The organism is Haladaptatus rarus (assembly GCF_054177585.1).
Genome location: NZ_JBPEHG010000007.1, coordinates 56782 through 112277, shown reverse-complemented (window position 1 = coordinate 112277; position 55496 = coordinate 56782). Strand labels below are relative to the sequence as shown.

Genomic DNA, 55496 nt, shown 5'->3' with positions numbered 1-55496 from the left:
TTCAAATCCCGGCCTAGGCTTTTCAATTCTCAGTTCGAGAGCGATTTCACCACCACGGTCCGCATATGATACAGTCAGATTCGTAATCGAGAGAAGATATTCACCGATCGTATCAGATGTGGTTCATATACGCCGAAGAAGAGCTGTCGGGGTAGTCGTCCGACAGTGCTCGATGGGCGACAGACCTTCGATTTACGGGCGAGATACCCTGGAACGTCGTCCGGTTCTCACCCGCTGTCCTCGTTCCGTTCATCAGCATACTCGCACTTCCAGCTTCGGTGAGTTCGAATCGGCGCAATCGACTCCTCATCGCGCGCTTCGCCGTGATTCAGTTCGTGATCGCATCGTTCAGCTATGGTTCTGGTAGATTCGGTCTGCTGTTTACCATCCTGATGTACGGCAGTCGGCTAGCAATGTGTTTGATAGGGCGATTCCCATTTACCTCGGGACGAAGTGAGTTCGTGTCGCTAGTAGAATAACAAGAATTCGACAACCCTCACTAACGCTTTTGTCCCACCTGCTCCATTAGACGACCATGCGATTTGTTATCGTTGGTTCTGGTCGGGTCGGACTGCGAACCGCACGTGTGCTCGGCGAGGAAGGTCACGAGGTGATACTCGTCGAAGATGACGCAGAGAAGGCCAAGCGAGCGCGCAAAGAGGGGTTCGAGGTCATCGAAGGGGATGGCTCGGACGAGGACGTGTTGACCGATGCGGGCCTCGACACGGCGGACGCCGTCGGCGGACTGACCGGCGACCTGAACGTCAACTTCGCGGCCTGCATGGTCGGCAAACACCACGGCTGCCGAACCATCATGCGTATCGACGAAGACTACCGAGAAGACATCTACCACAAGTTCGCCGACGACGTCGACGAGGTCATCTACCCCGAGCGTCTCGGTGCAGCGGGCGCGAAGACCGCGCTCCTCGGCGGTGATTTCGACGTCATCGCGGACTTAACCGAGCAGTTACAGTTGACGACGATGCGGATCGGAGACGAATCGCCGGTGGTCGGCATGCACGTCACGTCGGTCGAGCTTCCGACCGACGCGCGGATCTACGCGCACGGGCGCACGCGGGAGCGAATGACGATACCGCTTCCTGGGACGGAGATCGAAGCGGGTGACCGCGTCGCACTCATCGCCACACAGGATGCACTCCCGGCGGTGCGCGAACGACTTCAGGGGTCAGCGTAGGAACGACCTTAGGAATCGGCGTAGGAAAGCCCCTGGGTTCGGCGGTGAAAAGTAAAAACGATTGGGCAGTGCGGGGTTCTAAGGTCGTCCGGGACGAGAACTTTCGTGGGGAGATTGGTGACACTGTGACGGGAAGCCAACCCGTCGCCAGAGCCCCCGGCACCGCCGGACACCCACCGCGAGACTGCGACACGCTTCGCGCCCGAGCCGTCGGGCGCATCTCTACGAAAGACCGGACCCCCCTTTGTTATGTTCTGTTTGCCGGAGTGTCAGGTGTCGTTTAGACGTGTCAGGGTTCGGTTTAATCGTGACAGGCATTGCCTGTGAGAACGAACCTGCGGCGACTTCGACGACAGCGTGAAAACGAATCCAGGGGAGCCGCATCTGTTAGAGATGGCTGAGCTTAGTCCCATTCACCGGGAAGATACGGGGACACGATCACTGTGATTCGATGAAGACGCCCAGAGCAGATGCACGAAGACGGCTGCTGTGGCTTCTAACGTTAGCGTTTCGTCACACCTATCGTCAGCAGCGAACTCGACGCTTCCGACGATCGCCTCGATCTATCCGAGTTATGCGTGACGAGACCCTAGCAATAGTGATCACGACGATTCAGCTCACCGTGTATCGTTCTCGGAATGGAGGTGCGGGAGAGCGGGGAGGGGAGGATGTGGGTGGTGTGCCGGGCGCGCGGAGTGGGAGGATGGGAGAGAGGTGTTGTGCGCGCCCATCCCCGTCTGGGTACGGTGATGACTTAAAACCGCGTCAGACGACCGTGTGACCACCACCGGATTCATGCGGTCGGAACGAGAGGAGGCACACATGCACGGAACCGGCGTGCCACTGGTGACACCGTTCGACGACGATGGCGACCTCGAAGAACCCGACCTCCGCGAACTCGTCCACTGGGTCGAATCGCGTGGCGTGGATTTCATCGTCCCCTGCGGATCGAACAGCGAAGCGGAACTGATGAGCGTCGAAGAGCGTGCTCGCGTGGTCGAGGTCGTCGCGGAAGCGGCTGACGGCCCCGTCCTCGCCGGAACTGGCCATCCCGGTCTCCGCGAGACCCGCCGTCAGACCGACCTCGCGGCGGAGGCGGGAGCCGACGCCGCGCTCGTCGTGACGCCCTTCTACTTCAAACACGGCGAGGAGGCGATGGCCGACTACTACCGCACGCTCGCAGACGAGAGTCCGATTCCGATCTACCTCTACAGCGTCCCGGCCTACACCGACGTCGCACTGTCGCCCGAACTCGTCGGCGAGCTAGCCGACCACGAGAACATCGCCGGGATGAAAGACTCCAGCGGCGACCTGACGCGCTTCCAGCGAGAGCGTGCCCACACCGAAGACGCGGCGTTCGACCTCCTCGTCGGGAGCGGGAGCATCTACGCCCCCGCGCTCGATGCCGGTGCTGACGGTGGTATCCTCGGTCTAGCGAACGTTGCGCCGGAACGCGCCAGCGAGATATACCGTCTCCATCGCGGCGGGCAGGACGAACAGGCCCGCCAGTTGAACGCCCACCTCGTCGAGTTGAACCGCGCCGTCACGACGCGGTACGGTGTGCCTGCCGCGAAAGCAGCGATGCACGAACGCGGCGCACCGGCGGGACAGCCTCGCAGACCACACCAACCAGCCAGCGACGAGATCCGTGCAGAGGTGGCCGAGTTGGTGCGTGCCGCAGAACACTGAGCCGAGGATAACCGATGATAGTACAAGACGGGACCAACCGGGGATAGAACGGTACGCTAAAGGATGACATAGAGAAAGACACTTCGACCGTGCGGTTCCAATTGAGGGCCGTGAGCACCGAGACGACCCACCGAACGACGCTCGCATTCGGCAGAGGGCCGTCAGTGCTGGCCGTCGTCACGGTGCAACTGGTGGCGTTCGCACTTGCATTCGCCGCCGGACGACCGAGCGCATACGCAATCTTCGCCGTCGTGAGTGCCGCGATTCTCGCGTTTTCAGCAGACCGTGGCACGTTCGGCGTCCTCGCCGCGACACTCGGGACTGTCTTGCTCGTGGCGCTGGCGCTCCCGCTGCTGATGCTCGTCGCGCGTCAGAACCCGACAGCGCTCGCGTCGGCAGCGACAGACCCGGCAGTACAGCAGGCGCTCTTCCTCTCGGTGTACGCACCACTGCTCGCAGCAGGGGCGTCGGTCGCGCTGGGCGTTCCACTCGCCGTCCTGCTCGCTCGTGGGTTCCCCGGACAGGCACTCGTCGAGAGCCTCGTCGACCTCCCACTGGTCGTTCCGCACAGCGTGGCCGGACTCGCGGTGTTGTTCGCGTTCGGGAAGGGAGGGGCGTTCGATTGGCTTCATTTCTCGATTCCTGAGTCCATATTGCTGTTCGGACTGCGTCTCGATATTCCACTTCTCGGTGGACTCACCTACTCCTTCGACGTGCTACAGACGATGACGGGCATGGTGCTGGCGATGACGTTCGTCAGTGCTCCGTTCGCGGTCAACGCGGCCCGTGAAGGCTTCGAAGGTGTCGATTCACGCGTCGAACGGGCCGCCCGCACGCTCGGTGCCGACGAGTGGGAGACGTTCCAGCGCGTGACCGCGCCGCTGGCCGCTCGGGGCGTGCTGACCGGTGGAGTGTTGGCGTGGGCGCGGGCCGTCTCGGAGTTCGGCGCAGTCGCCATCGTCGCCTACAGCGTGTCGGTGTTCTACCCGCCAGCGATGGAGCAGATCTCCGGCGTGCAACACGCACCGGTGTTCATCTACAACGAATTCCTCTCGTCGGGACTGGAAGCGAGCGGGGCGGTGGCGACGCTTCTGCTCGCGCTCTGTATCGGCATCTTCCTGTTCGTCCGGTCGCTGGCCTACGACCGAGGTGGCTGGTCGTGAGCCTCTCGCTCGACGTGACGGCGGCGTTTTCGGCGGAGGGATCGGAGTTCACCGTCGAAGCCGACCTCGAAGTCAGGTCGGGCGAAACGCTCGTCGTCCTCGGCCCGAGCGGAAGCGGGAAATCGCTCCTGTTGGAAGCAGTCGCGGGGTTTCACGACCACGATGGAACCGTCTCGCTGGACGGCCGAGATGTGACCGACTGCCCGCCGGAGGAGCGCGGTCTGGGATTCGTCTTTCAGGAATACGCCCTCTTTCCCCATCTGACCGTCCGCGAGAACGTCGCGTTCGGTGACCGCTACCACCGCGAGACACGCGACCCCGACGAACTGCTCGCCGTGCTTGGCGTGTCCGACCTTGCAGGCCGCTACCCGAAGACGCTCTCCGGGGGCGAGAAACAGCGCGTCGCGTTGGCGCGGGCATTGCTCGTCCGCCCAGACGCTTTCCTGCTGGACGAACCGCTCTCGGCGCTGGACGTGCCGACTCGCCAGTCCCTCCGAGAAGACCTCGCCGAACTGCTCGCCGACGAGACGGCGGTGTACGTCACCCACAGCAGGACGACGGCGCGCGCCCTCGCGGACAAGATCGCCGTGATGCGTGACGGGAGGGTGGAACAGGTCGGCACGCCCGAGGCGGTGTTCGAGCGTCCGGCATCGCCGTTCGTCGCGCGCTTCACCGGAAGCAACTGTCTAGCGCGCCCCGAGGGAATCATCGCGATACGACCGGGCCACGTCGAACTCGGTTCGGAGCGGGCAGACCATCACGCGGAGGTCGCTCGCGTTCTGCCGGAGGACGACCGCTATCGTGTCGTCCTGTCGGTTGCGGGAGAGCGATGTGACGTCTACGCGACCGATCCACCCGCCGAGGGAGAGACTGTTTCTGTCGGATTTCCATTCGGTCGAACCCATACCATCGACTCTCACGATGGATAATACAGGTAAACTTACTTGGGGTTCGGTACGAATTGACCCAGTGATGAACTATACTGCAAACGACATATCATTGTGGGAAGACGATGGCACTGCATAGCCTGTTCGGAAAACTCGTCGTCGCGGCGTTATCGCTTCTCGTCGTAACCGCTGGCGGTCTCGGCGTGGCGCTCACGTCGGGACTCGTGACGGTGAGCCAACCGACAGTCGAGAACGTTCAGACAGACTGGGGAACCGTGAACGCCGACGAGACGGAGATACAGACGGAGATCGCCCTGAACAATCCGAACTCCGTCGGCGTCCCCGGCGTGATGGACGTGCAGTACGAGGTCGGAATGAACGACGTGACGGTCGCCGAGGGAACGAGTCGGAACGTCGGTCTGCCGACCGGGAAGTCGACGATAGCCATCGCGACGCGGATGGACAACCGGAAGATTCCCGCGTGGTGGGCGAGTCACATCAACAACGGCGAGCAGACGACCGTCAGCATCACGCCGACGGTAAGCGTCCCGCTGTTCTCGAAAGAAATGCCCGCCCAGAAGCGCAGCTTCTCCACCGATATCCTCTCTGCGTTCGAAAACAGCGAGACGCAGACGATGACCGCCGGAAACCAGACGATCCTCCGGGTCACGAAGACCGAAGCGTCGTGGGGGACGGCGACGAAAGAGAAAACGCCACTGAACGTCGCCGCGACGGTCGAGAATCCGACCACCGGCGAGATCGTTTTCTCGCAACTCGGCTACACCGTCACGATGAACGACGTGACCGTCGCCGAAGGAACGACCGACGGCGAGGTACACGTGAAACCGGGCGAGACGACGTCGTTCGGTATCGACTCGACGTTCAACAATGGCAAGCTTCCGGCGTGGTGGGTGAGCCACGTGAAGAACGGTGAGAAGACGACGATGGACGTGGAGTTCTACGCCCGCATGCAGACCGACGGGAAGACCGAGAGGGTCGCACTCCCGTTCATGAGTAAACGCGTCGTCTTCACCACCGACGTGCTCGGTGGTGGTGCGACCAACACCGAGACGGTGCCGAGAAACGCTGAAACCGAGTTCGAACCGCCGAAACTCCAGTCGATTCAGAGTGAGTGGATCGTCCCCGAGACGGGCAACACCGGGGTTCGAACGACCGCCGTCTTGACGAATCCGAACGAACCAGGGTCGGTGTTCGCCGACCACCTCTCGGTCGACGCGAGCTACCGGGTGCTGATGAACGACATCCAACTGGTCGAGGGCGAGACGAGCCAGAAGGTCGGCCCAGGGCGCACCGAACTCGAACTCTCGGGTGAGATCACCGACCGCGAGATACAGCGGTGGTGGGTCAGCCACGTCAACAACGATGAAGAGACGGCGCGTGTCGTCCAGCGTGACGTGACGGTCGATCTGGCTTCGCACGCCTCCCCGTCGGTGGTGAAGCGGAGCGCGGAACGGTGACGACGGACATGCTCGGCCCGGTCGATCCGAACGCGACGATGGAGTTTTCCGTCGCTGGCCAGCAGGTCGGAAGCGTCTCGAACACGCGGGCCGAGTGGGGAGAGGCGACGATGGTCGAGACGCCCATCGAGTCGTCTGCGACGGTGCGAAACGACCGTGGTGATTCGATCCGCATCACCGAGATCGGTTATCGCGTGACGATGAACGATATCGTCCTCTCGGACGAGTCGAAGGCGAAATCCATCGAAGTCGCCCCCCACAGTGAGAGAACGATTCGGGATACCGTCCCACTCGACAACTTGAAACTCGGCGCGTGGTGGAAGACCCACCTTCGCCGTGGTGAGGAGAGCACCCTGGCGGTCTCCTACTACGTCGTGGTCGAGTATCGCGGCTACACCGAACGAATCGAACTCGGCGCGCTGAACTACGAGAAGACGGTGACGACGGACGTGCTCGGCAACGAGACGGCGTAACCGGTTCCCGATTTTTCGAAGGAAGTGGTATGGAAGCTGAAATCAAAACCCATATTCGTTGGAATATCGAGATATAAGTCCGATGACGACTAGCGAGTCAAACCCCGAGCGAGATGTCGACCTCGACCTCGGATTCACTGTCGGCCTCGACATGGTGTTCGACGAGGCCATCGAATGGGCAGAGAACGAAGGGTTCGAGTTCGTCGAGCTACTGCTCGATGGCCCGTACGCCCGCGAACGCATCGCCGATAGATGTGAGTCGATGCGGACGACACTCGCTTCCGCCGGAGTAGCCATCGTCGTCCATCTCCCGTTCACCGTCGATCCAGGGTCGCCGTTTACGCCCGTTCGCGAGGGTGCCGTGGCAGAGCTCACCGCCGGTATGGATCTCGCGGCCGACATCGGAGCGGAAAAAGTCGTGTTTCATCCCTCTTCGGACGCTTGGGATCTCGGCTGGACGGACGAAGAGTGCCGTGACTTCGTCCACAGCGGACTGGACGACTTGATTCCCGCGGCCTACGAACGTGGGTTGGAACCGTGCGTCGAGAACGTCGTCTCCAGCTATTACGACGCGACGACCGTTCCGGAACTGCTGGAGCGGTACCCCGACGTATCGATGACGTTCGACACCAGTCACGCACTACTCGTCGGAATGGAGGCGACCGAGATGGCCGGTTTCTGTCGTGAATATGCCGACCGAATCGGGCACCTCCATCTGGTCGACACGCGCAACGATAGTGACGAACATCTGCCGGTCGGGATGGGTCGCATCGACTTCGACACGGTATTCACGGGTCTAGCGGATGCCGACTGGTCAGGGACAGCAACCCTCGAAATCGGAACCGAAGACTACGACACTATCGCTCTCGGGAAACGCCACGTCGAGGAACTGGTTGGTGCCAACTGAACTGCTCGAAGAATCCGCTGCCAGAGCTACAGCGATAAAAATTCACAGCGAAATACTCGTGGGAATCCGATTCAGTCGCGGCGGGCGAGCAGTGCGACGCCCGCGAGGGCGGCGACTGCTACACCGATGCCAAAGCCGGGTTGCCCGCCGGTCTTGCTATCGGAATCCGAACTCTGCTGTTCGACGCCGAGATACGTCGAGACGTTCGCCGTGTCCATCGAGGGGAACTCCCGATCCCACTCGCCGGGGAGGTAGATCGTCGTCTCCGAGTCGGCGACGGCCAGTGCGCGCACGTCTTCTTCCTTGGCGTCCTCAGTGAGGACGCCAACACTGACCAGTCCTTCGACGCGGACGTAGGTCGTCGTCTCGCCATCGTTCGTCCGTCCGGCGACGCTGGCGACGTTCATCCCGCCGTAGGAGTCACCGAGGGCGGTGCTGAGCGCGGAGAAGTTGTCGAACTTCGCACCGCCTTCGACGGTGACCGTCCCCTCGTCCATGTTCATATCCATGCGGGCGGTCCGGAACTCGCTCCGCTCGAAGGCACGGAGAACCTTCAGCGCCTCGGCGTCCGTCTTGGGGTCGAGCGACGAAACCATCGCATCGGTCATCTGTGAGAGCATCGCCTTCTGTTTCAACTCGACGGAGGCCTCCGCAGTCACGTCCCCGCCATCCGATTTCGCGTGGAACTCGAACGAAGAACTGCCCAGTTCGACCCCGCGCTGTTCCATCTCGCTGGCGTAGGCGTCCCAGTTCGTGGTTCGGTAGTGGATCTCGGCGGTCACGGCTGTCGTCTCGGACGAGGGCTGAGTCATCTCGCCCGATCATTCGACCGTCTGTTGCATGTTCGCGGCCTGCTGTGCTTCGAAGGCGGTCTTCATCTGTTCGACACTCTGCTGGTCGACACTGACCTCACCGTTCATGCTCTGGGCGACGGTGACCGCGGCGAACGCCGCCTCGTCGTAGTTGTCGATCCGGGCGTCCCAACTGACCCGCATCTCGTTCGACTGCTGGGTCATCTCGAAGGTCACGTGGTCGATCTTCAACGCCCTCACGTCCTCGGTGAGGGTGTCGATCTCCTCGTCGGAGAGCGAGACGTCCTGCGAACTACTGATACTGGTCGCGAGCGCTTGCGCGACAGCGGTTTCGAGACCCGAGTACTCGACCGTGTACTCGATGTCGAGGGTCGGTTTGCCGTCTTTCTCCTGGTAGTCGTACTGATCGATGGTAACAGTCGCAGAGCCGCCGTACTGCTTGGCGATGCCTGCGTACTGTGTTTTCAGGTGCGACTTGGCCGCCTCGCGCGTGTTCCAGTAGTCGGTCATGTAGTACGAGACGGCACCACTCCGCGACCCCTTCAGGAGGTAGCCGTTCTTCGTCTCGCGGAGGTCGTAGCGAAGTTCGCTCTCGGTGCCCATCGCCGCTGCCGTCGTGACGGCGCCCTCTCCCTTCGTGCTGAAGGAATCGGCGGTTATCGTCATCTGGCCGCTGGTGCTCGCGGACTCGAACGCCGAGGTACCTGCCGACTGGCTGTCGAACGCCGCGTCTACCGTCATGTCTGCTTTCGCATTCTTCGCGTTCTGTTCGCCGGTAACGTCGAGCGAGAGTCGCTGTAGCGAGTCAGGACTCTCCGCGGTGGCCGACCCGTTTCCGGTGAACCCGTCGGGTTTCATCACGAGCGACGCCGCTGCGGTCGCGTTCGATTCGGTGTCGTCCGTGACGAGCATGTGGACGAGACCGGTGGTGACGTTCGCACCGTAGGTGGCGGTCGTACTCTCGGTCCCACTGTTGTTGTACGCGAGTACCGCGTCGCCGTTCTCCATCACGTAGATGGCATCGGCGGGTTCGATATCGTCCGAAACGGAGGACTGGCTGGCTGCATGCGGCGCAGTCGCGGGCACCGTTGCCGCGACAGGTGCGATGAGCAACACCAGCACCTGCACGACTGCGAGGAGGGTCTGTATCTTTCTGTCCATAGATATATACTGATAGTTATATATAAAAAGAATTTTGTTACTACGGGTGAATGCTATTCGGTACCGTATTTCTTCGTGTCTCTCTCCGGATATTAGAGGAGCAAGAGTCCTTTTCTTCCTCCGGCACGCAGACCAGCGTATGACGTGGCGCGAACTGTTCGACCGTGTGGAGGAGTTCGACACCGACATCGAAACCATCCGCGAGACGCTGGCGGGGCGACGCCATGACTGAGCCGAATCCGGCCCGTATCGTCGTAGACGCGGACGTACTGGTGGCAGATCTGCTGGTCGGTGGTGACGCCCGAAGAGCGATGGACGTCGTCCGCGAACACTCGTGGGTGGAACTCGTCGCCAGCGACGAACTGCTCTCCGACGCCGAGTCGGTCGTCCGTGAGTTGGCAGACGACGAACTGGCCCGCGACTGGCGCGAGCGGATCGACGAGCTTCGGGTTCGGGTCGAGCAGTCGCCCGGCGACCACCCCGCCCTCGCCAGTGCGAACGCCGGAAACGCGGCGCACATCCTCTCGTACGACGACGGTCTTCGAAGCGCGAAGACCGGGGCGTCACTCCAGAAACGGATCTCCGTGAGCGTCAAACGCCCGGATGGGTTCGTCGGACTGTTCGACGCCGAAAGTCTGTACGAGGCGGTCGTCGGTGGGGAGTATCCAGGGCCGGATAACGACCCGAGGGCTTGAGTCACCGCCCCGAACCACCGAGCCACTACCCACTCGAATCGAGAAACAGTAGCCCCGTTATCGCTCCGCCAACCAATCCGCGAACTTCGCCAGCGCCCGCCCGCGGTGGGAGATAGCGTTCTTCTCCTCGGTGCTCATCTCGGCCAGCGTCTTCCCTTCGTGTTCGAAGATGGGATCGTAGCCGAAGCCGCCCTCGCCGCGCGGGGCGACGAGCGTTCCGGGCACTGCGCCGGTGAACGTCTCGCTCCGCTCGCCGTCGTAGTAGGCGACGACGCAGCGGAAGTGTGCGCGGCGATTCTCTTCTTGCTCAGCGACCTGCCAGACGCGCTCGACGCCCAGGGTGTCCTCGACGTAGGCGGAGTAGGGACCAGGGAAGCCGCCCACCGCGTCGATGAACAGGCCCGCATCGTCGACGATGACGGGGTCTTCGCCGCCCGTCTCCTCGAACGCCTCGCGCGCGCCGTGGAGCGCGATCTCGGCGAGGTCGTCGCCCTGGACTTCGGTGTAGTCGTACTCGATCTGCCGAACCTCGTCGTCCAGATACTCGCGCGCCTCACGGACTTTGCCCTCGTTACCGGTAACGAAGCGAATCATGTACGAGACAGTGCGGCGCGGGGAAAAAGAGGCGTCGAATCAGTCGTCGTCGACGATGACTTCCACGGGTTCGTCTTCCAGTTCCTCCACGTCGGGGCCTTTGCTCTCCTGCCAGTACAGGATGCCCGCGACGGCGAGGATGACCCACGATCGCCAGTTGGCGAGGTTGATCGTGTAGCCGATGCCGAACGGTTTCTCGACCAACATCCCCTCGCCGGGCTTCCAGTACGCTGACAGCATCCGCCCGACGCTGGGTCGTTCGAAGTTGTACGGGACGCCGAAGAGGGTTCCAGTCGTCTCTTTGTCGGACATATGATATAGTTGGTTCGCGCTCGTTATAGCATTTGGGGCGTGGGGATGGGACAACGTGTCACGGTATCGTACGGCGTCTTGTCGGTGGAGTGGTGTCGTGACGGTGGCGAAGTAGTGGCGCTACGATGTACTGGAATGTACTATTTTGTACTGGCGGGCGCGATTCGGTTTGGTTGGCAGGGTCACAAGAAGACAGACGTTGGTGGAGTAGTGTCGTTGCTCAAGCAGCAGCTAGCGTCACTCCATTAGCAACTAGATCGAATCGCCAGCGGCGTGGCCATCTGTCGATGGGAGAAGTCACGCCAGTTCCACTGCCACCACGCGAATCTAGACGCTACTGATATCGTCCACGACCTTCGATCTCGCGCAACTGCTCCAACACGCGCTCGTCACCCGACTCCGAGTACGCCGACTCGAACGTCTGGCGAAGTTCGTCGGCCTCGTCCGAGGTTCCGGCGAGGCTCTGGGAGAAGACGTGTAAGTCCATCGCGTAGTCCTCCACGTCGTCGGAGTAGTAGCCCAGTCCGAAGTCGATGAAGAACGTTCGCTCGGGCGAGCAGCGAGCGTTCCGGGTCGTCGGGTCGCCGTGGACGATTCCCGCCTGGTGCATAGTCCCGAGGTGCCGCCCCACGTCTTGCACGCGAGGTGCGGTCAGTTCTTCCCGGAGGTCGGCCTCGCCAACGTACTCGAACTCGATGACACCCGCTTCGGCGTCGATGTCGTACACGACCGGGGTCGGGACGCCGACGCGACGCGCGTCGCTGGTCAAGCGCGCTTCGAGGGTCGTCCGCTCTTTGCGCAAGCGATCGTCGAGTTCGGGGTAGCGATAGGATTTGGGAACCCGGCGCTTGGTCACGCGCTCCGAACCGATGGTGACGGTGGCCTCCGCACCGCGGATCTCGCGCTCGCCGACGTTCCGGAACACCTCCTCGCGGTCGTCGCGCCAGTTCACCTCGACCTGATCGGGGCGGAAGTTCGGGTTCACCGACGACTCTTCGACGGAAATCGCATCGCCCGATTCGAGCATCGTCGCGCCGAGTACGGCGATCATCCCGGCGTTGTCGCGCAGGAATCGCGGTTCCGGCGCGAAGAAGTCCGCACCGCGCTGGTCGCACATCTCCGCCAGCATCTCGCGGAGGCGGGCGTTCTGACCCACGCCGCCACCGAGGACGAGTTCGTCCCGCCCCGTGAGCGAGAGGGCGCGTTCCGCGACCTCGGTGAGCATGGCGAAGATGTTCTCCTGCAGCGAGAAGCATACGTCCTCGATGGCCTCACCATCGTCGTATGCCTGCTTCGCCGCGCTCATGAGCCCCGAGAAGGAGAAATCCATCCCCTTCACGACGTAGGGAAGTTCGACGTACTCGCCGTCTTTCGCGGCCTCCTCGACCTTCGGGCCGCCCGGATGCGACCAGCCGACGTGGCGGGTGAACTTGTCGATGGCGTTGCCGACGCCCGTGTCCATCGTCTCGCCGAGGACGCGATACCGACCGTTTCGGTAGCCTAACACGTGGGCGTTCGCGCCGCTGGCGTTCAGACAGACGGGGGAGTCGAAGCCAGACTGCTGGCGACCGATCTCCAGATGGGCGACCATGTGGTTCACGCCGACCAGCGGCACGTCGAGCGTCTGCGCCAGCGCGCGCGCGGCGGTGCCGACGATCCGGAGACACGGGCCGAGTCCCGGCCCCCGCGAGAACGCGACCGCATCGACGGGCGACGCCCGTTTGCTCGATGAGTTTCGCTCATCGGCGTCGATGTCGCCATCCGCCGCAGCTAGCGCGGTCTCGATGACCTGCGGAATCGCACCGCTCATGTGCTCTGCTGCCTCGCGCGGGTGGATGCCGCCGCTCTCCGGTTGGTAGGCGTCGGTTTCGATAAAAACGGATTCTGTGTTCGTATCGTAGACGGCCGCGCTGGCCGCCCACGCAGTACCCTCGACGCCGAGGATTCGCATTACTTCCACTCGGTGTAACTACACTTGCCGCAGTGGAGACGGTCGCCGTGGTCTGCGAGGAACGAGTCGCCACAGCGCGGACACTGCTCGCGGTCGGTCGTGCCGTCGTCGTTGTAGAGTTCGTGGCGCGCCATCATTCAGCCTCCTCGGCCTCGGCGTCCGTGTCGCCCTCCGAATCGGCGGTGATCTTGTTGCGTTCGAGCATGTAGTCTTGCTCTACGTCGCGGGCGTGTTCGGGGCTGTCGTAGACCTTCGCGTAGCCGACGGTCTTTCGCATCCCGAATTTCGTGCTCATCTCGTGGACGACGACTTCGTCCGCGTTCTTGTCGAGTTTCGCCGCGAGGCTGTCGCGCACAGAGAGGCGCGAGGGCGTTGCCTCGTCGTGAACGATCTGGAACCGCACTTCAGTCCTGTGGAGCATCGGATTCTGCTCCTGTGAGAGGATTTCGACTTCCATGTGTAACACTCAGTTATACTCCTTTTCTCCCCGTAGCGTGTAAAAGGATTTCGAAGTGGGCGATTCCGCGGGTGAGCGGTGCCTACAGTGGAAGCCACGGTGAACGTAAGTCACGGTCGGGGATGTGCCATCGCTCTTGCCCCCCGTCACCGACCTGATACTCGACGATTCCGTCGAATACCGTCGAAACGTCGGCGACCAGTTCGTGGTCGTATTCGCGCGGTAGGACGAAGTGTCCCATCCCGTTCGCCCCGCGAACCTGTCCGGTGACGTTATCGAGAAACTGTTCGACGGCTGTCTGTTCGTAGCGCGTGAACAACGTTTCGAGCGAATCGAGTCCGAGGCGGAGTTCACCCGAGCGCAGTCCGCCGTCGGTCTGGAACGAGGTTATCGTCTCCGAGATGGCTCCCGCGAGTTCTGGAACGCTCTCGTCCACGTGAACCGACGAGACGGGTGAATCTGACGACACCTCCGTCGCGTGCGTGATGACGGTCGTCGTCTTGGGCGCCCCACTCGTCGACAGTCGCTCGCCGATCGCCGTCCGATTCGTTCCGGAGAGGACGGCGACCCGATACCGGCGCTCCTCCGGGTCACCGAAGAACTTCCGGCAGGCGGTAGACAATACCGAGTCCGGGACGGAGCCGACGAGAAGGAGATTACAACCGCGCCGCTTCAACTGCTGAAGTTCCCGCGTGAACTCGTAGGCCACTTCGTCGACCGCCTGGCCTGTTGGCATTATCGCAGAATGGTGGGGGTAGAGTGATAAATTTTTTCACGGGTTGGGCTATATATTCGCAGAACGATCAACTATCGAGAATAACCGTTCGGTGTCCCCGTCCATCTTCGCCAGCAGGGCGGCGACCGATTCCTGTCTCTCGTCGGTCACCGTGACAAGAACCATCCCTTCGTCGGGTTGCCCATAGACGATGCTCGCGCCCTCCGGTGCGGCCAACACTGCCGGAAGTGCTGCCAGATCTTCTTCCCCATCGACGAGGAGGACGGTCGCTTCGTCCGCTCGAATCGACTCCGTGAGTGCGGTGAGGAGGTCTTCTGTGAGAGTCGCCGCCGGGTTCGTCACCGAAACGTGTCGAGCGTCGTCACTGACCGCGTCACGGATCTCGGGCGGCACCGTATCGCGCTTCGTGAGGCCATCGACGAGCGCCACGTCCGGCGTGACGCCTGCCGATTCGAGATGAAATGTGACGACGTCACCGACCGCGATGAGTGGCTCACCTGCTGATTCGAGAAGTCTCTCGGTGTCGGTGAAGATCGGCCCGAGCGGCTCTTTCAGTTCACTTCGAAGTGCCCGTGGAAGCGAGACGACGACATCCGAGGAACTGGGTTCCTCGCTCATCGCCTTATCGAACCTTCAGTGCGTAGCTGCCCGCTTCCGTGACTTCCATCTCACGTCCGATCTCGCTCTCTTCGGGATGGGCGATGACGACGTACCCGCTCCAGTCCTCGGTGAGGCTGGTCGAGTTACACACCGGACAGATCTCCTCGTCCGCTTCGAGGACGGCGTGGCAGTCACGGCAGGCGAGTCGATTACTGGCCATCGTTACTCACTCTCGGTGGTCGCCTGACGTTTTTCGCGCTCTTCTTTCAGCCAGCCGTGTTTGCCCAGACCGACCTGCTTCGCCGTGAGGCCGATCTTGCTCTCGCGTGGGTTGCGTTCGTCGATACTCTTCGTGACGATGCGTGCGCGAACCGAATCACCGACTCCGAGCGTGCTGTTCGATTCGCGGGAGGCGAGCTGCTGGCCCTCCTCGTCGAACGCGAGGTATTCGTCCGAGATCTGGGAGACGTGGAGGAGACCGTCGACCGGGCCGATCCCGACGAACGCCCCGAAGTTGACGACTTCCACGACTTCGCCGTCCACGACTTCCTGCATCTGGGGATCGAACGTGACGGCGTCGAACTCCGCTTCGTAGTAGACACCGGGACGATTCGGAAGCACCGCGCCCTCACCGATGTCGTGAACTTCGGTGACGCTGACGACGCTTCCCACGTCCTCGTCCATCCGCCCTTCCAGTTTGTCCTGTAGTAGCCGCTGCACCAGTTCCGGCGTTACGTCTGCGAGGAACTGGGGTGGCACCTCGACCGTATCTTTCAGTCTGACCCGTTTGTACATGCTATGGTTGAGTGATTGTGAGTTTGTTCTGGCCCCTTATATGGATTACCGGAACGCCAGCGTCGAGCAGGCGGTTCCGAAGGGGCGCGTCGTTCGTGACGACGAAGTCGAACCCGTCTCCGAGTTCGACCAGTGCGTCGTCTGCATACGATTCTTCGTGATCGATGGTTCGACATCGAGTCGCCAAATCCTGTCCCACGCTCGCCGCGGTGGCTTCTTCACCGCCGCCCTGTGACAGTCCGCCGAGTTCGTCGACGACGGCGCGGGGGACGACGCACTCGTACTGACCGAGGAGGCGGTCGAGTTCGTCGAACAGCCTGACGCCGCTTTCGACGGGCATCATGAGCGCGCTGGTGTCCATGGCGACCGTCGATACCATCAGTCCGTGAGCGTCCCGATCCCGATGAGTCGCCAGCGTGCGCCGATACGGCGGTTGATGGCGATCTTCGCACCCTCTGGTGCACAGACGGGACGTTTGAGCGCGACTTCGCACTCGTCGTCACGTGCGCTGGTGACCGAACCGACGGTCGTCGCGGTTCCGACGGTCAGCATGAGCGGTTCGCCCGTGCTGATCTCGTCGACGTTCTCGTCGTCCAGCCCGACGAGACGGTCGAGCAGGTCGATCTTCATCGTGAACTTCCGCCACGTCGGCGGGAGCGTTCCCGGGGTTCCCGCGACCTGTCCGGCGAGCGCGTCACCTTTGGTGTAGCTCGGGTCGAGACCCGTGCCGACACCGAGGAGACCGCCCGGCGTCACCTCGTCAACCATCTCGCCGCCCGCCTGAAGCGAGCGAACGTCGGTTTCGATGGATTCCCACTGGGTCTGCCCGCCTTCTTCGACTTCGCGTCCGGGACGGAGTTCGATCTCGTCACCTTCGGTGAGTTTGCCCTGCACGAGACTGCCGCCGAGGACGCCGCCGGTGAGGTTGTCCCACGTCGTGCCGGGGCGATTGATGTCGAAGCTGCGTGCGACGTACATCTGTGGTTCGTCGTCCGGGTCGCGTTCCGGCGTCGGAATCTCTTCCTCGATGGCCTGGATCAGCAGGTCGACGTTGACCTCCTGCTGGGCGCTGATGGGGACGACCGGTGCGTCTTCGGCAACCGTTCCCTCCACGAACTCCTGTATCTGTTCGTAGTTTCGTTGGGCGCGGTCGCGGTCGACCAGGTCGATCTTGTTCTGTGCGATGACGATGTTCTCGATACCGATGATGTCGAGCGCCATCAGGTGCTCTTCCGTCTGGGCCTGCGGAACGTTCTCCGTGGCCGAGACGACGAGTACGGCACCGTCCATCAGGGCAGCACCCGAGAGCATCGTCGCCATCAGCGTCTCGTGGCCTGGGGCGTCCACGAACGAGACGGTGCGGATGGGTTCGCTATCTGTACCGTCGGGACATGTCTCATCGACCGTGTAACACTCCGGAGCGTCCACGTCTGGACACTGCCGGAATGTCGCGTCAGCGTAGCCGAGTCGAATGGAGATACCCCGCTTCATCTCCTCGGAGTGCTGGTCGGTCCACTCGCCGGAAAGCGCCTGCACGAGGGTTGTCTTCCCGTGGTCGACGTGGCCGACGAGTCCGATGTTCACCTCCGGTTGGTTGTGTGTTCCTGTCAACGTTGACCTCCTGAGAGCAATTTGAAGTAGATTCGGCCCGAACGACTGATAAACCTACTGTTCTCATACGAGGGGACGTTCGTGACAGTTCCGCTACTTAAATGTAATCAACGTAACGTTTTATTCGCTTGCCACCGTTCACGCGCATATGAGCAGTGATACAAGTGGAGATGGCCCGCTTCAGGAGTGCGAGGACTGCCTCGCTCCGGCGGAAGCGTTCTCGGTCATCGCCAACGAGACGCGACTCGAGATCCTCGAAGCGCTCTGGCAATCGTCGGAACGCCCCGTCAGTTTCTCGGAACTACGCAAGGAGGTGGGCATGCGCGACAGCGCCCAGTTCAACTACCACCTCCAGCAACTGACCGACCACTTCGTCGTCCAGACCGACGAGGGCTACGACTTCAGACAGGCCGGAAAGAAGGTCGTCAGCGCGATTCTGGCCGGATCGTTCAACGAGCACCCACACGTCGACCCCATCGACTTGGACGAGACGTGCGCCAACTGCGATGCGAGCCTACAAGCGTCCTACGAGGACGAGACGCTGGCAGTGGAGTGTCCCGACTGCGGGAAGTCCCACGGACGATACCCCTTCCCGCCGGGAGGATTGAACGACCGCACGGAAGCCGAGATAATGGACGCCTTCAACCAGCGAGTGCGCCACCTCCACTGTCTCGCTGCGGATGGCGTATGCCACGAATGTAACGGGAAGATGACGACGGCCATCGTCCGCGATACCGAGAATCGGCTGGGACTGGACGTGCGGGTCGATCATCACTGCGAGCAGTGTCACCACCAGTTGTACTCGGCGGTCGGTCTCACCCTGTTGGATCAGTCGGAGGTCGTCACGTTCCACAGCGACCACGGCATCGACCTCTGTACGAAGCCATATTGGGCGCTCTCGTGGTGCGTGAGCGACGAGTACACGACGGTTCTCTCCGACGACCCGTGGCGCGTCAGGATCACGATTCCGCTCGACGACGAGAAACTCTGTGTCACCCTCGACGACGACCTGAACGTCCTCGATATCGAACGAACTCGAACGACAGCGACGGACGCGAAAAGCGCAGTGTGACAACGGAACTACAATATCGGATTTCAGTAGGGCGTTCTACATAAATGTAGTTCAGCTAACAGTTTTGTCGGTCGGCGTCCATCGTCTAAACGAGGAGAACGACCATGAACTACGAACACGAACTCGGACTCTCGACCGCGATTCCCACCCATCTCACCGTGCTCGGCGCACTGCGATTCTTGGTGACCGTCGTGCTCGGTGTGAGTGGTGTCGTCGCGGCGGGAATCGCGTACAGTTACGGTATAGAGTTGGTCGGGACGAGCGTTCCCATCCTCCTCGCTGGATGGGTGATGAGCATCGGAGTCGCGCTGGCGCTCCCGTTCCTCGTCGTGCGACTGATGAGCGCGCTTCTCGCCGCGTTCCGACTGTAAGGAACCTTTCTACCCCTTCTTTCTCGACCGGACTTTCGAATCCGACGCAAACGACTATCGAACTCGGTGTGTTACCGTCTCTGGGGGGAAGACGATGTGCCATCCACGGGATAGTCACTACCGAACCGAGACGAAAGAACCGACCATCGAAGGAGAGCGCGAGTCGAAAAACGAGCGCGAGGGACTCGTGGCACGGACGAAAGCACGTCTTGCGTCGTTGTTCGAGACGCCAGATACACACCCGCCCGAGCCGACGACGACCGTGAGTGACGCGAACGAACGGCGAGTGGACGCCGAGACGAGCGAAACGGACGAGACCGAAGAAGAACCGATTCCCGCGGACGACTGATGTGGGACGTCTCCCGCAGCTTACCGACGAAGAACGTTTCCGCAGACGACCGACGCGGGACTTTTGTTTTCAGCGAACCAACGTCGTATCGTGCGAGAGTTCCCGTTCGAGTTGACGCTGTGTGCCCACCTCGAAGCGACGACCGACCAGCTCGTCGCCCGGCAGATCGGCGGCGGCGTCCACGCCCCCGCGAACCGCATCATCGACGTGCTCTGTGTCGAACCCGGCCCGGCGTTCGACGCTCGAACGAGACTGACGAGCGAGCAGATTCCCGACGCCGCCATCGAGAGCGAGGTGGGTGTCGGTCGGGCACGCTACTGGCGGAACGCTTTCGACACGTCGCCCGAGTACGCCCGGCAAGTCGTCGATCGGGCGGTCGATATCGGCTTCTTCGAGCGCGAGCGCAGGGGCGGACGAGCGTACGTGCGACAGGTCGCGCGCTATCCGGACTGGTTCGGGCGACTCGTCGGCATCGAGAACAAACCCGACCTCGATGCGCCGGGTGACCTCCAGACGCAACTCCGCAAGGACGTGAGCCTCGGTCTCGTGGACGAGGTCGTGCTGGCGACCGAAAGTTACGTCACGCGCGCGCACCTGAACCGCATCCCCGAGGAGGTCGGCGTCTGGCGGTTCGAAGGAGAAGAGATCGAGGTCGTTCGTGAACCGACGCCCCTCGAAAGCGACGAACCGGGAACCGAACTCGTCGATGAACACGCCGGACGGACCGACGTTCGGACCGTGACCGCGGCGGACAAAGCCCGACGACGCCGACGGATGGCCGAACGCGCCTACGGCAAAGGGTGGCGAAACTATTCGTTTCCGGCGTGTACCGAGATCGAATCACAGGCGGGCGGATTGCCCTACTGCCACTGGAAGGGTCGAGTCGTGAACCCCGCACACTGCGGGGTGGACTGCCGGGGACACGACCCTACCGAACCGCTCGAAGTCGACCTCGACGCGGAGCGCGATTCGCGGACGCCGTGGGTGGCAGACCCGACGGGACGAAAACGACGACAGGCCGGTCTCGATGCGTTTCGGACGGAGCAGTGATTCGGACGCCGTGACACCGAGCGTACTGGCCGTGAGTTCTCGACGGTCGCTATCGAATCCCCGACCTCGACTGGAACCCGGCGAGTCGACCGCCCTCCCGTGGCCCGAACGTCTATTGACACCGCTACTGACAGGGTAAATACCTGGGAAAAAGTATGCAACTGCCGAAATTGCTCGTTCGGGGCTGTTCGTCACGGGGACGACCATCGCCGATGCAGATCGTTCGGTTGGTCGGACGGGGACTGGTCGGCGGAGTCGTCTCGACGCTCGTGATGACCGCCTTCCGGATTCCGATAGCACGGTCGTTGCCACCGACCGCAGAGTTTTGGGCACAGTACGTCGGAGACGGGGAGGCGAGCGACTATCCGTTACCGGGCCTCGTCCTCCACTTGCTGTACGGAACGATTGGTGGCTGTCTCTTCACGGTTCTGTACGAACGACGATCGAACGAAACCGAAGTCGCGGACGAGAAATGGGGGACGTTCCTGGGTGTCGTGTACGGTCTCGCACTCTCCGTGTTCGGCATTCGCGTCGTTCTAAATCACGTTCTTCGAATGGAACTACGACCCGACGAACGGTTCGTCTTCCACCTGAGCCATCTCGTTTACGGACTCACTCTCGGTTCGTGGGTCGGGTCGAGAGCGAAGTAGATGCAACGCCAGCGCGTCGTATACTGCAGTCGAAACGACAGCGTGACACGGTCGATGCGGGGTACGCCGTCGTATTCACCCGATTCTCACGTTATGGTGGGGACGACGTGAGGCGAAAAGATGTGTAAACATACAAGACGCAGGGAACGAATACGCAACGATATGCAAACGCCCTCTCGACGGCAACTCCTCACCGTCGGCGCGATACTCCTGTTTTGTCTCCCACTACTGGCGTCACCACTGACCGCGCAATCGGGTGGGCAAGAAAGCGACCCATCGAACCCCTGTGTCGGAACCATCCAGCATCCGGCGAACGGAACCACGGTCATCGCGGTACAGGGCTACTCGTGGCTGGAAGACGGTGGCAAGGAACCCGCGAAACTCGTCGCAGTCGGGCCGACGGGCGAGGTGAAGTGGGTACACCACACCGTGAAACACGGCATGGTCTGGGGGTACGACGTCGACCCACTCCCCAATGGTAATCTCTTCGTCACCGGAACGGCGCGAGGGAAGACCGTCGTCTACGAGTTCAACCCCCGAACGCAGGAACACGTCTGGAACGAGTCGCTTCCCATCCACGACACCCACGACGTCGACCTCATCAACAACGGGACGCAGTTGCTCGTCGCCAACATGCGCGCCTACAACGAAGACAAAGAGCGCAACGACGACAGCATCTTCGTCTACGACCTGAAGAAAGACGAGGTCGTCTGGCGCTGGTACTTCCGCAACCACTACCCCAAGAGCACCGCCAAGAACTACTCGAAAGACTGGACGCACGTCAACGACGTGGACAAGATCGGCGACGGAATGTACCTCGCCTCGCCACGCAACTTCGACCAGGCCATCGTCGTCAATCGCTCTTCGAACGAGATCGAGATGAAACTCGGAGCGGACAACGACTACAATATCCTCGACAAACAGCACAACCCCGACTATCTGGAGAGCAAGGACGGAAACCCGACCTTCCTCGTCGCCGACTCGGAGAACCAGCGAATCGTGGAGTACGAGAAGCAGGGCGACGACTGGAAACGGACGTGGGAACTCGGCAAGAAAGGTGACCTCAGGTGGCCCCGCGACGCCGACCGCCTGTCGAACGGCAACACCCTCATCGGCGACTCGAAGAACCAGCGCGTCATCGAAGTGACGCCGACCGGTGAGGTCGTCTGGGAGTTCTACGCGCCGTGGCTGGTGTACGACGTGGCACGTCTCCCCGACGAGCGCGCAGCAGGCCCGACCATGGCCGACCAGAACGCCACGGGTAGCTACGGGCTGAAAGGAGACGCGGCGAAGTACGACGCGAAGACGATGAAGCAGTGTCACAGCTACCTCCAGTCCATCGACGGCTGGGCCGAGGGCCAGCAACCCGAGACGACGACCGCGACGAACGGGTCGGGCGTGAACGACGACGACGACCGAAACGACGGTGACCTCGGCGGGACGACGAAGACGACCGACGAAACCAAAGTACCGCTTCCCGGCTTCGACTTCGTGGTCGGTGCCGTCGGCGTGCTAATCGCAGTCGCGCTGTTCGTTCGGCGGCGACGGTAACGTCGGAAAAACCAGCCTTTCGAACCGGTCGCTGCTACAGTCGGTATCGCTCGCCATCGACCGCAAGCGGCTCTTCGAACGCCTCGTCTGCGGGATAGAAATGCGAGACGTGGACGAGTCGCGTCTCTTCTGCATCGAGTTCGTCTGCCAGCGAGAGCGCGCCCTCGCGGGTCATGTGCTTGTGTCCGAAGGTGCCCGGCACACCCTCCTCGGTGGGATGTCGCCCGCCTGACGGATGGTATTCACAGAGCGAGGCCGGAACGATGGCATCCGCCAGAAAGAGATCGGCATCCGCGAGCGCGTCGCGCGACGCCTCGGGAATCGCATAGCTCGTGTCTCCGGAGAGCGCGAGTTTCGCGCCGTTTCCTTCCACGACCACGCCGTAACAGAGCAGGGGTGGGTGGTCGACCGGGACGAAGGTCACGTCGAACCCGCAGGCCGAAAACGATGCGAGTGGGTCGTGGTCGTGAACCGTGATTCGGTCGAGATAGTCGAACTTCGACCGAACCGTCTCCGCGACGCTCTCGCCCGTCTCAGGGTCGCGTTCGTTCGCCGCGTGAACGGGGAGGGCGTCGAACAGTCGGTAGGCGTTCCCGAGGCCGTCGATGTGGTCGAAGTGAACGTGCGTGATGAGCAGTTCGTCCGGCAGCGGGGCGTCGTGAGTGAGAAACTGCTGGCGGAAGTCGGGACTGGCGTCGATCAGCAGACACTCGTCCGTCTCCTCGTTTCGGACGTGAACGGAAAAGCGCGACCGCTCGATATCGCGTTCGCGTGCTTCACGGCAGGTATCGCAATCACATCCGGGCGTCGGCGTCCCCGTGGTGTCGCCGGTGCCGAGGAGGGTGATCTCCATCGCTCAGTGGTCGTGCGAGTGACCACTTATATCTCCGCCCGCGACGAGCGCGTCGTGGTCGCCGTCGATCATATCGAGGTCTTTGAGGTTGTCACGTTCCTCGAAGTCCTGGATGGCGTGGAGGAGGTCGTCCTGCATGAGTTCGGTTCGGTTCTCGGTCAGCGCCTCCAACACCGCCTCCCGGAGAACGAGTCGCAGGTCGCTGCCGGTGAGTCCCTGCGTCTTCGACGCCAGTTCGTCGGGGTCGAAGTCCCGGATCTCCATTCGGCGCGTGATGACCCGGAGGATGTCCGACCGCATCTGCTCGTCCGGTTTCGGGAAGTTCAGGATCTCGTCGAAGCGCCGCCACGCCGCCGCGTCGAGCTGGTCAGGGTGGTTCGTCGCGCCGATGAGGAGCACGTCGTCCTGGATGAGCGAGATGTTGTCGATGGATTTCAGGAGGGTGTTGACGGCACGTTTGATGGCGGCGTGCTCGTCGCTCCGGCGCGTCTTGGCGACGAAGTCGAACTCGTCCATGAAGAGGATACAGGGCGAGAGTCGCTTCGCCACCTCGAACACCTTCTCGACGTTCTTCGCCGTCTCGCCGAGATACTGGCTGGTTATCATCGACAGTTTGACCTCGACGAACGGGAGATCCAGGTCGTAGCCCAGTGCGCGCGCGGTCGAGGTCTTTCCGGTCCCGGGCGGGCCGACGAAGAGTAGTTTCCCGATCTCGCGCAGCCCGATATCCGCGAGATACTCGCGGTGCTCGATGGCTTTCACGATCTTGTGGATCTCGGCCTCCTGGTCTTCGGTGAGAACGAGGTCGTCCAATGTCAACTCGACCTCTTCCGGTGCGTGGATGTCCACGAGGTCGAGCATACTCTCGCCGTCCTCGTCCTCGTCTTCTTCGTCGAAGTGCTCTTCGAGCAGGCTGTCGATCCACGCCCGGTCGGACTGCACTGGGCGGTTCGCTTCGCGCACCGCCTCGTAGTCCACGTCGACGCCGTCACGGTCTTCCAGAGCGTACGCGAGCGTCGGGTTCTCGGCGATTCGTTCCTCGTCACGCTCCGCGAACCACTCCTCTGCCATGTCCCGTTGGGTCAACTCGATACTCCCCGAGAAGGTGTCCCGGTCGGTGAACATCAAGTCTGAGATCGCTTCCCATGGCTGGTCGAGCCCGGTCGCCTCGCGGGCGGTCTCGACCGACGTTCGGAGCGGTCGCTCGATCGTTCCCTCGTGCCAGAAGACCTGCCGGATCTTCGGCGGCAGGTCGTTTTCGTCTAGATCTTGGTTCTCGCTGTAGATCTCCGCAGTGAGCAAGAACTCGATTACGTCCAGCGCCCCGCTGTTCATTCTTCCGTGACTTGACGCGGGAGAATCTTAAGCCCGTCGAACGACGTGTCGCGTTTCGATACGACGTTCGAGAGGAGATCACGCCGTCGAGTTCGTCAGTCGGCCTTTCTCGACGTAGATGGACATCCCGCTGACGGTACAACCGCTGTCGAAGCCGTACCGATGGAACTCGAAGCGCTGGTAGTCGTCCATATACTGGTCGATATCCTGGGCAGTGCCGTCCTCGCTGGAACAGGTTTCGGCATCGTTCAATGCGATGACGATGGGTGGCTTCTGGCCTTCGAGTGCATCCGCGTCGGTCGTGCTGGTGACGTTCGCGTCGGCGGCTTCGAAGTACCACGCCAGAGGCAGGCGAGCGAACCACCCCTTCCCGGCGGGTGGTACCTCGTGGGCCGACTCGTCCGGTGAGTACAGTTCCTCGCCGTAGAAGAGCACGTCTGCCTTCTCCGGGTCGTTCGACCGGGCGATTCGCTGGAGGTCGTTGATGAGGGGCTTCATCTCGCTGGACGACTGGGCGTACTGGACGAGTTGGTTGTCCGGGCCCTGGGGGTTCTGGTAGGTCGTGTCGTAGGCCGAGACCCCGACCTGTGCCGCGACGAGGACGAGCAAGATGGCAGCGGCGGCGGCACTCACGTCGTCCCGACGCTCGTAGCCCTCCCAGCCCCATCGGAAGATCAGTGCCAGCCCGACTGCCGCCGGGAACGCCAGCGGGACGATGGCGTGCACCGTCGCCCAGCCCGCTTTGATGTCCATCACGAGTGGGTAGCCGAGCACGCTGGCGATCCCCCAGTAGAAGCCGAAGGCGACCACGTCGTTCGGTCGGTCGCCGGAGTAGCGGTCGACGACGAATCCGACCACGGCGAGGAGACAGAGCGCCAGTGCGCCGATTTCGAGCGTGCGAAGGAAGTCGGTGAAGAACGGGAGGTAGGGGTGTTCCGTGTGGCCCGTCCAGCCCAAAAACTCGTTCCACGTGCCGATGGTCGCGGCCCCGAGCACCTCCGGAATCATCGACGGGTTCGAGAAGGCCTTCCAGAGGCCTGGGCCGGGGCGGCTCTGCGACCGCGGCGCGTAGAAGAAGACGATGATGGCGAGAAACTCTACCACCGCGAGGACGGCGACGCCGACTCCTGTGAAGATGGAGGTGACGGCAGTGCGGTCACCGTCGATCAAGCGACGTGTTCCTCGGCGTAGCCAGGGTGGGAGGGCTGCCGCGATTCCCTCGTTGCCGACACGCCCGAGGAAAAGCCGGTGGTCGTACAGCAGTATCGCCGCCCCGGCCCAACAGGCGAGATAGAGCAGGGCGTTCTCCTTCATCGTGAACCCGAGCGCGAACGAGGCAACTCCGGCGAAGAGGTATCGCGATCTTCTGGTGTCGATGAAGCGGACGAAGAAGCCGAGGGCGAACACCATCGCTGCGGCCAGTGGCATGTCGTTGCGCATGAACCGCGAGTAGTAAAGCAAGACGGGGTTCGCGGCGAAGAGTACGGCGAGCGCCACGGTCTCGGACGGGCGGAGTCGCTCGCGGAAGAGGAGTGCACCGAGCGGGAGGAGACCGCCGAGAAGGGCGACGATCAGTCGCATCGTGAAGTCGCTCTCGCCGAAGATGGAGAACACCATCGAGTTCACGTGGACGAGAAACGGCCCGTGAACGATGCGTCGATACTCCCAGATCCCCGTCTTCGCGTAGCGGGCGATCCAGTAGGCGACGCGGGCTTCGTCCTGATGAGCGATGCGCCCACCGAGATTCACGAGCCGGAAGACGAGCGCGACCAGGGTGATGAAGACGATGATCGGCACTGGATTCGCGAACCGCGCCAGTAGACTGGACTCTTCACTCGACGCGAGAGGGAGGGAGCGGGCACGTTTTTGGGCGGTGTCGGTGTCTGAGCCTTGCATCGTCGACGGTTACAGACCATATGGAATGGGTTCGGACAAATAGTTTCTGAAGGCCAAACGCGTGTCGATAAACTTTCAAACTGTTTCTCATTTACAGCGAGTTCTACTGCCACTTAAGGGCGTCCGGCAAGAACGGTGATGCATGGGTAGCGACACCACACCAGTCATCGCAAAGGCAGTTCGGACGCCCCAAGGAAAGCAGGACGGCGTGTACGCAGACGTTCGAAGTGAGGATCTCTCGGTTCCGCTCGTCGACACCATCCTCTCGGAGACGGGACTGACGAGCGACCACGTCGACGACCTCATGTGGGGCGTCGCACAGCAGCGGAGCGAACAGGACAACAATGTCGCGCGGGTCATCACGCTCCTCTCCGACCTCGGCGAGACGGTGCCTGCCACGAGCATCAATCGTTGGTGTGCCTCCTCGATGCAGGCGCTCATCAGCGCAAGTGACGCGGTTCGGGCGGGCCAGCGGCAGGCCATCATCGCGGGCGGCGTCGAGAACATGTCCCGCGTCCCGATGTCCGGTGGGTACGAGGGGCGAAACATCCACCCGAAGATGGCAGAGCTGTACAACCTCCCTGAACTCCAGATGGGGATGACCGCCGAGAAGGTCGCAGAAGAGTACGACATCTCCCGCGAAGACCAGGACGAGTACTCGCTTCGGAGCCACCAGCGCGCCGCCGACGCGACCGATTCGGGGCGCTTCGACGACGAACTCGTCCCCATCGAGACCGAAGACGGTCTCGTCGAGGAAGATGAGGGCATCCGCCGCGACACCAGCATGGAAGCCCTGCAGGGCCTCCCGACCGTGTTCAAGGCAGACGGGACGGTCACGCCCGGCAACTCCTCGCAGATCTCGGACGGTGCGGCAGCCACCCTCGTCTGCAGTGAAGCGTTCGCCGAAGACCACGGACTCGACGTGTTGGCCTACGTCGGCGACAACAACGTCGCGGGCGTCGATCCGACCGTGATGGGCATCGGCCCAGTGCCAGCGACGCAGAATCTGCTGGAGCGAACCGGCGAGGACATCGACGAGTTCGACCTCGTGGAGTTGAACGAAGCGTTCGCCAGCCAGACGCTCTACTCCCAGCGACAGATCGGCGTCCCTGACGAGAAGTTCAACGTCAACGGCGGCGCGATCGCTGTCGGCCACCCACTCGGGGCCTCGGGCGCGCGCCTCCCCGTGACGCTCGTTCACGAGATGCAAAAGCGCGATGCGAAGAAAGGACTCGCCACGCTCTGTGTCGGCTTCGGCCAAGGTGCGGCGATGACGTTCGAACGGCGGTAAGCAGTCACCGCGAGTGAGGAGTGGAACGACGAACGAGCTGACCGACGAACCCCCGAAGTGGGGTGAGGAGGTTTTTGGTCGTGCTCACAGTTCCTTTTTCATCTCAACGACGGTTCCCTCGACGCCAGTGGCGTCACGGCTAGAGAATTCGTGAGTGTGCTCTCGCACTCGCTCGTACCCGTGCGATTCGTAGAACGCCACCGCATTGAGCGACACCGAAAGTCCGAGAGTTCGAACGCCCCGCTCTCGTGCCCGGTGCTCCAGTTCCGTGTAGAGTTTCGACCCGACTCCGTTCCGGGCTACCGCTGGATGGACGTAGACCGCTGTCACCTCGGCGTCGACTGTCGTCTCGTATCCCTCGGGTGACTCGTACCGGAGGGAACCGAATCCGACCACCTCTCCGTCGTCTTCAGCGACGACGAAGTCGAGGGTCTCAGAATCGATCGCCGCCGAATAGTCCGCAGATTCACAGCCCTGTGCCCACGCATCGACCTGTTCCTGTGTATATCCTTCTACCCCGAGTTCGGCGATGGACGCGACGTGAACGCGATACACGGCCTCGCTGTCCGACGGCACCGCTTCTCGGATATTCATGCTACCACAGTCGGCTCATCTCCTAATAGAGTATCTGGTCTGACAGATGGGATGTCCGATTCACACCTGCCGAGCATCCGTTCCAAGCAGCATACGACCAGAAGGTAGCGTTTCGACAGTACCGTCGTGCGAAGATAGCGTATCGACAGCGTCGTCGTGGTCAGTCGTCCGCACTCGCAGTGCCCGAACTATCGGGAACCGTTCCGTCGTCGTTCCAGCCGCGTTCCTCGTAGTATTCCGACAGTGCGATCTCGAACTCCGGCAGGTCGTAGGGGAGGGTGTCGTCCTCGCGGTCGAAGCCGCGCTGGTTGTTGAAGTGGCGTTCGAGTTCAACCACGGTAGCACCCATCTCCAGCAGTTCGTCGTACTCCTCGTCGAGGAGAGCTTCGAGTCGCTCTTCGGTCATGAAGTCGCGCGAGAACTTGCAGACGACGCCGCTGTCGAGCACCGCGTTGTGGTTCTCCTTCTCGACGATGAGTGGGGGTTTGCCGTCCAACCCCTCGGGGTCGACCGCCTCGTCCTTGCCGACGAGGGGGTACTCCTTCGAGTAGAACTCGGCGTACATGTGGTCTGCGCCGCGATTCGAGACGGCGAACGCGAGACCCTGTCCGTTCAGTGTACGACCGTCGTGGGCCGCGAATTCGAGGCCCTTGACCGTCCAGTCTTCGACGCCGAGTTCGTCGGCGGCGCGGTGGACGCCCTCCGCAAGCAGGTCGCCCTCGTCCTCGCGGTAGGCGATCTTCTCGACCAGTTCGTGGATGAGATCACTGTTCCCGAACTCGTCGTTCGCGGCGAGGTAGGCCGAGATTACGTCACCACAGGAGATGGTGTCCATCCCGAACTCGTCACAGAGGTCGTTGGACTTCATCACCGAGACGACGTCGTCCACGCCCGCGTTGCTCCCGAACGACATCACCGTCTCGTACTCGGGGCCTTCCGTCTCCAGACCGGTTTCTTCGTCCTTGGTCGGGAGTTTGCAGGCGAACGCACACTGCGAGCAGGTTCCCTTCTGATATTTCTTCTCGGCGACCGCTTCGCCACCGATGTCACTCGCGCCGTCGAACTCCAGTTCCGAGAAGTAGTGGGTCGGGAGTGCGCCGACGTGGTTCGCGTACTCGGTCACGCTGGTCGTTCCGGCCTTCTTCATCGGGTGGTCGTTCGCGGTGGCAGCTTCCCGATGTACGTCCATCTGGATCGGGTCGATGTCGATGTCCGGCGCGCTGTCGCCGTCGAAGCTGATACATTTCACGTTCTTCGACCCCATCACTGCCCCGAGACCCCCACGACCGAACGCGCGGTGTTCGGTCGTCATGATGGATGCGAATCGGACGTGGTTCTCGCCTGCCGGGCCGATGACGACGAGTTGGTCGTCGCCGAGTCCGTGCTCGTCCTCCATGTACTCGTCCACTTCGCTCACGGTCGCCTCGGCGAGATGCGACACCTCCTCGAACTCGACGCCCTCGTCCGTGACGTGGATGGCGAGCAGTTCGTCGCTCTGGCCCGCGAGTTCCACCGCACTGTAGCCTGCCGCGCCGAAATTACGAGAGAGGAAGCCACCAGCGTTCGAGGAGAGGAGTCCACCCGTCAGTGGTGAGACGCCGGTACAGTTCATCCGTCCCGTGAAACTCATGTTCGACACCTGGAGCGGACCGGTGGTGAAATAGAGGCTGTTCTCCGGGCCGAGCGGGTCGGCGTCGAACGGAATCCGGTCGTGAGCGACCTTCGTTGCCACGCCGCGCCCCCCGATGAACGACGATAACACGTCGTCTATGTCCTCAGTCTGCGTTTCCTGGTTCCCCACGTCGATGCGTAAGAGCGAGCCCTCGGTGTGCAGCATACGGATGACTTAGGAACTGAACGCAATAAAAATACAGTTTGTGGCTCTGTCAGGACACCCATACTGAACGACTTGTTTCCAACAGAGGAAGTCGTAAACGGACGAACATCTTTTTGCTTTTCGTCTCCGAATATAGTGGGTGTAGCGTCGAAGAACGTCGAATAACAGAGAACTGACGACAATGAGCATGGACATCTCGGCTGGGTCACAGGCACTTTCACGCGATGTGGCGTTCGAAATCCTGACGAACGCGCGCCGTCGCTATGCCCTCACCTACCTTCGGTCGCAAGCGGACGCGGTCTCGATCGGTGAACTCGCCGAGGCAGTCGCTGCGTGGGAACACGACACGACCACCGATCTCGTCTCCTCGAAAGAACGGAAATCCGTCTACACCTCACTGTATCAGACACATCTGCCGAAGATGGCGGACGCCGGTGTCGTCGAGTACGACAGACAGAGAGGTATCGTCGAACTGGCAGATACGGCAGACGAACTGGACGACTATCTCGCGCCGACGAAAGAGACCTTGAACTGGAGTGGCTACTATCTCGCGCTCGCGCTCATCAGTGGAATCGCCATCGTCAGCCACCTGATCGGGATGTATCCCTTCACCGAGATTCCTGTGCTCGCGTACGTCGGCCTACTTCTCACGTCGTTTATGATACTCTCGGCGGCTAACATGCGGGTCGCACACAGAAACCGGGAACGGGGCGCTTAAACCGGGTGACAGAGATCGATAGCGTCCCTCACCGCTTCTTTGCGTCCGAGGAAGGTGACGTGGTCACCCTTCTGGAGCGTGAACCCTTCGCTTGGAACTTGCGTATTGCCATCTCGACCGACGAGCGCGATGAGGACGCCGTTCGGTAGTTCGCTGTCCAGTTCGGCTATCGTTCGTCCGACGAGGTCGGGCGCGGTCACCTCGATCTCCTGAACGTCACCGCTCCGACCGAGTTCGGTCATCCAGTTCGAGAGCGCCGGACGTTCGATGACGTTGTCGATGGCCCACGCGGTGGCCAGCGACGAGGAGATGGTGCGAACGCCGAGGTCTTCGAAGGCGTCCACGTTGTCCGGGTTGTTCGCTCGGGCGATGATGGTATTCACGTCGAACTTCGAGTCGGCGAGCTGGGCGACGAGCAGGTTCACGTCGTCGTCGCCTGTCGCGGCCACGACGATCTTCGCATTGCCGGCACCCGCCGATCGGAGCACGTCCGTATCGGTGCCATCACCTCGATGAACGGTGAATCCGCCATCGCGGGCGGTCTCGACCATCGTTTCGTCCTGCTCGATGAGCACGACGTTCTCTCCACGGTCTTCGAGGCGTTCGGCGAGCGCACGGCCCACTTTTCCGCCTCCGATCACGAGTACACGCATTGGTATCACATTCAGATATTCGGCGATGTGTCTGGCGAAGCCACCTTCGAGTACGACGGTGACGACGATGACGAGGAAGACGGTTCCGATGAGTGTCGTTGCCGCCTCTCCTGCGTTCGGGATGTTGCTTGTCTGCAGTCGGAAGGCGAACAGGGTCGCCACGGATGCCGGGATGATGCCACGCGGTGCGACGAAGCTCATGAACAGCTTCTCGCCGCGTGTGAACCGAGCGCCCGCTGTCGAAACGAACACGTCCAGCGGTCGGATGAGGAACATCACGGCGAGGACGACGACGACACCGCCGACCCCGAGCGAAAGCAAGTCGTCCGGCCGCAACAGTGCCGCAAGTGTGATGAACACGAACGAGAGGACGACGAGCGTGATGTCACCTTTGAACTCCTCTATCTTCTCCTCGTAGGGCAGGTCTGCATTGCCGAGCAGGATACCCGCCGTCGCAACCGCGGCGATTCCAGCCTCCGTTTCGAAGAAATCTGCGGCAGCGTAGGCGACGAGTGCGCCCGCCAACACGAGCAACCGCGAGTTCTGGGGTGCGTTCCCTCGGGAGAGGTCGACGTGTCGAAGCACGTACCAGACGACGACGGCGACGACCAGACCGACGACGATGCCGGTTCCGAGTTTACCGACGAACTCGCTCATGAAGTGTCCGATTGCGAATGACTCCTCGCTCGTGAGGACGACCACTTCGAACATCACGATGGCGAGGATGGCCGCCGTCACGTCGTTGACGATACCTTCCGTTTCGAGGGCTGCTCCGACGCGGTCACGTACTGGCACGACCTGCAAGATCGGCGTGATGACGGTCGGGCCGGTGGCGACGAGGAGTGCTCCGATGAGAAAGGAGAGATCCCACGCCGCGCCGAGCGCGAAGTGGACGACGATGGCAGTACCGAGGAGTGCGATCACCGCGCCGACCGTCACGATGCGAATCTGGGTCGATGGAGCCTCCCGGAGTTTGTTCAGTTTGAGGTGGAATGCCCCTTCGAAAACGATGATGGCAACGCTCAGGCCGACGATGGCAGAGAGGGCGCTGCCGAACGACGACGGGTCGAGCAGGCCGATGCCGACGGGACCGACGACGATACCGGCAGCGAGGAGAAACAGCACGCTCGGCACGCGGAAGCGGTCTGCCAACATTTGCGATACGACGCCGAGACCGATGATGGCGACGACGAGCGGAATCAATCCGGCTCCCGACCCGGCGCTCATGGGCGATCCTCCATGGTTCGAAAAGAGAAACCCGACGGTATAAAAGCGACCGTTCTTACTCCGCGTAGATCGCTTCGATGTCGTCTGCGAACTGGTCGAGGATGTTGCGACGCTTCTTCTTCATCGTCGGCGTGAGCAGGTCGTTGCCCTCCGTGAACTCTATCGGAACGAGTCTGAACTGCTTTATCTGCTCGTAGGACTCGAATCGCTGGTTCACTCGCTCTACTTCGTCTTCGACCCACCCGTACACCGCGTCGTTTCGGCACACCTTCTGTGGGTCGTCGGGGAGCGAGACACCTTCGCGCTCGGCACGGTTCCGCACTTCGTCGAGATTCGGGACGATGAGCGCGCTGACGAACTTCTTGCCGTCACCCATCACCATGCACTGTTCGACGATCTCGCTGGCGGCGAACGCATCCTCGATGGGGCCGGGAGCGACGTTCTTCCCAGTCGAGAGCACGAGCAGTTCCTTCGCTCGTTCGCGGAACGCGATGTAGCCGTCCGGACGGATCTCCACGATGTCACCGGTTCGGAACCATCCATCCTCCGTGAACGATTGTTCTGTCTCCTCCGGCTGGTTCCAGTACCCGTCGGTGACGTTCGGGCCTTTCACGAGCAGTTCGCCGACCTCACCCTCGACGTCGGCGAACTCGTCGCCAACGAGGGTCGTATCGACTTTCACCTCCTCGTCGACGACCGGCGGGCCGATGGTGCCGATCTTCGGCTCTTCAGGTGGGTTGACGGCGACGACGGGGGCAGTCTCGGTCAGTCCGTACCCTTCGAGGATAGGCAGTCCCATCCCGTGGTAGAGCGCACAGAGGTCGGCAGAGAGGCTGCCGCCGCCGCTGATGAGGAACTCGATGTTCCCACCGAGACCGTCTTTCACCTTGTCGAAGACGAGTTTGTCGGCGAGCACCTTCTTCGCTCGGAGGCCGATACCCGGTGAGTCGGTCTCGTGGTACTCCACGCCCACGCCGGTCGCCCACTCAAAGATGCGACGTTTCGTGTCGCTCTCCTCGGCTTGCGAGCGGATGGCGTCGTAGATTCGTTCGTACACGCGCGGGACGCTGGTTCCGGTGGTCGGGCGAACCAGTTGGAAGTCGTCGCGGAGGGTATCGGGACTCTCGGCGTAGGCGACCGTGGCCCCGGCAGCGAACATCAAGAAGTGGCCCGCCATCCGTTCGAAGACGTGCGCGAGGGGGAGAAACGAGACGGTGCTGGCGTTCTGGTCGATGGCTGGCACCTCTTTGTCGGGGCGAGGGCCGAACCGCTTGTAACACTGGTTGACGTTCGAACGGAAGTTCCAGTGGGAAAGTCTGACCCCTTTCGGTCGCCCCGTCGTCCCGCTCGTGTAGATGAGCGTCGCGAGGTCGTCGGGGTCGCGGGCATCGAGCCACGACTCGTACTCGTCGGGGTGGAACAGTTCCGCACCCCGGTCGTGAACCGCCGCGAGCGTATAGATGTCGTCGCGGTCGTAGTCGCGTGTGAGGCTGTCCATCACGACGATGAACTCCAGATCGAGCGCGTCTTCCACCTCCAGGACGCGCTCCAGGAGGTTTTCGTTCTCGACGACGACCGCGGTCGCCTCCGGGTCGCCGAGGAGGTACTCGACCTGTCGGACGGACGAACTCCGGTAGACGGTCGTCACGACTGCGCCTGCGGCGAGCAGCGCGAAATCGGTCTGTGCCCACTCCATTCGCGTATCGGCGAAGATACCGACTCGGTCGTCGGCTTCGATGCCGAGGTTACGGAACCCGGCCGCGAGGTTGCGGACGATGTCGCGCATCTCCGCGTACGAGAGCGATCGAAATTCGTCGGTCGGGGCTGCCGGGAGGACAGATTCGGTGAGCGACCGGTCGTACACCCCGCCTTTGTACTGCTGGGCGGGACGGTTCGCGTGTCTCTCGGCACTTTCCTCGAACATCCGGGATAGCGTCGTCCGCCCGACGACCGGGTCGGTGAACTCCTGCTCGGCGTCACGCCACGTCATGTCACACCCTTCAAACCCAAGCTTCATTAAGGTAGTGTAAAACGGAAGAATAGTTTATCCCTGTTTTTACGGATTCGAACGAGTCACTCGTCGCTACGGTCATCCAGATAATGGAGAACGCCCCGAGTGTTCATCTCGGCTTCGGCGCGGGCCTTTCTCTCGCCCCACACCTCGTCCATCTCCTGTTCGGCGACGAAATGCTGGACGACGGCGTCGGCGTCGTCCTCGGCAGCACGCTGGGCTTCGATCGCCGCGACCCACTGCGAGAGAACTTCGCCGTACTCGTCCATCGCTGCTTCAGAGTACGGACGCGGGCCAAAGTGGGTGTACAGGAGCGTCGTCGGGGAAATCTCGCGGATGGTCTCGATATCGTCGAGACACGCATCCAGGTCGAAGTTCGACGGCGGCGACGTCACGTGGACCTCTTCGATGCTCGGCACCCAGATACCTGCCACGTCCGCCGTGAACACCGCGTCGTTCTGGCGGTCGTAGAAGATCATCTGATGGGGGGCGTGCCCCGGCGCGTGGATGACTTCCAGTTCGTGACTTCCGCAGTCGATAACGTCGCCGTCGGTTAGTTCCACCACGCGGTCTTCGGGAACGGGTTTCGGTTCGACGTAGAACTCCCATTGGTCGCCGACGGCCTGTTTCGTCCCGGCCACGAGCCGTCCGGGGTCGATGAGGTGGCGCGCCCCGATTTCGGGGACGTACACGTCGGCGTTCGGGCACGCTTCTGCGAGGAAACCCGCCCCGCCAGCGTGGTCGAGGTGGACGTGCGTCGGCGCGATGACCGCCACGTCCTCGCGTGTGATGTCGAGTTCGTCGAGCGCATCCAGGATGTACTCGTAGTTGGTGCCGATGCCCGTCTCCACGATCGCTGGGCGGTCGGTGTCGAGGATGTAGACTGCACCGTACTCCTCGGTGTCGTACATCCCGGTGTCGAGGCAGTACAGATCCGAGCAGTCGCCCGTCGTGACTTCCCGCAGGTCGCCGATTGTCATACGGTACGTCGTACCGCCGGAAGGAAAAACGATTCGCGTCTCGCTTCGATGAGTGCGTTCGAAGGTATCGTTCTACCGAGAATGGTATCGAGGTGAGCTACTCTCCCGAGTTGCGGTCGATGAATGGACGATGACTACCGAGTTGCGAGCGAATCGGTGAGCAAGATACCGCCACCACACCTCGGCCTCCCCAGCCTCCTCGCTTCGGTCGTTCCACTCACTCCGGTCGTCCCTCGCGCGGGCACGGCGCTTGCGCCGCGCCTTCGCGCGCCACCGCGAGCGGACCGACCAGTCGCCGAGCGAACACACCAATCGAGCATCAGAAACGTGCCAGCCCGTCCTTGGTTCCCCTGGCGGACCGGAAGGGCGAGCGCGCTGGCCGAACCCGGACGAAGCTCTGGTGAACTGATGTGAACGAGAGGCAGCGAGAGCGAAGCTCTCGCCAGCTAAGCACCACAGGGAGTGAGCGACGAAGGAGCGAACGACCGAGGAGCGCAGCGAGTCCCGGGAGTCCAGCGTGTGAGGGCTTTCTGGGCCACGGTTTCAGCGGTTGTAGTCCACCTGATAGCCTTCACGAGGGTCGCTATCTCATCACGATTCCCAAGAGCAACGACCTCCCGAAGCCGAAGAGAGCGATACGGTTTTTTGCAGGCAGACTGAAAAGCGTCGTAGGAATGCTCGACAGGAAGTATATCAGAGAACATCCGGACGAAGTCCGGGCGGCCCTCGAAAACCGAGGTGCCGACGACGTAGACGTGGACGAATTCCTCGACCTCGACGAGGAGTGGCGCGAACTGAAAGCGCACGGCGACGACCTGCGCCACGAACGAAACGAGGTCAGCCGGAGCATCGGCGACCTGAAACAGGAGGGCAAACACGAGGAGGCCGAGGAAGCCATCGAACGCTCGGGCGAACTCAAAGCGGAGTTGGAGGAGGTCGAAGCCCGCGCCAGCGAACTGGAAGATGAACTCGAATCGCGCTCGCTGGAGATCCCGAACGTGCCACACGACAGCGTCCCGGTCGGCCAGGACGAGGAAGACAACGTGGAAGTTCGAAGGGAAGGGTTCGACGACCTGCGCGACCTGCCCGCCGAAGTCACCCCGCACTACGACCTCGGCGAGGAGTTGGACATCATCGACGAGGCGCGCGGCGCGAAGGTGTCGGGGAGTGGCTTCTACTTCCTCAAAGGCGACGGCGCGCGACTCGAACACGCGCTCATCCAGTTCATGCTGGACGTGCACCGCGAACAGGAGTACGTGGACGTCTTCCCACCGGTTCCGGTCAACAGCGAATCTATGACCGGGACGACGCAACTGCCGAAGTTCGCCGACGACGCCTACAAGATCGAAGGCGACGACCTCTGGCTCTGCCCGACCGCGGAGGTGCCGGTGACGAACATGTACGCCGGTGACATCCTCCTGCGCGACGACCTGCCGCTGAAACACCAGGCGTACACCCCGAACTTCCGCCGAGAAGCAGGCGAACACGGCATCGCCACGCGGGGCATCGTGCGCGTCCACCAGTTCAACAAGGTCGAACTGGTCAACTTCGTGGAACCCGAAGGGAGCTACGACCGACTGGAGGGACTGCTCGCGGAAGCCGAGGAGGTGCTCCAGAAACTCGGCCTGCCGTACCGTATCCTCAACCTCTGCACGGGTGACCTCACCTTCGGATCGGCCAAGACCTACGATATCGAAGTGTGGGCACCCGGCGACGACATGGACGATGGCCCGGAGCGTGGCGGTCGGTGGCTCGAAGTCTCGTCGGCCTCGAACTTCGAGGACTTCCAGGCCCGCCGTGCAGGACTGCGCTACCGCCCCGAGCGACACGAAGCGACGGAGTATCTCCACACCCTGAACGCCTCGGGAACCGCCATCGGGCGCGTGATGGTCGCGGTTCTCGAATACTATCAGAACGAGGACGGCACCGTGACGGTGCCGGAAGTTCTGCGCCCGTACATGGGCGGGCAGGAGGTCATCGAAGGTCACGAACCGGTCGGAGAGAGTGCCCTCGGCTCGGGTGAGCGGGACTGAGTTCGGCTCGCACTTTCCTTACTCTACTTCTCCGCACCCTCTCCCGCCCCCCTTTTCGCCATTTGTCTTGCCCATTCTGTGCAATACTGTTTTACGCGACGACGACCAACGGTTAGACATGGGACGAACGTTCGTTATCGTCGGTGGTGACGCCGCAGGAATGAGTGCCGCGAGCAAGGCAAAGCGAGACGACCCCGACACTGAGGTAATCGTCTTCGAGAAAGGGGAGTGGGTGTCCTACGGTGCCTGTGGCCTGCCGTACTACGTGAAAGGTGAGATCGAGACGCTGGACGACCTCGTCGCGATCACGCCAGAGGAGTTCGCAGAACGCGGTATCGACCTTCGACAGCACCACGAGATCGTCGATATCGACCCCGAGCGAAAGACGGTCACCGCCGTCCACGACGGCGAGGAGTTCGAGCAGTCGTACGACGACCTCCTCATCGCTACCGGCGCGCGCGCCGTCGTGCCACCCATCGAGGGGCGTGACCTCGATGGCGTGCTCACGCTCCACAGCATGGACTCGGCGGCGGCGGTCAAACACGCCCTCGCACCGCCGGAAGCGGTGCCGGAAGACGAGTTCCTCGAAGGCTACGGCGCGGAGGTTCACGAGTACATCACCACGACGAATCCGGACTCCGTCGGCATCATCGGTGGCGGCTACATCGGACTGGAGATGGCGGAAGCGTTCGAGGGTCGCGGACTCGACGTTCACGTCTTCGAGATGCTGCCGCACGTGCTCGATCCCTTCGGGGAGGACGTCGCTGTAGAGGTCGAAGACCACCTCCGCGAACAGGGCGTCAACCTCTCGCTCGACACGATGGTCGAGCGCATCGTCGGCGAAGGGGGGCGCGTCACCGGAATCGAAGCGGACGGCGAACAGGTGCCGGCGGATCTGGTGTTGGTCGCAACCGGGGTCGCTCCGAACGCCGAACTCGCAGGAGAGAACGGCATCCAGTTGGGGGAGACCGGTGCTATCGCTACCGACGAGTACGGCCGAACGAACGACGAACACGTCTTCGCCGCAGGGGACTGCGCCGAAGCCCACCACGTCGTGACCGACGAACCCGATTACGTCCCGCTGGCGCTGACGGCGAACCGGGCGGGACGCGCCGTCGGGCAGACGGTGACGGGGACGCCCACACCGGTCGGCGACATCGTCGGAACCGCGGTCGTGAAGGTGTTCGACCTCGAAGTGGCCCGGACGGGCATCATCGACCACGAGGTGGCCCGCACCGCCGGGTTCGACCCCATCTCGCAACTCATCACGGCGGGGTCGCGGGCGCACTACTACCCCGGCGGGTCGCCCATCACGGTTCGCCTGACCGCCGACCGCGAGACCGGTCGTCTCCTCGGTGCGAGCATGGTGGGAGAGGAAGGCGTCGCTCAGCGCATCAACACGGTTGCGACCGCCCTGCACGCGGAGATGACCGTCGACGAGGTGGAGTACCTCGACCTGTCGTACGCACCGCCCTTCAGCCCCGTCTGGGACCCGATACTCACGGCGGCGAAGGTGCTCAACGGAAAGCTCGACTGAGGTCGCGTACTACCGCAAACGAACCACTGCACTGACCTGATCGTCACCGAGTCCTCGTCCGAATCTCCGTTATCTGCCCATCCGAAAGCGAGAACTCGTCTTCGAACGCGAACATCACCTCGCCGTCCGAATCGCGTAGCCGCCCTTCGACGACGGTCGTCTCACCATCTTCGATACTGTCGATCTCGTGGCTCGTCTGCTTGTCGGGGCGGTCGTCGCGCATGAACCCGACGAGCGTCTCGCGGCCATCGATGGTTCGGTCGGGACGGCGGTGAACCACCTCCGGCGCGAGCAGGCCAGCGAACGTCTCGTAGTCGTGGGCATCGATAGCGTCGTAGTAGCCGCGAACGACCGACTCGGAGTCCATATGCGAGACAACGAAGACGACCCTTTTCAGCGTCCCGGCACGTGTCGGGGGAGACTATCGAGGCGAATAGAGGAATACGGATCGAACCATAGCAGTCATATATAAATTCAAACAGTCGCTCTCAGAAGAGCTATCTGCCGGGAGCTCCCGGCACGATCAGTACTCCGAGCGGTCTGTTTCCATACCGCCCCGCACCCCCGGCGGGGTGTTTTCCCCCTTTCACTGTTCGACACCTTTCCCGGTTCAAATCCAACACGCGAAACGTCTGTCTCCCCTGTCCGCACCCACACCCGCACCGCTTTTGAGTTCGCCACGCTAACCGTCGGACAGTGAAGCTTCACGTCCGTTACGAGGGAGACGACGACCCGGACAAATGCACGGCCCGAAAGCTCGCGCGATTCGACCTCACCGAACTCCATCGGACGACTCGGGCGACACCTTACGGAATCGTGCTCAATCCGCACGCAGAGCAGGCGCTTTCGCCCGCTGACCGCGCCGAGACCGACACGCTCGTCGCACTCGACTGCTCGTGGGAGAGCGCCGAACGGGCGTTGTTCGAGATGCCCGGTATCCACCGGGCGCTTCCCTTCCTCGTCGCGGCGAATCCGGTCAACTACGGCAAACCGTTCCAGTTGAACACCGTCGAAGCGTTCGCGGCGGGACTCGTCATCCTCGGTGAACGCGACCAGGCAGAACAGATCCTCTCGAAGTTCCGCTGGGGCGAGACGTTCCTCGAACTGAACGCCGAACCGCTGCGACGGTACGCCGACTGCGAGGATTCGACCGAGGTGGTCGCGGTGCAACAGGAGTATCTGGACGCCGGGCAGTAAGCAGGAGAGAAGCGAACGAGAGCGCGACGACTCGAAAACGTTTAACCTCGCGGGAAGAAAGCGGTCCGTATGGCTAGTTTCGACGCAGCGGAGAAACGAACGCTCGAAAAGATGATCTGCATGCGGTGTAACGCCCGCAACCCACAGCGAGCCGATCACTGTCGCAAATGCGGATACAGCAAGCTCCGCCCGAAGAGCAAGGAATCGCGGAGCGCGTAATCCACGTCTCCTTCTCTCGGCTCCCACTCCTTCTGTGAGCGACGCGTCTCCATCGATCTCGTGCTCCTCGGTCGAATGCGAGTTGACCGAACCTACGCTTCTCGATCGAACCACTCGTCTTCCGTGATGGCGTAGAACTCGATATCCACGTACTCACCGTCGATGAACTCCGCTTCGACGTGGGTTCCCTCGTGACGGAAGCCGAGCTTCTCCCAGATCCGCGACGAGCCGACGTTCCCTTCGAAGACGCGAGCCACGACGCGGTGGTTGCGTCGTTCGCGGAAGGCGAAGTCGGTGATGACGCGACTGGCTTCGGTACCGTAGCCCTCACCCCAGAACGGTTCGGCGAGGAAGATACCGATCTCGGTCGAGACGCCCGCATCGTCTTTGGGGTGGAGACCGACGGTACCCATCGGCTCTCCGTCACGGCAGATGAGCAGATTGATATTCTCGTCGTTGGAGCAGCGTTCTTCGTACCACTCCTGCTCCTGCTGGCCGTTGATCGGTGAGCGACTGGCGAGATACCGCCGGACGGCAGGGTCGTTGATGGTCGTCTGCAGGAAGTCGAGATCTTCTTCCTCGACCGTTCGGAGTTCGATTCGGTCACCTTCGAGAAAGACCGGGCCAGGCATGTCTCGAACTCAGGGTAACTGACAAGAAAAGCATTCGTGATATATGCTACCGTTCGTGAACCCGTAGATCTGAAAATTCGCCGTACAACCACTGCACTCGCTTGTCTGTACATTGATAGTACATTTCAGTGTATTTCAGTACATTCCAGTACAATATCGCTTCCATCCGCCCTCGACGACCAAATTCCGCGGTGGAAATTTATGAAATATTGGTGGCAATCTTCGCGGTGAGAGAAAGGGTTAACGGTCATGGAACGCTCCTCTATCAGCAATGAAGGTTCTGGTCACTGACCCGATCGCTGACGCGGGCCTCGACCGACTCCGCGAAGCGGGGTACGAGGTAGAGACGGCATACGACGTGGAGGGTGACGCCCTCTTGAACGCGATTTCGGACGCGAACGGACTCATCGTCCGCTCGGGGACGGATGTAAATCGTGACGTGTTCGAAGCCGCGTCCGAACTCGTCATCGTCGGGCGCGCGGGCATCGGCGTGGACAACATCGACATCGACGCCGCGACCGAACACGGTGTCATCGTTGCGAACGCCCCGGAAGGCAACGTTCGCGCCGCCGCCGAGCATACGGTCGCCATGGCGTTCGCCGCCGCGCGTTCCATCCCGCAGGCACACACTCGACTCAAGGACGGTGAGTGGGCGAAAGGCGACTACCTCGGCACGGAGCTCAACGGCAAGACGCTCGGCGTCGTCGGCCTCGGGCGCGTCGGGCAGGAGGTCGCCAAGAAACTCGACAGTCTCGGGATGGAACTGGTCGCGTACGACCCCTACATCAGCGAAGACCTCGCCCGGCAACTCGGAGCGGAACTGGTCGAACTGGACGAGTGTCTCGACCGGGCCGACTTCCTCACGGTTCACACGCCGCTCACGCCCGAAACGGAGAACCTCATCAGCGACGAGGAACTCGCGCAGATCGAGGGTGGCTACGTCGTCAACTGCGCCCGCGGTGGTGTCGTGGACGAAGACGCACTCGCCAAGGCGGTCGAAGACGATATCCTCGCCGGTGCGGCGGTGGACGTGTTCGCCGAGGAACCCGTCCCGCAGGACAACCCCCTGCTCGACGTGGACGACGTCATCGTCACGCCCCATCTCGGCGCGAGCACGGAGGCGGCACAGGAGAACGTCGCCACCAGCACCGCAGATCAGGTGGTCGCGGCGCTCCGCGAGGAACCCGTCATCAACGCGCTCAACGCGCCCTCGGTCGAAGAGAGCGCGTTCCCCCGCGTCCAACCCTACATCGAACTCGCGGAGACGGCGGGCAAGATCGCAACCCAACTCCTGGACGAGCGCATCGAGCGTATCGAAGTGAATTACGAGGGCGACATCGCAGAAGAGGACGTCGAACTCGTTACTGCCAGCGCCCAGAAAGGTGTCTTCCAGCCCCTCGAATGGCAGGTCAACGCGGTCAACGCACCCCAGATCGCCAAAGACCGTGGTGTCGAAGTCACCGAGAGCAAGACTCGACAGGCCGAGGACTTCCAGAGTCTCATCGCCGTCACCGTCGAAGGTGCAGACGAGGAGATCACGGTCGAGGGAACCCTGTTCGCGGGCGACGACCCCAGAATCGTCCGCATCGACGGCTACCGGGTCGACGCTATCCCGCACGGCCAGATGGTCGTCGCTCGCAACCAGGACGTTCCCGGCGTCATCGGGTTCGTCGGTTCCGTCCTCGGTGACCACGGTCTCAACATCGCAGGGATGTTCAACGCCCGCGAAACCGGCGGCGGGGAAGCACTCTCCGTCTACAATCTGGACGACGAACTCACCGAGGACGCCAAGGCGGCCCTCGAAGCCGACGAGCGCATGATAGAGGTGCGAAGCATCGCGCTGAACGGGTAGCGGGAGACTGACCAATCGGCAGACGACCGCGCGGCGAACTTTTTTATACCAAGACGGGAGCAATCTCGGTGTGATGACCTGATACCACCCCGAGAACGCTCTCCCACCCTGCCGCGAAAGCCGGACTCAAGTACCCGCCTCCCCTCGGTCGAAATCGTGGCCGAGGAACTCGCAGACGAAACCGAACTCCCGAACGACGAACGACTCGTAACGGGGTACTCCGGCAGACTCCTGCTCGCCGTCTCGCTCGGGTGGGCGATGATCCAGACGGGCAGGCTCGTCCTCTCGCCGATGCTCCCGACCGTGATGGAATCGCTCGATATCACGGATTTTCAGGCGGGCGTCGCGTTCACGCTGCTCTGGGGGCTGTACGCACTCGGCCAGTATCCCAGCGGGCGCCTCTCCGATTATCTCTCGCGGAAGACCCTGCTCACCACTGGACTCTCGCTCCTCATCGTCGGGTTCGTGGCGCTCGCCAGCGCACCGACCTACTCGGCGTTCCTGCTCGGTGCGGCGGTCGTCGGCACGGGTGCCGGACTCTACCCGACGCCAGCACGTGCGCTCGTCTCCGACCTGTTCGTGACTCGACGGGGACAGGCGTTCGGCCTCCACACCGCCTCGGGTGATTCAGGTGGCGCGGTCGCGGCGGGCCTCGCGGTCGTCATCCTCGCAGTGGCTACGTGGCGGGTCGCGTTCGCCCCAGTCATCCTCGTCCTCGCGACGGTGCTCGTCTTGCTCCACCGCTGGAGCCGCGAAGCCTACACCCGACCGCGGATCGACGCGAGTGCAGGGCGAGTCGTGCTTCGCGACGTCCGAGCGACCGCTGACCGATTTGGAAACCGCAGGACTGCGGCCCTGCTAGTCGCCTATTCGCTGTACGCCTTCGTCTGGCAGTCCGTCACTGGGTTCCTCCCGACGTTCCTGCAGAGTGCGAAAGGGTTCTCCCCCGCACTCGCGGGGGGTGGCTTCGCCGCCCTGTTCGTCGTGGGTGCACTGGTGAAACCGCTTTCGGGGTCGCTCGGCGACCGGATCTCGCGTCCCGTCGTCGCCGCGGGAGCACTCGTCGTGGCGACGGTGGCGCTCGCAGGCGTCGTCACGATGGATGGGACGCTCGTCGTCGCCGCCAGCGTCGTCGTCTTCGCCGCGGGACTGATGGCGTATCCGCCGGTCATGCAAGCCCATCTGATGGACGTGTTTCCGGACGGAAGCATGGGTGGTGACCTCGGCGCGACCAGAACCATCTACATCGGACTCGGAAGCCTCGGGACGACCTACGTCGGGTTCGTCGCGAGTCGGGCAGACTATGCGACCGCGTTCACGGGCCTGCTCGCGTGTTTGATAATCAGCGCGAGTATCGTGCTCGGCCTCGCTCGTCGGTGAGTACCACTATCGGCCCAAACCGCGATAGACGTCCGTCTCGGGGTTGAACGCGAGCCACGCGAACCAGTACATCGACGACTGACCGTTCGCCCGCGAAAGTCGCTTCCCTTCGAATGGGCCGTCCACTGCACGACCGGTCGTGAGTTCCCACCGCGACCCACCGCCCGAGACGAACCCATCTCGGGCGGGGTCGAATCGCAGAACACGCCCGCCGATTCGACGGTCGTATGCGACGAACGTCTCACCAGCGACCGCGACGAAGACCGGTTGGCCACCCACGGTGTCGTTGACGATGCCTTCCTGACTGACCACGTTGAACGGGTATGCGCGGGCCGTTTCACCCACCCGGACGCCGAGGACGAGCGCCCGTTTCGGCAGCCGACCGTCGCCCTGTTCTTCGCTCCCGAACTCTCCCTCTTCGGGATAGCGCTCCCAGATCTTCTCCCACCGCTCGTACAGGTCGAATCCGTAGTTTATCTGTACCCGTCCGACGACGGTGTTCGACAGCGGGGGCGGCAGTAACACGTCGGTATCGGGGTGGCTCGCCCGCCAGTCGCCCCACGTCGTGAGCACCGAGGGAAGCAGTTCGAGCGTCTCGCCGGTGCGCTGGCCGCGAATTGCGGTCGCCAGGATCTGGCTCCACAGACTCCCGGTTCGACGGTCGTACATGACGAGGTCGGAGTGCCAGAGATAGCCGGAGACGCCGAAGACCGTCCTACGACCGTCGACAGTGCGACGGGCGACGACTGCGCTCTTGCAGAGCGGGCAGTAGGTCACGAGCGATGGCCCGCCGAGGTTATCGTTGACCACTTCGTGCCAATCGAGCAGTTCGAGTGGATACGCACGCGGCTGCCCACCACGCTCGACACCGATGACGGAATCGTCGTCTGACAGTCGCGGACGATAGGTGTCCGTTCCCTTCTGTGACGGCACCTCGATGGCGACTTCGCTCCAGTCGGCGGCGAATACGGGGTCGACGATAGCCGGAATCCCGTCTCGTGGCGCGCTCCGGTAGAGTTCACGCTTCGGTATCGGGAGTTCCACCGACGACGGTGGCCGTCGTTTGCCGAACTCCACACACGACGAACGAGTTCGTTCGCCACCGGGTTGCGTGGGCGCCGCACACCCGGAAAGTCCGCAGAGTCCTCCCACCACGCTCCCGATGAACCGCCGTCGTCGCACCCCTGACGGTTCGATTGCTGACGGTTTAACCACTCTGCGGTCGTGTTTCTGTGATGCACGCCCGACGGCGTCGATGGTGTCCGAACTTACAGCACGTCGAGCACGTCGTCGGTGTCAGCGGGGACGGGTTCCGGTTCGACCCCTGCCGCTGCCGCAGCGTCGGGGTCTTTCAGCAGGTGGCCCGTGGTCAGACAGACGACGTTCTCGTCTGCTGAAATCGTGCCCGATTCACGGAGCTTTCGCAGTCCCGCAACGCTCGCTGCGCTCGCGGGTTCCACACCAACACCGTCTCGGGCGAGCGCGCGCTGTGCGTCGGTTATCTCCTCGTCGGAGACAGCGATGGCGGTTCCACCGGTCTCCCGAATCGCGGGGAGTGCTTTCGGTGCGTTGACCGGATAGCCGATGCGGATGGCGGTTGCGATGGTCTCGACCTCGTTCCAGCGCCGAACTTCGTGGGCTCCGTTCTCGATGGCTTCGACCATCGGGGCCGCGCCCTCGGCCTGGACGCCGGTGAGCGTCGGTACTTCGTCGGGCGTGAGTTCTCCGGCAGCGACGAGTTCGCGGAACGCTTTGAACAGCGCGCTGGTGTTTCCAGCGTTGCCCACCGGGAGGACGATCCTGTCCGGAAGTTCGCCGGTCTGGTCGCGGAACTGCTCGACGATTTCGAGGCCGATGGTCTTCTGACCCTCCAGTCGGAATGGATTGAGCGAGTTGAGCAGGTACGCCTCGCCGCGGTCGGCGAGTTCCGAGACGATGTCGAGGCAGTCGTCGAAGTTACCGTCGACTTCGAGGATGCGCGCACCGTGGAGGCTGGCCTGTGCGACCTTTCCAGCGGCGACCTTTCCAGCGGGGAGGAGGACGAGCACCTCGCTCCCGGCCCGCGCGCCGTAGCAGGCCAGCGCCGCGCTGGTGTTCCCCGTGCTCGCACAGGCCAGCCGGGAGACGCCGAGTTCCTGCGCGACGCGAACCCCGAGTGTCATACCGCGGTCTTTGAAACTCCCGGTGGGATTCATCCCCTCGTGTTTGACGCGCAGGGCCGAGATACCCACCTCGTCCTCGATGGTCGGCACCGCGTAGAGTGGGGTGTCCCCTTCCTCGATACTGACGCCGGATTCGACCGGGAGTGCGTCGGCGTAGCGCCAGACGCCCCGCCTCGGGCCACTTTCTTCGAAATCGTCGAACGTCGGGTGGTCGTCGTAGCGAACTTCGAGCAGTCCGTCGCAGTCGGGACAGCGATAGCGGATCTGGTCGAACGGGGGGCCAGTCCACTCGCAGTCGATGCAGGCGAGCCAGGCACCGTCGTCGGCGCAGTCGGGGACTGGCGCAGTCGGGTTCGAGAGCGAGAGCGTCATTGCGCGGGGGAATGGGTTCAGAGGAGAAAAAGGCGTGGGCGGTGACAAAGTTGACCAAGAAATAGGTCGTCGGCCGAATGGAGTCGATACGTTCGAAGCCGGTCGCATTCGGCTAGAGCGACAGGACGAGTTCGTGGTCCTCGCGTTCGAACTGCGTTCCGAACGCGGACGACAGCGCATCCATTCGCTGCATACTCCAGTTACCAGCGTAATGTTCGGCTTCGTGGACGGTAAGGTCGTACACTTCGGTCGGGACGAGTCGCAGTTCTGTGAGGTCACCATCTTCGACGACCACACAGAAGAGGAAACTCCGGTCGTTGCGAAGCTCCGAATCGACCGCGTAGTCGTCCACGAAATCGCCCGTATCGTACAGCACGAGCGTTCCGTCGACGACCTCGATGCCCTGGAAGACGTGTGCGCTGTGACCGTGAACGATATCGACATCGTGGTTGGCCAGCCAGCGGGCGAACTCCCGGAACTCGACCGTGGGTTCGGTTCGCATATTCGGCCCCCAGTGGAACGACGCCACGAGCAGGTCGGGGTCTGCTTCGCGGGCGCGAGCGAGGGCGTTGCCGACGATACGTGACGCCCTGTCGTCGGTCACGTCGAATCTGACGTAGGCCGTCCCCGGTTCGTCAGGCCCGGCCGCGAACTCCGGCGTATTATCGGTGAACGAAACGAAGGCGATGTCGAGGTCGCCGACCGACACCAGTGCCGGAGTGTAGGCCGCGTCGACATCGGTTCCCGCCCCGGAGTGAACGATCCCCGCATCGTCGAGATGGTCGATGGTATCTCGCAGTGCCTTTGGCCCGTAGTCCAGGATGTGGTTGTTGGCGAGGTTCGCCCAGTCGACCCCGACCGATTCCAGTGCGGGAATGGCCCAGTCCGGGTCGGCCCGGAAGTGGAATGGCCGGTAGGTCTCGGTCCACGGTGTCCCGCGAGCCGAGAGACAGCATTCGAGGTTGATGAAGAGACCATCGAGTTCGCGGAGCCGGTCGTCCACGTTCCCCCAGACAGCATCGACGCTCCGCTGTCGCTGTCGTTCGTCGACCAACCGCCCGAGCATCACGTCGCCTGTAAAACCGAGTTGCGTCATGGCCTTCACCTTCTTCACCGTAGTTCGCGCGAGAGTACCAAAAGCCTATTCGCCCCTTCTGCTGGCCGTCTGTCCTGTCCACGGCCTGCGGAAATGGGTATCTTCTTCTGTGGAGTACGGTACCGTATGGCACAGGAGAGAACAGACGTTGTCACTGAACGGAGGATCATCAACAGAACGTGGTCGAGTGCCATCCTCGGCGGCGTAGCGGGTGGTATCGTATTCGGAATCTTCCTCCAGTCGATGGAGATGATGCCGACTGTCGCTGCGCTCTACGGACTCGACGGTGTGACGATGGGGTGGGTCGCCCACCTCTTCAACAGCATCGTGTTCGGCCTCGTCTTCGCGGCCGCGATGACCCTGACCAGCCTTCGAAAATACGCCGACAGAGTCGTTCCGACCACCGGTCTCGGAGCAGCCTACGGCATCCTGCTGTGGATCGTCGCTGCGGCAATCGTGATGCCGCTGTGGCTCGGCGCACTCGGCATGGACGCACCCGCCATTCCCAACTTAGACCCGATGAGTCTCGTCGGCCATCTCGTCTACGGGGTCGTCCTCGGGGCCGTGTTCGCCGTCGCGTACCGGCGATAACCTGCTTTTTCAGTCGAGAAACGTCAGCAGTGCCTTCTGCGTGTGAAGCCGGTTCTCGGCCTGCTCCCACGAGAGCGAGCGGTCGCTTTCGAGCACCGCCGCCGTGATCTCTTCTCCGCGATGGGCGGGCAGACAGTGCATGACGGGAAGCGAGTCGGGGAGCAACGCCGAATTCAACTGGAAACCGTCGAAATCGGCCAGTTTCTCGTCACGCGATTCCTCTTCGCCCATACTTACCCAGACGTCTGTGTAAACGACGTCCGCGTCGGCGACTGCTTCGGTGGGGTCGTGCGTGAGCGTGGGCGCAGAACCGTGTTCACTCGCCCGCGCGAGCACCCCATCCGAAGGTTCGTACCCCTCGGGGGTGGCGATCGTCAGGTCGAGTCCGACCATCGTGGCGGCGATGGCGAAGGAACTGAGGACGTTGTTCCCGTCGCCGACCCAGGCGACCGACACGTCTTCGAACCCGTCGAACTGCTCGTGGATGGTGAGCAGGTCGGCGAGCGCCTGACAGGGGTGTGCCGTATCGGAGAGTCCGTTGACGACTGGCACCGTCGCGTGGTCGGCCATCTCGACCAGACAGTCGTGGTCGAAGACGCGCGCGACGACGGAATCGACGTAGCGAGAGAGAACCCGCGCCGTGTCCGAGACGGGTTCACCCCTGTCGAGTTGGGTGTCGTCCGGGCCGAGGAAGACGGCGTGACCGCCGAGTTGCGTCATCCCCGTCTCGAACGAGATGCGGGTGCGCGTGCTCGGCTTCTCGAACAGCATGGCGAGCGTCTGTCCGGCGAGCGCGGCGGGCGACCCATCCGATTTGAACTCCCCTGCGACCGCCAGCACTTCGGCCAACTCGCCCGGCGTGAGGTCGTCCACGTCGAGGAAGTGGCGCGTCATAGCTTCCCCTCCAGCGATTTGCAGACCTCGGTAAGAACCGCTATCGACCGGTCGAACTCGCTCAGTTCGAGATGTTCGTCGGGCGTGTGGTCGAGCGACGAGTCGCCCGGGCCGTAGGTCACGACCGGACAGTCCCACGCCTCTGCGTAGAGGTTCGCGTCGCTCGTTCCCGTCTTGCGGAGCAAACGCGGGTCGCCGCCTTCGCTCCGAACCGCGACCCGGAATGCTCTCGCCAGTTCGGTTCTCGGACTGGCCATCGTCGGGGGGATCGGCTCGTCCCACGACACGCTCCCTGCGTCGAGTTCGGCTTCGGCCACCGACCGAACCTCGGCAGGTGTCTTGCCGGGTGGCACCCGGAACTCGACAGCGACTTCAGCCTCGGTGGCCAATCCGTCTGCCGTAACGCCGCCCGTGAACTCGACCGGTTTGGCCGTCACCGATTCGACCGTCGAGGTGTCCGATTCGAAGGCCGCCTCGACCCGCGACAGCCACCCGACTGCGTGCTGGATGGCGTTCGGTTCCGGGCGAGAGGTATGCTGTGAGTCCACCGTGGCCGAGTAGGTTCCGGGCTGGAAGCCACGATAACCGAGCGTCAGCCCTTCCCAGCCACTCGGTTCGCCGTTGACGACGAAGGCGGGTTCCTGGCGGTCGGTCACGAGGTGGCGCGCACCCCGCGAATCGGTCTCCTCGCCGACGACGCCGACGAAACTCGCGCCGGTCTCCACTGCCGCGACCGCCATCGCCGAGAGTGGCCCTTTCGCATCGACGCTTCCACGGCCCCAGAGGACGCCGTCGTCCAGTTCGACCGGGATGTCCCCCGACACGGTGTCGATGTGGGAGGTAAGCAGGATTCCGTTTCCGGGGGCGCGGACGTTGCCGACTTCGTCTATCCACACCTCTCTGTCCTGTTCCTCGAAGAACGACGCGAGGCGTTCGGCGCAGTCGGCTTCGTCTCCCGACACGGACGGAATCTCGACCAGTTCGACCAACAGGTCGTGGGACGTTGTCTGGGAAACCACCGTTGTCGTCGTGGTCACGACTCACCTCCGAGCACGTCGCTGAGGGCGGTGACGGCAGTATCGACGTGCTCCGTTTCGATAGTGAGCGGTGGCAGCAGGCGCAACACACTCCGTCCCGCCGGAAGCGCGAGAACCTGATGCGAGAGCGCGAGTTCCTTCAGCACGCGATTCGCGCCGCGTTTCACCTCGATACCGACCATCAGTCCCGTGCCGCGGATATCGCGCACGGGGAGGTCGGCGTCGGCGAGTTCGGACTGGAGGTACTCGCCCATCTCGGCGGCGTGGGCCGGGAGGTTCTCGTCCACGATGGTCGAGAGCGTCGCATCGGCGGCGGCACAGACGACCGGACTCCCGCTGAACGTCGAGCCATGCGAACCCGCACCTTCGGCGATCCAGTCAGCACAGAGCGCCGTTCCGATGGGAAGGCCACTCGCCAGTCCCTTCGCGGTCGTGAGCACGTCCGGCACGACGCCTGCGTGTTCGCACGCCCAGAGCGCCCCCGTCCGACCGAGTCCGGTCTGGATCTCGTCGAAGACGAGTGCGGCCCCGGCGTCCTCCGTCAGATCGCGTGCCGTCTGGAGATAGCTCGCGGTCGCCGGGTTGACCCCGCCTTCACCCTGTATCGGTTCGAGGATGACGGCGGCAGTTTCGTCGTCGACGACTTCGGCCAGTTCCTCTTCGTCGCCGTAGGTGACGAACTCCACGTCCTCCACGAGCGGTTCGTACGGACTGCGGAACTTCGATTTCCACGTCACCGAGAGCGACCCCATGGTGCGTCCGTGGAAGCCGCGCTTCGCAGCGACGATCTTCGAGTTCTCGGTCGCGCTCCGTGCGAACTTCAATGCCGCCTCGTTCGCCTCGGTTCCGGAGTTACAGAGCCAGACGTTTTCGAGGCCATCCGGCGCGACCGTCGCCAGCTTCTCGTACAGCGCATCGCGGGACGGAGTCGGGTACGACCCCTGGACGAACAGCAGTTCCGCGGCCTGTTCCTGCACCGCCGAGACGACTTCGGGGTGACAGTGGCCGACCGGCGTGACCGCGTAACTCGCGCCGAAATCGAGGTAGGCCGTGCCGTCGTCGGCGTACAGATACGGCCCCTCGCCGCGCTCGATGTGGATCGGTTTCTCGGAGTAGACGAATCCGGTCACGACGACACCCCCACAGAGTTCGGTGCAAAGTGCGTTCCGTGCCCGTTACGCGCCGCAGTGATGGGGTCGCGGACGTTCGCGTCGGAGACGACGACCGATGCTGCACCGCTTTCGAGTGCTTCCGTCGCGGCCATGACTTTCTTCGTCATGAACCCCTCAGCGGCGTCCTTCGCGGTCGCTAACTCGTCGGGACTGCCGACTTGATCGATGAGCGTCGCTTCGTCCTCCGGGTCTTCGAGGAGGCCGGGCACGTCGGTCAGCACGACGAGTTCGCCACCGAGTGCACCAGCGATAGCCGCTGCTGCGCGGTCGGCGTCGGCGTTGACGGGCGTTCCGTCGTCGGCCAGCATAGGAACCGTCACGACCGGCGTGTAACCCTCACCGAGGAGCGTTTCGAGGAGCGAGGCGTTCACGGTTTCTATCTTTCCGGAGTGGTCGCCGCGACGGATCTTCTTCTTCCCGTCTTCGACCACCCTGACAGCCGATTTCCTGGGGCCGGTCAGGAGTGCGCCATCGACACCCGAGAGACCGACCGCACGGACGCCTTCTGCCTGCAAATCGGCGGTCAGGTCGGTGTTGAGTTTGCCGGGCATGACCATCTCGAACACCTCCATCGCCCGCTCGTCGGTGAACCGACCCATCACACCGCTGGTCGATTCGACGTACTCGGGTTCCTCGCCCAGTGCTTCGAGCGTGTCGTCCACGGCGGTCGAACCGCCGTGGACGACCACCACGTCCTGACCGTTTGCGGTCAGGTGGGCGATGTCTCCGAGCGCACCTTCGGGATTCACAGCGCGTGCGCCGCCGATCTTGACGACGACCGGGGCGGTTTCGTCTTCGACGATGCCGCCGTCGGTACGAAGTTCGTCTCCGCCCGTGGCGTTGCTGGTGTCGGTGGCATCGCCGTTGTCGTTGTCGACGAGTTGGTCGTGTGCAGCGAGCAGTTCGTCGTGGGTGTAGCGTTCGTTCATGGTGTTCCCACGGGGTGTAACCCCTGAAACTCCAGTCCGGCTGTCTCCTCGAATCCCAGCGCGACGTTCGCGGCGTGGACCGCTTGCCCCGCCGACCCCTTCATCAGGTTGTCGATGGCGCTGAAGACGACGACGCGCTTATTTTGGGGATCGAGTTCGAAGCCGACTTCGGCGTTGTTCGTTCCGGCGACTGTCTTCGGTTCGGGGTAGCGGTAGACGCCACTCCCGCCCGCGACGAGGCGGACGAACGGTTCGTCTTCGTAGGCTCCCCGGTAGGTCTGCCAGAGGTCGCCCTTCGAGACGGGCGACTTGGGGAAGACATGGCCCGTGGCGGATGCACCGCGAACCATGTCCACGGCGTGGGCGGTGAAGGAGACGCTCGTGTCGAGGATGGCTTCGATCTCCGCCTCGTGGCGGTGGCCGGTCGGTGCGTAGGGGCGGACGATCCCCGAGCGTTCGACGTGACTCGACGCCTTACTCGGGGTCGCCCCTCCCTCGGAGGAGCCGACTTTCACGTCCACGACGATCTGCTCGTCGCCGTCGAGGATTCCGGCGTCGAACAGGGGATAGAGTCCGAGGAGTGTCGCGGTGGCGTTACAGCCACCCACCGCGATGAGTTCTGCACCTGCCAGTTCCTCGCGGAACAGTTCCGGCAGGGCGTAGACGGCTTCGTCGAGGTATTCTGGACAGGCGTGGCCGTCGTACCACTCGTCGTACTCAGCCTCGCTTTCGAGGCGGAAATCGGCGCTCAGGTCGACCACGCACTCGGCGGCGTCAGTGAACTCGTCGATGTGCTCCATCGACACACCGTGGGGGGTCGCGGCGAACAGCACGTCCACCGATTCGAGGTCGCCGGGGTCGGAAAAGCGCAGCCCCGACCCGCGAAGGTTGGGATGTACCGACCCGACGGTCTTGTTCTCGTACTCCCTGCTCGTCACCTGGGCCACTTCGAAGTTCGGGTGGCCGTAGAGTAGGCGGAGGAGTTCGCCGCCGGTGAAACCGCTGGCCCCGATCACGGTCGCCGAGAGCGTCTTGGCGGTCGTCTCCGTCTGCTCGTCGGTCGCGGCGGCCATCAGGCGATCACCTCCCGCGGAACCTTCGTTTCGAGCCAATCCACGACCTTGGCGGGAACGTCCACGTCGACCGCCTCGTTCAGGGCTTTGAACTCGACGGTGTGGTTGACCTCGTGGACGGTGTAGCCCGACTCAGTCTCCATCAGGTCGACGCCGAGCAGACCGTCACCGACCGCGTCACTGGCTTGCTCGACCAGTTTCTCGGCTTCGTCGTCGAGTTCGAACGCGCTCGTCTCGGCTCCTTTCGCAGCGTTCGTCAGCCAGTGGTCGGAGTGACGGGCCATTCCTGCGATCGGTTTTCCGTCTAGCGCCAGCACGCGGATGTCGCGTTCCGGCTTCGCGACGAACTCCTGGACGTAGAACACCTTGTGCTCGTAGTGGCCGAGCGTCGCTTTGTGCTCCAGTATGGCTTCCGCCGCACTGCGCGAGTCGATCTTCGCCATGAGGCGACCCCACGACCCGACGACGGGTTTGAGCACGCAGGGGTAACCGAAGGACTCGATCGCTTCGAGGGCGCTATCGGTGGTAAACGCGACCTTCGTCGCGGGCGTGGGCACTCCCGCACCCGAGAGCGTGAGGCTCGTCTTCACCTTGTCCGCGCACACGTCCGCGGTCTGGGGGTCGTTGATGACGGACACCCCGTACGCCTCGAAGAACTGCGTGGCGTACAGGCTCCGACTCGTCGCCAGACAGCGGTCGAGCACGAGGTCGAGGTCTGCGAAGGTGTCCGGCACGTCCGACAGGTCGAACGTCTGTTTACGAACGTCGATCTTGGTCACTTCGTGCCCGCGGTCGCGTAACTCGGCGAGCAGGAGCTTTTCGTCTTTCCGGATCCGGGAGTAGAGCAGTCCGACGTTCACGCGAACCACCTCCGGGTCGCGTGAGCCAACTGAATTGAAGATTCTGTGACGTGCAATTTACTCCCCCCAGTCCTCTTCGAGCTCCGGCGCTCGCTCGAGGACTGGCGGGTTGACGTCGATGACTTCCAGTTCCACACCGCAGGTGGGGCAATCGACTATCTCTCCCGTTTCCAGATCGTCGTGCAGGGTCACGTCGGCCCCGCACTCAATGCATTCTACCATCGTACTCACCTCTATCGCCCCATCGGACTTAAATCCATCGTATTTAATAATGAAAGAAAACCCTATACCTTCGTCTAAGCGCGTCAAGAGGCGGATACTGCGATTCGAAGTTCAGTGATCAAGTAGTAGCCCCACGAGGGGGTCGCGGTAGTTCAGGCATAGTCGTTTACCTCCATCTGAAGCATCTCGTCCGCGGTATCGAGCGATTCGACCAGTTCGGCCACCGCTTCCTCGTCGACGACGAGCGTCGCCTCTGCATCGCTCAACTGCTCGTCCATCGCGTT

At 62.6% G+C, this 55496-nt stretch carries 58 protein-coding genes and 1 tRNA gene (2 of these 59 only partly in view); 25 read left to right on the top strand and 34 right to left on the bottom strand.

Annotated elements, in window-relative coordinates; all coding sequences use genetic code 11:
* The 8 genes from ACR3FE_RS16220 to ACR3FE_RS16185 all read left to right on the top strand — a co-directional run.
* Positions 1-20 (top strand) — tRNA-Thr (locus ACR3FE_RS16220); it begins 52 nt to the left of the window's first position.
* Positions 21-535: 515 nt separating this feature from the next.
* Complete coding sequence (locus ACR3FE_RS16215; RefSeq protein ID WP_458208353.1) at positions 536-1195, top strand: potassium channel family protein; 660 nt, start codon at positions 536-538, stop codon at positions 1193-1195.
* An 822-nt stretch (positions 1196-2017) separates the two neighbouring features.
* Positions 2018-2884: a dihydrodipicolinate synthase family protein gene (locus ACR3FE_RS16210; protein ID WP_458208527.1), complete on the top strand. Its 867-nt coding sequence runs from the start codon at positions 2018-2020 to the stop codon at positions 2882-2884.
* Positions 2885-2994: 110 nt separating this feature from the next.
* Positions 2995-4047, top strand: coding sequence for an ABC transporter permease (locus tag ACR3FE_RS16205; protein ID WP_458208351.1), 1053 nt, complete (start codon positions 2995-2997; stop codon positions 4045-4047).
* Entirely contained in the window at positions 4044-4976 is a 933-nt protein-coding gene (locus tag ACR3FE_RS16200) for an ABC transporter ATP-binding protein (protein WP_458208349.1), read from the top strand. Before ACR3FE_RS16205 ends, ACR3FE_RS16200 begins: the two co-directional genes overlap by 4 nt.
* 83 nt (positions 4977-5059) lie before the next feature.
* Positions 5060-6412, top strand: a complete 1353-nt coding sequence (locus ACR3FE_RS16195; protein ID WP_458208347.1) for an LEA type 2 family protein — start codon at positions 5060-5062, stop codon at positions 6410-6412.
* The gene (locus tag ACR3FE_RS16190; RefSeq protein WP_458208345.1) at positions 6409-6885 is read left to right on the top strand and encodes an LEA type 2 family protein; all 477 of its coding nucleotides are present in this window, start codon (positions 6409-6411) and stop codon (positions 6883-6885) included. Before ACR3FE_RS16195 ends, ACR3FE_RS16190 begins: the two co-directional genes overlap by 4 nt.
* Positions 6886-6967: 82 nt before the next feature.
* A complete protein-coding gene (locus ACR3FE_RS16185; RefSeq protein ID WP_458208343.1) occupies positions 6968-7792 on the top strand; it encodes a sugar phosphate isomerase/epimerase family protein in 825 nt (274 codons plus the stop codon).
* A gap of 71 nt (positions 7793-7863) precedes the next feature.
* Here ACR3FE_RS16185 and ACR3FE_RS16180 read toward each other — a convergent pair whose 3' ends face one another.
* Both ACR3FE_RS16180 and ACR3FE_RS16175 read right to left on the bottom strand, forming a co-directional pair.
* Positions 7864-8604 (bottom strand): PGF-CTERM sorting domain-containing protein, encoded by a 741-nt coding sequence (locus ACR3FE_RS16180; protein ID WP_458208342.1) that lies wholly within the window; start codon positions 8602-8604, stop codon positions 7864-7866.
* A 9-nt stretch (positions 8605-8613) separates the two neighbouring features.
* Positions 8614-9765, bottom strand: coding sequence for a hypothetical protein (locus ACR3FE_RS16175; protein ID WP_458208341.1), 1152 nt, complete (start codon positions 9763-9765; stop codon positions 8614-8616).
* Positions 9766-9989: 224 nt separating this feature from the next.
* Between ACR3FE_RS16175 and ACR3FE_RS16170 the strand changes: the two genes are divergently transcribed.
* The gene (locus ACR3FE_RS16170) at positions 9990-10460 is read left to right on the top strand and encodes a DUF7384 family protein (RefSeq protein ID WP_458208339.1); all 471 of its coding nucleotides are present in this window, start codon (positions 9990-9992) and stop codon (positions 10458-10460) included.
* Positions 10461-10517: 57 nt separating this feature from the next.
* Here the strand turns inward: ACR3FE_RS16170 and ACR3FE_RS16165 are convergent, their stop codons facing one another.
* The 11 genes from ACR3FE_RS16165 to ACR3FE_RS16115 all read right to left on the bottom strand — a co-directional run bounded on the left by ACR3FE_RS16165 (position 10518) and on the right by ACR3FE_RS16115 (position 17516).
* Complete coding sequence (locus ACR3FE_RS16165) at positions 10518-11054, bottom strand: XTP/dITP diphosphatase (protein WP_458208337.1); 537 nt, start codon at positions 11052-11054, stop codon at positions 10518-10520.
* Positions 11055-11093: 39 nt separating this feature from the next.
* On the bottom strand, positions 11094-11366 hold the full coding sequence (locus tag ACR3FE_RS16160; protein ID WP_458208336.1) for a DUF5808 domain-containing protein: 273 nt from the start codon (positions 11364-11366) through the stop codon (positions 11094-11096).
* Between the two features lie 334 nt (positions 11367-11700).
* Complete coding sequence (locus tag ACR3FE_RS16155) at positions 11701-13317, bottom strand: bifunctional N(6)-L-threonylcarbamoyladenine synthase/serine/threonine protein kinase (RefSeq protein ID WP_458208334.1); 1617 nt, start codon at positions 13315-13317, stop codon at positions 11701-11703.
* Positions 13317-13451 carry a 30S ribosomal protein S27ae gene (locus ACR3FE_RS16150; protein ID WP_458208333.1) on the bottom strand — a complete coding sequence of 45 codons (135 nt, stop codon included), beginning with the start codon at positions 13449-13451 and terminating at the stop codon, positions 13317-13319. The genes ACR3FE_RS16155 and ACR3FE_RS16150 overlap by 1 nt, the downstream gene beginning before the upstream one ends.
* On the bottom strand, positions 13451-13774 hold the full coding sequence (locus ACR3FE_RS16145) for a 30S ribosomal protein S24e (RefSeq protein WP_458208331.1): 324 nt from the start codon (positions 13772-13774) through the stop codon (positions 13451-13453). The genes ACR3FE_RS16150 and ACR3FE_RS16145 overlap by 1 nt, the downstream gene beginning before the upstream one ends.
* 82 nt (positions 13775-13856) lie before the next feature.
* A complete protein-coding gene (locus ACR3FE_RS16140; protein WP_458208330.1) occupies positions 13857-14510 on the bottom strand; it encodes a DUF7504 family protein in 654 nt (217 codons plus the stop codon).
* Between the two features lie 48 nt (positions 14511-14558).
* Positions 14559-15128, bottom strand: a complete 570-nt coding sequence (locus ACR3FE_RS16135; RefSeq protein WP_458208329.1) for a GTP-dependent dephospho-CoA kinase family protein — start codon at positions 15126-15128, stop codon at positions 14559-14561.
* A 4-nt stretch (positions 15129-15132) separates the two neighbouring features.
* The gene (spt4, locus tag ACR3FE_RS16130; protein ID WP_458208327.1) at positions 15133-15330 is read right to left on the bottom strand and encodes a transcription elongation factor subunit Spt4; all 198 of its coding nucleotides are present in this window, start codon (positions 15328-15330) and stop codon (positions 15133-15135) included.
* 2 nt (positions 15331-15332) lie between these two features.
* Positions 15333-15905: a DNA-directed RNA polymerase gene (locus tag ACR3FE_RS16125; RefSeq protein ID WP_458208326.1), complete on the bottom strand. Its 573-nt coding sequence runs from the start codon at positions 15903-15905 to the stop codon at positions 15333-15335.
* A gap of 1 nt (position 15906) precedes the next feature.
* On the bottom strand, positions 15907-16284 hold the full coding sequence (locus ACR3FE_RS16120) for a PIN domain-containing protein (RefSeq protein ID WP_458208325.1): 378 nt from the start codon (positions 16282-16284) through the stop codon (positions 15907-15909).
* Positions 16284-17516 carry a translation initiation factor IF-2 subunit gamma gene (locus tag ACR3FE_RS16115; RefSeq protein ID WP_458208323.1) on the bottom strand — a complete coding sequence of 411 codons (1233 nt, stop codon included), beginning with the start codon at positions 17514-17516 and terminating at the stop codon, positions 16284-16286. Before ACR3FE_RS16115 ends, ACR3FE_RS16120 begins: the two co-directional genes overlap by 1 nt.
* 148 nt (positions 17517-17664) lie before the next feature.
* Here ACR3FE_RS16115 and ACR3FE_RS16110 point away from each other — a divergent pair, with 148 nt between their 5' ends.
* The 6 genes from ACR3FE_RS16110 to ACR3FE_RS16085 all read left to right on the top strand — a co-directional run bounded on the left by ACR3FE_RS16110 (position 17665) and on the right by ACR3FE_RS16085 (position 22559).
* Positions 17665-18588 carry an ArsR/SmtB family transcription factor gene (locus ACR3FE_RS16110; protein ID WP_458208321.1) on the top strand — a complete coding sequence of 308 codons (924 nt, stop codon included), beginning with the start codon at positions 17665-17667 and terminating at the stop codon, positions 18586-18588.
* Between the two features lie 104 nt (positions 18589-18692).
* Positions 18693-18959 (top strand): hypothetical protein, encoded by a 267-nt coding sequence (locus tag ACR3FE_RS16105; RefSeq protein WP_458208319.1) that lies wholly within the window; start codon positions 18693-18695, stop codon positions 18957-18959.
* 94 nt (positions 18960-19053) lie between these two features.
* Positions 19054-19308 carry a hypothetical protein gene (locus tag ACR3FE_RS16100; RefSeq protein ID WP_458208318.1) on the top strand — a complete coding sequence of 85 codons (255 nt, stop codon included), beginning with the start codon at positions 19054-19056 and terminating at the stop codon, positions 19306-19308.
* 90 nt (positions 19309-19398) lie between these two features.
* On the top strand, positions 19399-20358 hold the full coding sequence (locus ACR3FE_RS16095) for a DUF5787 family protein (protein ID WP_458208317.1): 960 nt from the start codon (positions 19399-19401) through the stop codon (positions 20356-20358).
* Between the two features lie 155 nt (positions 20359-20513).
* Positions 20514-21008, top strand: a complete 495-nt coding sequence (locus ACR3FE_RS16090; protein WP_458208315.1) for a hypothetical protein — start codon at positions 20514-20516, stop codon at positions 21006-21008.
* Positions 21009-21170: 162 nt separating this feature from the next.
* On the top strand, positions 21171-22559 hold the full coding sequence (locus ACR3FE_RS16085; protein ID WP_458208313.1) for an arylsulfotransferase family protein: 1389 nt from the start codon (positions 21171-21173) through the stop codon (positions 22557-22559).
* Positions 22560-22593: 34 nt separating this feature from the next.
* Here ACR3FE_RS16085 and ACR3FE_RS16080 read toward each other — a convergent pair whose 3' ends face one another.
* The 3 genes from ACR3FE_RS16080 to ACR3FE_RS16070 form a co-directional block, all read right to left on the bottom strand.
* Positions 22594-23412, bottom strand: a complete 819-nt coding sequence (locus tag ACR3FE_RS16080; RefSeq protein ID WP_458208311.1) for an MBL fold metallo-hydrolase — start codon at positions 23410-23412, stop codon at positions 22594-22596.
* Between the two features lie 3 nt (positions 23413-23415).
* Positions 23416-24747, bottom strand: coding sequence for an ATP-binding protein (locus ACR3FE_RS16075; RefSeq protein ID WP_458208309.1), 1332 nt, complete (start codon positions 24745-24747; stop codon positions 23416-23418).
* 78 nt (positions 24748-24825) lie between these two features.
* On the bottom strand, positions 24826-26643 hold the full coding sequence (locus ACR3FE_RS16070) for a flippase activity-associated protein Agl23 (protein ID WP_458208308.1): 1818 nt from the start codon (positions 26641-26643) through the stop codon (positions 24826-24828).
* A gap of 142 nt (positions 26644-26785) precedes the next feature.
* On the opposite strand from ACR3FE_RS16070, the gene ACR3FE_RS16065 reads away from it, so the two are divergent.
* Positions 26786-27934, top strand: coding sequence for a thiolase family protein (locus ACR3FE_RS16065; protein WP_458208306.1), 1149 nt, complete (start codon positions 26786-26788; stop codon positions 27932-27934).
* A gap of 84 nt (positions 27935-28018) precedes the next feature.
* Here ACR3FE_RS16065 and ACR3FE_RS16060 read toward each other — a convergent pair whose 3' ends face one another.
* Both ACR3FE_RS16060 and ACR3FE_RS16055 read right to left on the bottom strand, forming a co-directional pair.
* A complete protein-coding gene (locus tag ACR3FE_RS16060) occupies positions 28019-28528 on the bottom strand; it encodes a GNAT family N-acetyltransferase (RefSeq protein ID WP_458208305.1) in 510 nt (169 codons plus the stop codon).
* Positions 28529-28688: 160 nt separating this feature from the next.
* Complete coding sequence (locus tag ACR3FE_RS16055; protein WP_458208303.1) at positions 28689-30365, bottom strand: aldehyde ferredoxin oxidoreductase family protein; 1677 nt, start codon at positions 30363-30365, stop codon at positions 28689-28691.
* A 187-nt stretch (positions 30366-30552) separates the two neighbouring features.
* Here ACR3FE_RS16055 and ACR3FE_RS16050 point away from each other — a divergent pair, with 187 nt between their 5' ends.
* Positions 30553-31083 carry a DUF7344 domain-containing protein gene (locus tag ACR3FE_RS16050; RefSeq protein ID WP_458208302.1) on the top strand — a complete coding sequence of 177 codons (531 nt, stop codon included), beginning with the start codon at positions 30553-30555 and terminating at the stop codon, positions 31081-31083.
* Here ACR3FE_RS16050 and ACR3FE_RS16045 read toward each other — a convergent pair.
* The 3 genes from ACR3FE_RS16045 to ACR3FE_RS16035 form a co-directional block, all read right to left on the bottom strand.
* A complete protein-coding gene (locus ACR3FE_RS16045; RefSeq protein WP_458208301.1) occupies positions 31080-32963 on the bottom strand; it encodes a cation:proton antiporter domain-containing protein in 1884 nt (627 codons plus the stop codon). The genes ACR3FE_RS16050 and ACR3FE_RS16045 overlap by 4 nt on opposite strands.
* A gap of 55 nt (positions 32964-33018) precedes the next feature.
* Complete coding sequence (locus tag ACR3FE_RS16040) at positions 33019-34953, bottom strand: AMP-dependent synthetase/ligase (protein WP_458208300.1); 1935 nt, start codon at positions 34951-34953, stop codon at positions 33019-33021.
* 83 nt (positions 34954-35036) lie between these two features.
* On the bottom strand, positions 35037-35954 hold the full coding sequence (locus ACR3FE_RS16035) for an MBL fold metallo-hydrolase (RefSeq protein ID WP_458208299.1): 918 nt from the start codon (positions 35952-35954) through the stop codon (positions 35037-35039).
* A gap of 123 nt (positions 35955-36077) precedes the next feature.
* Between ACR3FE_RS16035 and ACR3FE_RS16030 the strand changes: the two genes are divergently transcribed.
* The 3 genes from ACR3FE_RS16030 (at position 36078) to ACR3FE_RS16020 (ending at position 39524) form a co-directional block, all read left to right on the top strand.
* Positions 36078-36368 carry a hypothetical protein gene (locus tag ACR3FE_RS16030; protein WP_458208298.1) on the top strand — a complete coding sequence of 97 codons (291 nt, stop codon included), beginning with the start codon at positions 36078-36080 and terminating at the stop codon, positions 36366-36368.
* A gap of 260 nt (positions 36369-36628) precedes the next feature.
* Positions 36629-37987, top strand: coding sequence for a serine--tRNA ligase (gene serS / locus ACR3FE_RS16025; protein WP_458208297.1), 1359 nt, complete (start codon positions 36629-36631; stop codon positions 37985-37987).
* Between the two features lie 118 nt (positions 37988-38105).
* On the top strand, positions 38106-39524 hold the full coding sequence (locus ACR3FE_RS16020; RefSeq protein ID WP_458208296.1) for an FAD-dependent oxidoreductase: 1419 nt from the start codon (positions 38106-38108) through the stop codon (positions 39522-39524).
* 43 nt (positions 39525-39567) lie between these two features.
* On the opposite strand, the gene ACR3FE_RS16015 is transcribed toward ACR3FE_RS16020, so the two are convergent.
* Positions 39568-39891, bottom strand: a complete 324-nt coding sequence (locus tag ACR3FE_RS16015; protein WP_458208294.1) for a nuclear transport factor 2 family protein — start codon at positions 39889-39891, stop codon at positions 39568-39570.
* 329 nt (positions 39892-40220) lie between these two features.
* Between ACR3FE_RS16015 and ACR3FE_RS16010 the strand changes: the two genes are divergently transcribed.
* Together ACR3FE_RS16010 and ACR3FE_RS16005 are read left to right on the top strand one after the other, a co-directional pair.
* On the top strand, positions 40221-40721 hold the full coding sequence (locus ACR3FE_RS16010; protein ID WP_458208293.1) for a DUF367 family protein: 501 nt from the start codon (positions 40221-40223) through the stop codon (positions 40719-40721).
* 69 nt (positions 40722-40790) lie between these two features.
* Positions 40791-40940, top strand: coding sequence for a 50S ribosomal protein L40e (locus ACR3FE_RS16005; RefSeq protein WP_227374880.1), 150 nt, complete (start codon positions 40791-40793; stop codon positions 40938-40940).
* A gap of 92 nt (positions 40941-41032) precedes the next feature.
* Here the strand turns inward: ACR3FE_RS16005 and ACR3FE_RS16000 are convergent, their stop codons facing one another.
* Positions 41033-41572: a GNAT family N-acetyltransferase gene (locus ACR3FE_RS16000; RefSeq protein ID WP_458208291.1), complete on the bottom strand. Its 540-nt coding sequence runs from the start codon at positions 41570-41572 to the stop codon at positions 41033-41035.
* A gap of 271 nt (positions 41573-41843) precedes the next feature.
* On the opposite strand from ACR3FE_RS16000, the gene serA reads away from it, so the two are divergent.
* Positions 41844-43424, top strand: coding sequence for a phosphoglycerate dehydrogenase (serA, locus tag ACR3FE_RS15995; protein ID WP_458208290.1), 1581 nt, complete (start codon positions 41844-41846; stop codon positions 43422-43424).
* Positions 43425-43580: 156 nt separating this feature from the next.
* Entirely contained in the window at positions 43581-44804 is a 1224-nt protein-coding gene (locus ACR3FE_RS15990) for an MFS transporter (protein ID WP_458208289.1), read from the top strand.
* A gap of 6 nt (positions 44805-44810) precedes the next feature.
* Here the strand turns inward: ACR3FE_RS15990 and ACR3FE_RS15985 are convergent, their stop codons facing one another.
* The 3 genes from ACR3FE_RS15985 to ACR3FE_RS15975 all read right to left on the bottom strand — a co-directional run bounded on the left by ACR3FE_RS15985 (position 44811) and on the right by ACR3FE_RS15975 (position 48434).
* The gene (locus ACR3FE_RS15985) at positions 44811-45986 is read right to left on the bottom strand and encodes a DUF3179 domain-containing protein (protein WP_458208288.1); all 1176 of its coding nucleotides are present in this window, start codon (positions 45984-45986) and stop codon (positions 44811-44813) included.
* An 86-nt stretch (positions 45987-46072) separates the two neighbouring features.
* The gene (gene thrC / locus ACR3FE_RS15980; RefSeq protein ID WP_458208287.1) at positions 46073-47338 is read right to left on the bottom strand and encodes a threonine synthase; all 1266 of its coding nucleotides are present in this window, start codon (positions 47336-47338) and stop codon (positions 46073-46075) included.
* Positions 47339-47450: 112 nt separating this feature from the next.
* On the bottom strand, positions 47451-48434 hold the full coding sequence (locus ACR3FE_RS15975; protein WP_458208285.1) for a CapA family protein: 984 nt from the start codon (positions 48432-48434) through the stop codon (positions 47451-47453).
* A 126-nt stretch (positions 48435-48560) separates the two neighbouring features.
* On the opposite strand from ACR3FE_RS15975, the gene ACR3FE_RS15970 reads away from it, so the two are divergent.
* Positions 48561-49025 carry a hypothetical protein gene (locus ACR3FE_RS15970; protein WP_458208284.1) on the top strand — a complete coding sequence of 155 codons (465 nt, stop codon included), beginning with the start codon at positions 48561-48563 and terminating at the stop codon, positions 49023-49025.
* Between the two features lie 9 nt (positions 49026-49034).
* Here ACR3FE_RS15970 and argF read toward each other — a convergent pair whose 3' ends face one another.
* The 8 genes from argF to argH all read right to left on the bottom strand — a co-directional run.
* Positions 49035-49919, bottom strand: coding sequence for an ornithine carbamoyltransferase (argF, locus tag ACR3FE_RS15965; RefSeq protein ID WP_458208283.1), 885 nt, complete (start codon positions 49917-49919; stop codon positions 49035-49037).
* Positions 49916-50956, bottom strand: a complete 1041-nt coding sequence (locus tag ACR3FE_RS15960) for a [LysW]-lysine hydrolase (protein WP_458208282.1) — start codon at positions 50954-50956, stop codon at positions 49916-49918. The genes argF and ACR3FE_RS15960 overlap by 4 nt, the downstream gene beginning before the upstream one ends.
* The gene (locus ACR3FE_RS15955; protein WP_458208281.1) at positions 50953-52086 is read right to left on the bottom strand and encodes an aspartate aminotransferase family protein; all 1134 of its coding nucleotides are present in this window, start codon (positions 52084-52086) and stop codon (positions 50953-50955) included. The genes ACR3FE_RS15960 and ACR3FE_RS15955 overlap by 4 nt, the downstream gene beginning before the upstream one ends.
* The gene (locus ACR3FE_RS15950) at positions 52083-53057 is read right to left on the bottom strand and encodes an acetylglutamate/acetylaminoadipate kinase (RefSeq protein WP_458208280.1); all 975 of its coding nucleotides are present in this window, start codon (positions 53055-53057) and stop codon (positions 52083-52085) included. Before ACR3FE_RS15950 ends, ACR3FE_RS15955 begins: the two co-directional genes overlap by 4 nt.
* Positions 53054-54130, bottom strand: coding sequence for an N-acetyl-gamma-glutamyl-phosphate reductase (gene argC, locus ACR3FE_RS15945; RefSeq protein ID WP_458208279.1), 1077 nt, complete (start codon positions 54128-54130; stop codon positions 53054-53056). Before argC ends, ACR3FE_RS15950 begins: the two co-directional genes overlap by 4 nt.
* Positions 54130-54990 carry a lysine biosynthesis protein LysX gene (gene lysX, locus ACR3FE_RS15940; protein WP_458208525.1) on the bottom strand — a complete coding sequence of 287 codons (861 nt, stop codon included), beginning with the start codon at positions 54988-54990 and terminating at the stop codon, positions 54130-54132. The genes argC and lysX overlap by 1 nt, the downstream gene beginning before the upstream one ends.
* A 57-nt stretch (positions 54991-55047) precedes the next feature.
* Complete coding sequence (gene lysW / locus ACR3FE_RS15935) at positions 55048-55212, bottom strand: lysine biosynthesis protein LysW (RefSeq protein WP_458208278.1); 165 nt, start codon at positions 55210-55212, stop codon at positions 55048-55050.
* 152 nt (positions 55213-55364) lie between these two features.
* A protein-coding gene (gene argH, locus ACR3FE_RS15930; protein WP_458208277.1) for an argininosuccinate lyase crosses the window boundary here: on the bottom strand, positions 55365-55496 show its end. Its footprint extends 1320 nt past the window's final position; only the last 132 of its 1452 coding nucleotides appear in the window; the start codon falls outside the window, past its right edge — the gene reads right to left on this strand; it ends in the stop codon at positions 55365-55367.

What these genes read in the sequence shown, in the direction of transcription:
- ACR3FE_RS16215 (WP_458208353.1), top strand. Translation starts at nt 536, where the DNA reads ATGCGATTTGTTATCGTTGGTTCTGGTCGGGTCGGACTGCGAACCGCA.
- ACR3FE_RS16210 (WP_458208527.1), top strand. Translation starts at nt 2,018, where the DNA reads ATGCACGGAACCGGCGTGCCACTGGTGACACCGTTCGACGACGATGGC.
- ACR3FE_RS16195 (WP_458208347.1), top strand. Translation starts at nt 5,060, where the DNA reads ATGGCACTGCATAGCCTGTTCGGAAAACTCGTCGTCGCGGCGTTATCG.
- ACR3FE_RS16185 (WP_458208343.1), top strand. Translation starts at nt 6,968, where the DNA reads ATGACGACTAGCGAGTCAAACCCCGAGCGAGATGTCGACCTCGACCTC.
- ACR3FE_RS16180 (WP_458208342.1), bottom strand. Translation starts at nt 8,604, where the DNA reads ATGACTCAGCCCTCGTCCGAGACGACAGCCGTGACCGCCGAGATCCAC.
- ACR3FE_RS16175 (WP_458208341.1), bottom strand. Translation starts at nt 9,765, where the DNA reads ATGGACAGAAAGATACAGACCCTCCTCGCAGTCGTGCAGGTGCTGGTG.
- ACR3FE_RS16170 (WP_458208339.1), top strand. Translation starts at nt 9,990, where the DNA reads ATGACTGAGCCGAATCCGGCCCGTATCGTCGTAGACGCGGACGTACTG.
- ACR3FE_RS16165 (WP_458208337.1), bottom strand. Translation starts at nt 11,054, where the DNA reads ATGATTCGCTTCGTTACCGGTAACGAGGGCAAAGTCCGTGAGGCGCGC.
- ACR3FE_RS16160 (WP_458208336.1), bottom strand. Translation starts at nt 11,366, where the DNA reads ATGTCCGACAAAGAGACGACTGGAACCCTCTTCGGCGTCCCGTACAAC.
- ACR3FE_RS16155 (WP_458208334.1), bottom strand. Translation starts at nt 13,317, where the DNA reads ATGCGAATCCTCGGCGTCGAGGGTACTGCGTGGGCGGCCAGCGCGGCC.
- ACR3FE_RS16150 (WP_458208333.1), bottom strand. Translation starts at nt 13,451, where the DNA reads ATGGCGCGCCACGAACTCTACAACGACGACGGCACGACCGACCGCGAG.
- ACR3FE_RS16145 (WP_458208331.1), bottom strand. Translation starts at nt 13,774, where the DNA reads ATGGAAGTCGAAATCCTCTCACAGGAGCAGAATCCGATGCTCCACAGG.
- ACR3FE_RS16140 (WP_458208330.1), bottom strand. Translation starts at nt 14,510, where the DNA reads ATGCCAACAGGCCAGGCGGTCGACGAAGTGGCCTACGAGTTCACGCGG.
- ACR3FE_RS16135 (WP_458208329.1), bottom strand. Translation starts at nt 15,128, where the DNA reads ATGAGCGAGGAACCCAGTTCCTCGGATGTCGTCGTCTCGCTTCCACGG.
- spt4 (WP_458208327.1), bottom strand. Translation starts at nt 15,330, where the DNA reads ATGGCCAGTAATCGACTCGCCTGCCGTGACTGCCACGCCGTCCTCGAA.
- ACR3FE_RS16125 (WP_458208326.1), bottom strand. Translation starts at nt 15,905, where the DNA reads ATGTACAAACGGGTCAGACTGAAAGATACGGTCGAGGTGCCACCCCAG.
- ACR3FE_RS16120 (WP_458208325.1), bottom strand. Translation starts at nt 16,284, where the DNA reads ATGGTATCGACGGTCGCCATGGACACCAGCGCGCTCATGATGCCCGTC.
- ACR3FE_RS16110 (WP_458208321.1), top strand. Translation starts at nt 17,665, where the DNA reads ATGAGCAGTGATACAAGTGGAGATGGCCCGCTTCAGGAGTGCGAGGAC.
- ACR3FE_RS16105 (WP_458208319.1), top strand. Translation starts at nt 18,693, where the DNA reads ATGAACTACGAACACGAACTCGGACTCTCGACCGCGATTCCCACCCAT.
- ACR3FE_RS16100 (WP_458208318.1), top strand. Translation starts at nt 19,054, where the DNA reads ATGTGCCATCCACGGGATAGTCACTACCGAACCGAGACGAAAGAACCG.
- ACR3FE_RS16090 (WP_458208315.1), top strand. Translation starts at nt 20,514, where the DNA reads ATGCAACTGCCGAAATTGCTCGTTCGGGGCTGTTCGTCACGGGGACGA.
- ACR3FE_RS16085 (WP_458208313.1), top strand. Translation starts at nt 21,171, where the DNA reads ATGCAAACGCCCTCTCGACGGCAACTCCTCACCGTCGGCGCGATACTC.
- ACR3FE_RS16080 (WP_458208311.1), bottom strand. Translation starts at nt 23,412, where the DNA reads ATGGAGATCACCCTCCTCGGCACCGGCGACACCACGGGGACGCCGACG.
- ACR3FE_RS16075 (WP_458208309.1), bottom strand. Translation starts at nt 24,747, where the DNA reads ATGAACAGCGGGGCGCTGGACGTAATCGAGTTCTTGCTCACTGCGGAG.
- ACR3FE_RS16070 (WP_458208308.1), bottom strand. Translation starts at nt 26,643, where the DNA reads ATGCAAGGCTCAGACACCGACACCGCCCAAAAACGTGCCCGCTCCCTC.
- ACR3FE_RS16065 (WP_458208306.1), top strand. Translation starts at nt 26,786, where the DNA reads ATGGGTAGCGACACCACACCAGTCATCGCAAAGGCAGTTCGGACGCCC.
- ACR3FE_RS16060 (WP_458208305.1), bottom strand. Translation starts at nt 28,528, where the DNA reads ATGAATATCCGAGAAGCGGTGCCGTCGGACAGCGAGGCCGTGTATCGC.
- ACR3FE_RS16055 (WP_458208303.1), bottom strand. Translation starts at nt 30,365, where the DNA reads ATGCTGCACACCGAGGGCTCGCTCTTACGCATCGACGTGGGGAACCAG.
- ACR3FE_RS16050 (WP_458208302.1), top strand. Translation starts at nt 30,553, where the DNA reads ATGGACATCTCGGCTGGGTCACAGGCACTTTCACGCGATGTGGCGTTC.
- ACR3FE_RS16045 (WP_458208301.1), bottom strand. Translation starts at nt 32,963, where the DNA reads ATGAGCGCCGGGTCGGGAGCCGGATTGATTCCGCTCGTCGTCGCCATC.
- ACR3FE_RS16040 (WP_458208300.1), bottom strand. Translation starts at nt 34,953, where the DNA reads ATGACGTGGCGTGACGCCGAGCAGGAGTTCACCGACCCGGTCGTCGGG.
- ACR3FE_RS16035 (WP_458208299.1), bottom strand. Translation starts at nt 35,954, where the DNA reads ATGACAATCGGCGACCTGCGGGAAGTCACGACGGGCGACTGCTCGGAT.
- ACR3FE_RS16030 (WP_458208298.1), top strand. Translation starts at nt 36,078, where the DNA reads ATGGACGATGACTACCGAGTTGCGAGCGAATCGGTGAGCAAGATACCG.
- serS (WP_458208297.1), top strand. Translation starts at nt 36,629, where the DNA reads ATGCTCGACAGGAAGTATATCAGAGAACATCCGGACGAAGTCCGGGCG.
- ACR3FE_RS16020 (WP_458208296.1), top strand. Translation starts at nt 38,106, where the DNA reads ATGGGACGAACGTTCGTTATCGTCGGTGGTGACGCCGCAGGAATGAGT.
- ACR3FE_RS16015 (WP_458208294.1), bottom strand. Translation starts at nt 39,891, where the DNA reads ATGGACTCCGAGTCGGTCGTTCGCGGCTACTACGACGCTATCGATGCC.
- ACR3FE_RS16005 (WP_227374880.1), top strand. Translation starts at nt 40,791, where the DNA reads ATGGCTAGTTTCGACGCAGCGGAGAAACGAACGCTCGAAAAGATGATC.
- ACR3FE_RS16000 (WP_458208291.1), bottom strand. Translation starts at nt 41,572, where the DNA reads ATGCCTGGCCCGGTCTTTCTCGAAGGTGACCGAATCGAACTCCGAACG.
- serA (WP_458208290.1), top strand. Translation starts at nt 41,844, where the DNA reads ATGAAGGTTCTGGTCACTGACCCGATCGCTGACGCGGGCCTCGACCGA.
- thrC (WP_458208287.1), bottom strand. Translation starts at nt 47,338, where the DNA reads ATGACGCTCTCGCTCTCGAACCCGACTGCGCCAGTCCCCGACTGCGCC.
- ACR3FE_RS15975 (WP_458208285.1), bottom strand. Translation starts at nt 48,434, where the DNA reads ATGACGCAACTCGGTTTTACAGGCGACGTGATGCTCGGGCGGTTGGTC.
- ACR3FE_RS15970 (WP_458208284.1), top strand. Translation starts at nt 48,561, where the DNA reads ATGGCACAGGAGAGAACAGACGTTGTCACTGAACGGAGGATCATCAAC.
- argF (WP_458208283.1), bottom strand. Translation starts at nt 49,919, where the DNA reads ATGACGCGCCACTTCCTCGACGTGGACGACCTCACGCCGGGCGAGTTG.
- ACR3FE_RS15950 (WP_458208280.1), bottom strand. Translation starts at nt 53,057, where the DNA reads ATGAACGAACGCTACACCCACGACGAACTGCTCGCTGCACACGACCAA.
- argC (WP_458208279.1), bottom strand. Translation starts at nt 54,130, where the DNA reads ATGGCCGCCGCGACCGACGAGCAGACGGAGACGACCGCCAAGACGCTC.
- lysW (WP_458208278.1), bottom strand. Translation starts at nt 55,212, where the DNA reads ATGGTAGAATGCATTGAGTGCGGGGCCGACGTGACCCTGCACGACGAT.